The 53,187-nt window shown below is 71.5% G+C and carries 64 protein-coding genes and 3 pseudogenes (2 of these 67 cut by a window edge); 32 read left to right on the top strand and 35 right to left on the bottom strand.

Going from position 1 to position 53,187, the window contains the following annotated elements:
• The 4 genes in view from ISP_RS39720 to ISP_RS39705 are tightly spaced (each overlapping or abutting the next) and all read left to right on the top strand, a layout consistent with a single transcriptional unit that may run on beyond the window.
• Positions 1–176, top strand: partial view of a sensor histidine kinase gene (locus ISP_RS39720; RefSeq protein ID WP_013229429.1) — the end only. 2,419 nt of this gene lie to the left of the window's left edge; only the last 176 of its 2,595 coding nucleotides appear in the window; its start codon lies off the left edge, out of view; it ends in the stop codon at positions 174–176.
• Positions 176–595 (top strand): roadblock/LC7 domain-containing protein, encoded by a 420-nt coding sequence (locus tag ISP_RS39715; protein WP_013229428.1) that lies wholly within the window; start codon positions 176–178, stop codon positions 593–595. Before ISP_RS39720 ends, ISP_RS39715 begins: the two co-directional genes overlap by 1 nt.
• Entirely contained in the window at positions 592–963 is a 372-nt protein-coding gene (locus ISP_RS39710) for a DUF742 domain-containing protein (protein WP_004561733.1), read from the top strand. Before ISP_RS39715 ends, ISP_RS39710 begins: the two co-directional genes overlap by 4 nt.
• The gene (locus ISP_RS39705; protein WP_004561734.1) at positions 944–1,546 is read left to right on the top strand and encodes a GTP-binding protein; all 603 of its coding nucleotides are present in this window, start codon (positions 944–946) and stop codon (positions 1,544–1,546) included. The genes ISP_RS39710 and ISP_RS39705 overlap by 20 nt, the downstream gene beginning before the upstream one ends.
• Before the next feature lie 15 nt (positions 1,547–1,561).
• Here the strand turns inward: ISP_RS39705 and ISP_RS39700 are convergent, their stop codons facing one another.
• Positions 1,562–1,999, bottom strand: coding sequence for a DoxX family protein (locus tag ISP_RS39700; RefSeq protein ID WP_013229427.1), 438 nt, complete (start codon positions 1,997–1,999; stop codon positions 1,562–1,564).
• A gap of 111 nt (positions 2,000–2,110) precedes the next feature.
• Here ISP_RS39700 and ISP_RS39695 point away from each other — a divergent pair, with 111 nt between their 5' ends.
• A complete protein-coding gene (locus ISP_RS39695; RefSeq protein WP_013229426.1) occupies positions 2,111–2,578 on the top strand; it encodes an NUDIX domain-containing protein in 468 nt (155 codons plus the stop codon).
• Here ISP_RS39695 and ISP_RS39690 read toward each other — a convergent pair.
• The 4 genes from ISP_RS39690 to ISP_RS39675 form a co-directional block, all read right to left on the bottom strand.
• A complete protein-coding gene (locus tag ISP_RS39690) occupies positions 2,568–3,215 on the bottom strand; it encodes an HAD family hydrolase (RefSeq protein WP_013229425.1) in 648 nt (215 codons plus the stop codon). The genes ISP_RS39695 and ISP_RS39690 overlap by 11 nt on opposite strands.
• 28 nt (positions 3,216–3,243) lie before the next feature.
• Complete coding sequence (locus tag ISP_RS39685) at positions 3,244–3,762, bottom strand: O-acetyl-ADP-ribose deacetylase (protein ID WP_013229424.1); 519 nt, start codon at positions 3,760–3,762, stop codon at positions 3,244–3,246.
• Positions 3,763–3,791: 29 nt separating this feature from the next.
• Positions 3,792–4,586: an alpha/beta fold hydrolase gene (locus ISP_RS39680; RefSeq protein ID WP_013229423.1), complete on the bottom strand. Its 795-nt coding sequence runs from the start codon at positions 4,584–4,586 to the stop codon at positions 3,792–3,794.
• An 87-nt stretch (positions 4,587–4,673) separates the two neighbouring features.
• Complete coding sequence (locus tag ISP_RS39675; protein ID WP_230468567.1) at positions 4,674–5,795, bottom strand: metallophosphoesterase; 1,122 nt, start codon at positions 5,793–5,795, stop codon at positions 4,674–4,676.
• A 70-nt stretch (positions 5,796–5,865) separates the two neighbouring features.
• Between ISP_RS39675 and ISP_RS39670 the strand changes: the two genes are divergently transcribed.
• Together ISP_RS39670 and ISP_RS39665 are read left to right on the top strand one after the other, a co-directional pair.
• On the top strand, positions 5,866–6,138 hold the full coding sequence (locus ISP_RS39670) for a DUF6412 domain-containing protein (RefSeq protein ID WP_013229421.1): 273 nt from the start codon (positions 5,866–5,868) through the stop codon (positions 6,136–6,138).
• Positions 6,139–6,216: 78 nt separating this feature from the next.
• The gene (locus ISP_RS39665) at positions 6,217–6,861 is read left to right on the top strand and encodes a YidC/Oxa1 family membrane protein insertase (RefSeq protein WP_013229420.1); all 645 of its coding nucleotides are present in this window, start codon (positions 6,217–6,219) and stop codon (positions 6,859–6,861) included.
• Here the strand turns inward: ISP_RS39665 and ISP_RS39660 are convergent.
• On the bottom strand, positions 6,844–7,257 hold the full coding sequence (locus ISP_RS39660; protein ID WP_013229419.1) for a DnaJ family domain-containing protein: 414 nt from the start codon (positions 7,255–7,257) through the stop codon (positions 6,844–6,846). The two genes, ISP_RS39665 and ISP_RS39660, sit on opposite strands and share 18 nt — an antisense overlap.
• 62 nt (positions 7,258–7,319) lie before the next feature.
• On the opposite strand from ISP_RS39660, the gene ISP_RS39655 reads away from it, so the two are divergent.
• Positions 7,320–8,090, top strand: a complete 771-nt coding sequence (locus ISP_RS39655) for a TetR/AcrR family transcriptional regulator (protein WP_013229418.1) — start codon at positions 7,320–7,322, stop codon at positions 8,088–8,090.
• Here the strand turns inward: ISP_RS39655 and ISP_RS39650 are convergent.
• The 3 genes from ISP_RS39650 to ISP_RS39640 all read right to left on the bottom strand — a co-directional run bounded on the left by ISP_RS39650 (position 8,087) and on the right by ISP_RS39640 (position 10,638).
• On the bottom strand, positions 8,087–8,344 hold the full coding sequence (locus tag ISP_RS39650) for a hypothetical protein (protein ID WP_013229417.1): 258 nt from the start codon (positions 8,342–8,344) through the stop codon (positions 8,087–8,089). The genes ISP_RS39655 and ISP_RS39650 overlap by 4 nt on opposite strands.
• A 5-nt stretch (positions 8,345–8,349) precedes the next feature.
• On the bottom strand, positions 8,350–9,528 hold the full coding sequence (locus ISP_RS39645) for a lytic transglycosylase domain-containing protein (RefSeq protein ID WP_013229416.1): 1,179 nt from the start codon (positions 9,526–9,528) through the stop codon (positions 8,350–8,352).
• Positions 9,529–9,723: 195 nt separating this feature from the next.
• Positions 9,724–10,638, bottom strand: a complete 915-nt coding sequence (locus ISP_RS39640; protein WP_013229415.1) for a LysR family transcriptional regulator — start codon at positions 10,636–10,638, stop codon at positions 9,724–9,726.
• A gap of 103 nt (positions 10,639–10,741) precedes the next feature.
• Between ISP_RS39640 and ISP_RS39635 the strand changes: the two genes are divergently transcribed.
• On the top strand, positions 10,742–11,437 hold the full coding sequence (locus tag ISP_RS39635; protein WP_013229414.1) for an SDR family oxidoreductase: 696 nt from the start codon (positions 10,742–10,744) through the stop codon (positions 11,435–11,437).
• An 88-nt stretch (positions 11,438–11,525) separates the two neighbouring features.
• Positions 11,526–12,224, top strand: a complete 699-nt coding sequence (locus tag ISP_RS39630) for a hypothetical protein (protein WP_230468566.1) — start codon at positions 11,526–11,528, stop codon at positions 12,222–12,224.
• A 2-nt stretch (positions 12,225–12,226) separates the two neighbouring features.
• On the opposite strand, the gene ISP_RS39625 is transcribed toward ISP_RS39630, so the two are convergent.
• The 11 genes and pseudogenes from ISP_RS39625 to ISP_RS39580 form a co-directional block, all read right to left on the bottom strand.
• Positions 12,227–12,667, bottom strand: a complete 441-nt coding sequence (locus ISP_RS39625; RefSeq protein WP_013229412.1) for a GNAT family N-acetyltransferase — start codon at positions 12,665–12,667, stop codon at positions 12,227–12,229.
• Between the two features lie 907 nt (positions 12,668–13,574).
• Positions 13,575–14,804, bottom strand: a complete 1,230-nt coding sequence (locus ISP_RS39620; RefSeq protein WP_014467670.1) for an HNH endonuclease signature motif containing protein — start codon at positions 14,802–14,804, stop codon at positions 13,575–13,577.
• 55 nt (positions 14,805–14,859) lie between these two features.
• A complete protein-coding gene (locus tag ISP_RS39615; RefSeq protein ID WP_013229410.1) occupies positions 14,860–15,039 on the bottom strand; it encodes a transposase in 180 nt (59 codons plus the stop codon).
• A 3-nt stretch (positions 15,040–15,042) separates the two neighbouring features.
• Positions 15,043–15,141: pseudogene (locus ISP_RS48435) on the bottom strand (hypothetical protein); the annotation flags it as partial.
• Positions 15,142–15,228: 87 nt separating this feature from the next.
• Positions 15,229–15,593: pseudogene (locus ISP_RS39610) on the bottom strand (IS66 family transposase zinc-finger binding domain-containing protein); the annotation flags it as partial.
• A 134-nt stretch (positions 15,594–15,727) separates the two neighbouring features.
• A complete protein-coding gene (locus tag ISP_RS39605; RefSeq protein WP_014467668.1) occupies positions 15,728–15,877 on the bottom strand; it encodes a hypothetical protein in 150 nt (49 codons plus the stop codon).
• A gap of 140 nt (positions 15,878–16,017) precedes the next feature.
• Positions 16,018–17,505, bottom strand: a complete 1,488-nt coding sequence (locus tag ISP_RS39600) for an alpha/beta hydrolase (RefSeq protein ID WP_013229408.1) — start codon at positions 17,503–17,505, stop codon at positions 16,018–16,020.
• 82 nt (positions 17,506–17,587) lie between these two features.
• Entirely contained in the window at positions 17,588–18,973 is a 1,386-nt protein-coding gene (locus tag ISP_RS39595; RefSeq protein ID WP_013229407.1) for an MDR family MFS transporter, read from the bottom strand.
• A 91-nt stretch (positions 18,974–19,064) separates the two neighbouring features.
• Complete coding sequence (locus ISP_RS39590) at positions 19,065–19,394, bottom strand: hypothetical protein (protein WP_034284543.1); 330 nt, start codon at positions 19,392–19,394, stop codon at positions 19,065–19,067.
• Between the two features lie 231 nt (positions 19,395–19,625).
• Entirely contained in the window at positions 19,626–20,516 is an 891-nt protein-coding gene (locus ISP_RS39585) for an NHL repeat-containing protein (protein WP_013229405.1), read from the bottom strand.
• 115 nt (positions 20,517–20,631) lie between these two features.
• Positions 20,632–21,096: a GNAT family N-acetyltransferase gene (locus tag ISP_RS39580; protein ID WP_013229404.1), complete on the bottom strand. Its 465-nt coding sequence runs from the start codon at positions 21,094–21,096 to the stop codon at positions 20,632–20,634.
• A 70-nt stretch (positions 21,097–21,166) separates the two neighbouring features.
• On the opposite strand from ISP_RS39580, the gene ISP_RS39575 reads away from it, so the two are divergent.
• A complete protein-coding gene (locus ISP_RS39575; RefSeq protein ID WP_013229403.1) occupies positions 21,167–21,784 on the top strand; it encodes a TetR/AcrR family transcriptional regulator in 618 nt (205 codons plus the stop codon).
• Here the strand turns inward: ISP_RS39575 and ISP_RS39570 are convergent.
• Complete coding sequence (locus tag ISP_RS39570) at positions 21,741–22,706, bottom strand: helix-turn-helix domain-containing protein (RefSeq protein WP_013229402.1); 966 nt, start codon at positions 22,704–22,706, stop codon at positions 21,741–21,743. The two genes, ISP_RS39575 and ISP_RS39570, sit on opposite strands and share 44 nt — an antisense overlap.
• 43 nt (positions 22,707–22,749) lie before the next feature.
• Here ISP_RS39570 and ISP_RS39565 point away from each other — a divergent pair, with 43 nt between their 5' ends.
• The 5 genes from ISP_RS39565 to ISP_RS39545 all read left to right on the top strand — a co-directional run bounded on the left by ISP_RS39565 (position 22,750) and on the right by ISP_RS39545 (position 27,614).
• Positions 22,750–23,139, top strand: coding sequence for a cupin domain-containing protein (locus tag ISP_RS39565; RefSeq protein WP_013229401.1), 390 nt, complete (start codon positions 22,750–22,752; stop codon positions 23,137–23,139).
• 58 nt (positions 23,140–23,197) lie between these two features.
• Positions 23,198–23,701, top strand: a complete 504-nt coding sequence (locus tag ISP_RS39560; RefSeq protein ID WP_013229400.1) for a winged helix-turn-helix transcriptional regulator — start codon at positions 23,198–23,200, stop codon at positions 23,699–23,701.
• 70 nt (positions 23,702–23,771) lie between these two features.
• Positions 23,772–24,263 carry an SRPBCC family protein gene (locus ISP_RS39555; protein WP_013229399.1) on the top strand — a complete coding sequence of 164 codons (492 nt, stop codon included), beginning with the start codon at positions 23,772–23,774 and terminating at the stop codon, positions 24,261–24,263.
• A complete protein-coding gene (locus tag ISP_RS39550; protein WP_013229398.1) occupies positions 24,260–25,285 on the top strand; it encodes an LLM class flavin-dependent oxidoreductase in 1,026 nt (341 codons plus the stop codon). Before ISP_RS39555 ends, ISP_RS39550 begins: the two co-directional genes overlap by 4 nt.
• A gap of 10 nt (positions 25,286–25,295) precedes the next feature.
• Positions 25,296–27,614, top strand: coding sequence for a molybdopterin-dependent oxidoreductase (locus tag ISP_RS39545; protein WP_013229397.1), 2,319 nt, complete (start codon positions 25,296–25,298; stop codon positions 27,612–27,614).
• On the opposite strand, the gene ISP_RS39540 is transcribed toward ISP_RS39545, so the two are convergent.
• A complete protein-coding gene (locus tag ISP_RS39540; protein WP_013229396.1) occupies positions 27,611–29,134 on the bottom strand; it encodes an AMP-binding protein in 1,524 nt (507 codons plus the stop codon). The two genes, ISP_RS39545 and ISP_RS39540, sit on opposite strands and share 4 nt — an antisense overlap.
• Before the next feature lie 60 nt (positions 29,135–29,194).
• Between ISP_RS39540 and ISP_RS39535 the strand changes: the two genes are divergently transcribed.
• Positions 29,195–30,034, top strand: a complete 840-nt coding sequence (locus ISP_RS39535) for a hypothetical protein (RefSeq protein ID WP_014467667.1) — start codon at positions 29,195–29,197, stop codon at positions 30,032–30,034.
• A gap of 167 nt (positions 30,035–30,201) precedes the next feature.
• Entirely contained in the window at positions 30,202–30,930 is a 729-nt protein-coding gene (locus tag ISP_RS39530) for a nitroreductase/quinone reductase family protein (RefSeq protein WP_013229394.1), read from the top strand.
• Here ISP_RS39530 and ISP_RS39525 read toward each other — a convergent pair whose 3' ends face one another.
• The 5 genes from ISP_RS39525 to ISP_RS39505 are packed head-to-tail and all read right to left on the bottom strand — an operon-like array spanning position 30,931 to position 34,545.
• Positions 30,931–31,779, bottom strand: a complete 849-nt coding sequence (locus ISP_RS39525) for an LLM class F420-dependent oxidoreductase (RefSeq protein ID WP_034284546.1) — start codon at positions 31,777–31,779, stop codon at positions 30,931–30,933. It lies immediately after the preceding gene.
• A gap of 45 nt (positions 31,780–31,824) precedes the next feature.
• Positions 31,825–32,514 carry a TetR/AcrR family transcriptional regulator gene (locus tag ISP_RS39520; protein ID WP_013229392.1) on the bottom strand — a complete coding sequence of 230 codons (690 nt, stop codon included), beginning with the start codon at positions 32,512–32,514 and terminating at the stop codon, positions 31,825–31,827.
• 28 nt (positions 32,515–32,542) lie between these two features.
• Entirely contained in the window at positions 32,543–33,469 is a 927-nt protein-coding gene (locus ISP_RS39515; protein ID WP_013229391.1) for a phosphotransferase enzyme family protein, read from the bottom strand.
• Between the two features lie 11 nt (positions 33,470–33,480).
• Positions 33,481–33,615: a hypothetical protein gene (locus ISP_RS39510; RefSeq protein WP_014467665.1), complete on the bottom strand. Its 135-nt coding sequence runs from the start codon at positions 33,613–33,615 to the stop codon at positions 33,481–33,483.
• Positions 33,616–33,636: 21 nt separating this feature from the next.
• Positions 33,637–34,545, bottom strand: coding sequence for a hypothetical protein (locus ISP_RS39505; RefSeq protein WP_013229390.1), 909 nt, complete (start codon positions 34,543–34,545; stop codon positions 33,637–33,639).
• A 212-nt stretch (positions 34,546–34,757) separates the two neighbouring features.
• On the opposite strand from ISP_RS39505, the gene ISP_RS39500 reads away from it, so the two are divergent.
• The 5 genes from ISP_RS39500 to ISP_RS39480 all read left to right on the top strand — a co-directional run bounded on the left by ISP_RS39500 (position 34,758) and on the right by ISP_RS39480 (position 38,130).
• On the top strand, positions 34,758–35,057 hold the full coding sequence (locus ISP_RS39500; RefSeq protein WP_034284548.1) for a YciI family protein: 300 nt from the start codon (positions 34,758–34,760) through the stop codon (positions 35,055–35,057).
• 217 nt (positions 35,058–35,274) lie between these two features.
• Complete coding sequence (locus tag ISP_RS39495; RefSeq protein WP_013229389.1) at positions 35,275–35,859, top strand: pterin-binding domain-containing protein; 585 nt, start codon at positions 35,275–35,277, stop codon at positions 35,857–35,859.
• Entirely contained in the window at positions 35,856–36,593 is a 738-nt protein-coding gene (locus ISP_RS39490) for a dihydrofolate reductase family protein (protein ID WP_013229388.1), read from the top strand. Before ISP_RS39495 ends, ISP_RS39490 begins: the two co-directional genes overlap by 4 nt.
• Before the next feature lie 93 nt (positions 36,594–36,686).
• Complete coding sequence (locus tag ISP_RS39485) at positions 36,687–37,295, top strand: TetR/AcrR family transcriptional regulator (RefSeq protein WP_013229387.1); 609 nt, start codon at positions 36,687–36,689, stop codon at positions 37,293–37,295.
• 73 nt (positions 37,296–37,368) lie between these two features.
• Positions 37,369–38,130 (top strand): alpha/beta fold hydrolase, encoded by a 762-nt coding sequence (locus ISP_RS39480; RefSeq protein ID WP_013229386.1) that lies wholly within the window; start codon positions 37,369–37,371, stop codon positions 38,128–38,130.
• Positions 38,131–38,330: 200 nt separating this feature from the next.
• Here ISP_RS39480 and ISP_RS39475 read toward each other — a convergent pair whose 3' ends face one another.
• The 4 genes from ISP_RS39475 to ISP_RS39460 all read right to left on the bottom strand — a co-directional run bounded on the left by ISP_RS39475 (position 38,331) and on the right by ISP_RS39460 (position 41,310).
• The gene (locus tag ISP_RS39475) at positions 38,331–38,732 is read right to left on the bottom strand and encodes an NUDIX hydrolase (RefSeq protein ID WP_013229385.1); all 402 of its coding nucleotides are present in this window, start codon (positions 38,730–38,732) and stop codon (positions 38,331–38,333) included.
• Between the two features lie 15 nt (positions 38,733–38,747).
• On the bottom strand, positions 38,748–40,418 hold the full coding sequence (locus tag ISP_RS39470; protein ID WP_013229384.1) for a GAS domain-containing protein: 1,671 nt from the start codon (positions 40,416–40,418) through the stop codon (positions 38,748–38,750).
• Positions 40,419–40,494: 76 nt separating this feature from the next.
• Positions 40,495–40,860, bottom strand: coding sequence for a VOC family protein (locus ISP_RS39465; RefSeq protein ID WP_013229383.1), 366 nt, complete (start codon positions 40,858–40,860; stop codon positions 40,495–40,497).
• A gap of 30 nt (positions 40,861–40,890) precedes the next feature.
• Entirely contained in the window at positions 40,891–41,310 is a 420-nt protein-coding gene (locus ISP_RS39460) for a hypothetical protein (RefSeq protein ID WP_013229382.1), read from the bottom strand.
• 104 nt (positions 41,311–41,414) lie between these two features.
• Between ISP_RS39460 and ISP_RS39455 the strand changes: the two genes are divergently transcribed.
• The 3 genes from ISP_RS39455 to ISP_RS39445 all read left to right on the top strand — a co-directional run bounded on the left by ISP_RS39455 (position 41,415) and on the right by ISP_RS39445 (position 45,752).
• The gene (locus ISP_RS39455) at positions 41,415–42,554 is read left to right on the top strand and encodes a serine hydrolase domain-containing protein (RefSeq protein WP_013229381.1); all 1,140 of its coding nucleotides are present in this window, start codon (positions 41,415–41,417) and stop codon (positions 42,552–42,554) included.
• Positions 42,555–42,890: 336 nt separating this feature from the next.
• The gene (locus ISP_RS39450) at positions 42,891–43,049 is read left to right on the top strand and encodes a hypothetical protein (protein WP_014467662.1); all 159 of its coding nucleotides are present in this window, start codon (positions 42,891–42,893) and stop codon (positions 43,047–43,049) included.
• A gap of 93 nt (positions 43,050–43,142) precedes the next feature.
• Positions 43,143–45,752, top strand: coding sequence for a CHAT domain-containing protein (locus ISP_RS39445; protein WP_013229380.1), 2,610 nt, complete (start codon positions 43,143–43,145; stop codon positions 45,750–45,752).
• Here ISP_RS39445 and ISP_RS39440 read toward each other — a convergent pair.
• Together ISP_RS39440 and ISP_RS39435 are read right to left on the bottom strand one after the other, a co-directional pair.
• Entirely contained in the window at positions 45,749–45,964 is a 216-nt protein-coding gene (locus ISP_RS39440; protein ID WP_230468565.1) for a hypothetical protein, read from the bottom strand. The two genes, ISP_RS39445 and ISP_RS39440, sit on opposite strands and share 4 nt — an antisense overlap.
• A gap of 118 nt (positions 45,965–46,082) precedes the next feature.
• Positions 46,083–46,160 (bottom strand): annotated as a pseudogene (locus tag ISP_RS39435) (hypothetical protein); the annotation flags it as partial.
• A gap of 64 nt (positions 46,161–46,224) precedes the next feature.
• On the opposite strand from ISP_RS39435, the gene ISP_RS39430 reads away from it, so the two are divergent.
• Positions 46,225–46,614, top strand: a complete 390-nt coding sequence (locus ISP_RS39430) for a glycosyl transferase (protein ID WP_014467661.1) — start codon at positions 46,225–46,227, stop codon at positions 46,612–46,614.
• Here the strand turns inward: ISP_RS39430 and ISP_RS39425 are convergent.
• A complete protein-coding gene (locus tag ISP_RS39425) occupies positions 46,611–47,444 on the bottom strand; it encodes an ABC transporter permease (protein ID WP_013229377.1) in 834 nt (277 codons plus the stop codon). The genes ISP_RS39430 and ISP_RS39425 overlap by 4 nt on opposite strands.
• Positions 47,445–47,455: 11 nt before the next feature.
• Complete coding sequence (locus ISP_RS39420) at positions 47,456–48,385, bottom strand: ATP-binding cassette domain-containing protein (RefSeq protein ID WP_013229376.1); 930 nt, start codon at positions 48,383–48,385, stop codon at positions 47,456–47,458.
• Positions 48,386–48,637: 252 nt separating this feature from the next.
• Here ISP_RS39420 and ISP_RS39415 point away from each other — a divergent pair, with 252 nt between their 5' ends.
• The 5 genes in view from ISP_RS39415 to ISP_RS39395 are tightly spaced (at most 5 nt apart) and all read left to right on the top strand, a layout consistent with a single transcriptional unit that may run on beyond the window.
• Complete coding sequence (locus ISP_RS39415) at positions 48,638–50,056, top strand: DUF6801 domain-containing protein (protein ID WP_013229375.1); 1,419 nt, start codon at positions 48,638–48,640, stop codon at positions 50,054–50,056.
• Positions 50,057–50,061: 5 nt separating this feature from the next.
• Complete coding sequence (locus ISP_RS39410; RefSeq protein WP_014467659.1) at positions 50,062–50,790, top strand: hypothetical protein; 729 nt, start codon at positions 50,062–50,064, stop codon at positions 50,788–50,790.
• Positions 50,787–51,581, top strand: a complete 795-nt coding sequence (locus ISP_RS39405; RefSeq protein WP_013229373.1) for an MlaE family ABC transporter permease — start codon at positions 50,787–50,789, stop codon at positions 51,579–51,581. Before ISP_RS39410 ends, ISP_RS39405 begins: the two co-directional genes overlap by 4 nt.
• Complete coding sequence (locus tag ISP_RS39400; RefSeq protein WP_013229372.1) at positions 51,582–52,397, top strand: MlaE family ABC transporter permease; 816 nt, start codon at positions 51,582–51,584, stop codon at positions 52,395–52,397.
• On the top strand, positions 52,394–53,187 hold the 5' portion of the coding sequence (locus ISP_RS39395; protein WP_013229371.1) for an MCE family protein. Its footprint extends 397 nt past the window's final position; only the first 794 of its 1,191 coding nucleotides appear in the window; its start codon is at positions 52,394–52,396; the stop codon falls past the right edge of the window. The genes ISP_RS39400 and ISP_RS39395 overlap by 4 nt, the downstream gene beginning before the upstream one ends.

Genomic DNA, 53,187 nt, shown 5'->3' with positions numbered 1-53,187 from the left:
AGCAGAACCTCGTGCCCCAGCTGCGGGAAGACAAGCCCGCCCAGGAGCGTGAAGAGGTCCGGCTGGACTCGCCGGAGGTCGCCCGCAGCAGGCTGTCCGCCTTCCAGCAGGGCACCCGGCGGGCCCGAGACGAAGAGTTTTCCGAGAACGACGACAGGTACGGAGAGCGCGAGTAATGGTCAACTCAGGCGCCCACGAGCTCGACTGGCTGCTGGACGACCTCGTCAAGCGGGTCGCCGGGGCGGACCGGGCGGTGGTGCTGTCCTCGGACGGCCTGCTGATCGGGAGGTCGGGCAACCTTTCCGAGGAGGACGCCGAACACCTGTCCGCGGTGGCTTCGGCGTTCCAGAGCCTGGCCCGGGGCACCGGACGGCACTTCGGCGGCGGCAACGTCCGCCAGACGATGGTCGAGATGGACCACGCGTTCCTGTTCGTGACGGCGGCCGGGCGGGGCGCCTGCCTCGCCCTGCTCGCCCGTGAAGACGCGGACATGGGACTGGTCGCGTACGAGATGAACCTGATGGTGAAGCGGGTCGGCCAGGTCCTCACCTCGGCTCCGCGGACCGGCGCCGGCGTCCTGCCCACGTCGCCATGAGCGCACGGCACGAAGCCTGGTTCGACGACGAGGCCGGCCCCCTGGTCCGGTCGTATGCGGTCACGGGCGGCCGCACCCGGTCGGACACGCTCGGGCTCGACCTCATCACGCTCGTGGTCGCACTGCGCACCGCGCACGAAGCGGGCATGCTCGAACCGGAGTACGCGCGCATCATCGCCCTGTGCCAGCGGCCGGTCTCGGTGGCCGAGGTGGCCGCCCGGGTCGATCTCCCGCTGCCCGTGGTGAAGGTGATGCTGAGCGACCTCATCGAGCAGAACCTGGTGCTGTTCCGTACCGCGGCACCGGTCCAGGAAACCCCCAACCGACACGTATTGCAGGCGGTTCTTGATGGCATCCGGAAACTCTGACCCCCGGCGGAACCTGACCGCGACCGCGGTCAAGGTACTCATCGCCGGCGGGTTCGGGGTCGGCAAGACCACGATGGTCGGTTCGGTGAGCGAAGTGCCGCCACTGCGGACCGAGGAGGTCATCACCACCGCGTCCGAGGGTGTCGACGACCTGTCCGGCGTCGAGCAGAAGACCACCACGACGGTCGCGCTCGACTTCGGCCGCATCACGATCAACCCGGACCTGATCCTCTACCTGTTCGGCACGCCGGGACAGGACCGGTTCTGGTTCATGTGGGACGAGCTGGCGGAGGGCGCGCTCGGCGCCGTCGTGCTGGCCGACACGCGGCGCCTCGACAGCTGCTTCGCGGCGGTGGACTTCTTCGAGCGCCGCAACCTGCCGTTCGTCGTCGGCGTGAACTGCTTCGACGGCGCGTACCGCTACGGCACGGAGGAGGTCCGGCAGGCGCTCGACGTCGGCATGGACGTTCCGCTGCTGCTGTGCGACGCCCGCGAGCGCGAGTCGACCAAGCAGGTACTGACCAGCCTGATGGAACACGTGATGGCGCGGTCCGACCTCGCAGCTGCCCAGGGCGGCTACTGATCGGACCGCGCGCGTTCAGCGTCGGCGCTTGATCAAGGTGTCGAGCGCGAAGCGGCCCGGGCCGACCGCGGCGAACAGCAGGAAGATCCACGAGTAGACCGCGGCCGGCTCGCCCATGTTCTGCAGCGGCAGCAGGCCCATCGGGGCGTGCACGGTGAAGTAGGCGTAGGCCATCACACCCGACAGCAGGATGGCGGCCGGCCTGCTGGCGAGCCCGACGAGCAGCAGCAGCGCGCCGGCGAGCTCGAAAACGCTGCCCCACCAGCCGGGGAACGAGCCGAACGGGACGCCGCCGCCCTGGCCGTCGATGCCACCGAAGAAGCCGAATCCCTGCAGGCCGTGGAAGCCGAACAGGAACGAGATCACGATCCGGCTCGCGCCGACCACGATGCCGGTGACCTGGGTCTTGGCCGGGGTGGTGGTGCGGGTTTCGCGGGCGATGGTGGCGGTCATGGTGGGTTCCTTCCCTGGTTTCCCTTGCTTCTGCCTACGCGTCGATCGGGCCCCGGCCGGTTTCGACACCCTCGCGGAAAAATCTTGGAAGAGTTTCGGGAGACTGTCTTCATGGCGGGCAAACAGAGTGCCGGGCTCCTGCTCTACCGCGGCCGCGGCGAAGACGTCGAAGTGCTGCTCGGGCACATGGGCGGGCCGTTCTGGGCGAAGAAGGACGCGGCCGCGTGGTCGCTGCCCAAGGGCGAGCTCGACCCGGACGAGTCCCCCGAGAAGGCGGCCCGGCGGGAGTTCGAGGAGGAGCTGGGGCTGCCCGCGCCCGACGGCGAGTACGTCGAGCTGGGCGTGGTGAAGCAGTCGGGCGGCAAGGTCGTCACGGCGTGGGCGGTCGAGGCCGACCTCGATCCGGCCGCGGTGGTGCCCGGGACGTTCACGATGGAGTGGCCGCCGCGCTCGGGTCGTCAGCAGGAGTTCCCCGAGGTGGACCGGGTCGCGTGGTTCTCGCTGCCGGACGCCCGGGAGAAGCTGGTGAAGGGCCAGCTGCCCTTCCTGGACCGGCTGCTGGCGCTGGTCAGCGGCTGAGCAGCGCCTCGAGGGGTTTGGCGGTGAACGACGGCAGCACGACGTCCGCCAGCCCGAAGTCGAGGCTCCGGGTGATCGCGTTCGGCACGGCGACGCAGGTCAGCCCGGCGGCCTTGGCGGAGGTGACGCCGTGCGGGGTGTCCTCGAAGGCGATGGCCTCTTCGGCGGCCGTGCCGAGTGCGTCGAGCGCGGCGAGGTAGAGGTCCGGGTCGGGCTTGGCCTTGTGCAGGTCCCCGGTGAGGACGGCGTCGAAGTAGCCGTCGATGCCGAGCCGTTCGAGGTGCGGGTTCACCCACGCCCCGGACGAACTGGAGGCGACGGCCAGCTTGATGCCGTGCTCGCGCGCGGTTTCGAGGTAGCCGAGCACGCCTTCGCGCGGGCCGAGGTTCTCGAGCAGCCGGAGCACGTGCGCCCGGGTCCGGGGCCGCAGCGCTTCCGGGTCGATCCCGGGTGAGTGCTCGGCGAGCAGGGCGAACATGGCGGGCGTGGTGCGCTGGGTGCCGATGACGGCGTACCAGGCATCCAGCGGCAGTTCGGTCCCGTGTTCCCGGAAGACGGCTTGCCACGACTGCAGGACGGCGGATTCGGTGTCGGCGAGCGTGCCGTCGAAGTCGAAGACCAGGGCGCGGGTGGGCACGCCTGCACCCTGCCCGCTCGGTGATCGTTCAGGCAAGGGAGTTGTGACGAGCCCGAAAGGCCTTCATGGCCGCTTCGCCGCGCAGGGCGAAGACGACCTCTTCGACGGGACCCGGCTCGGCGGCGGCGACGGTGGTGAGCGCGATCTCCGCCGCCGACTCGAAGGGCCAGCGGTAGATGCCGGTGGAGATGGCGGGGAACGCGACGACCCGGGCGCCGAGGTCGCGGGCCACCCGCAGGGCGTTGCGGTGGCAGTCGGCGAGGAGCCCGGAGCGGTCTTCGGTGGCCGACCACACCGGGCCGACGGTGTGCACGACCCACTTCGCGGGCAGGTTGCCGGCGGTGGTGGCAACGGCCTGCCCGGTCTTGAGGCCCTTGCCGTAGTGCCCCGCCCGCAGCTCGCGACACGCGGCCAGGATTTCGGGGCCGCCCTTGCGGTGGATGGCGCCGTCGACCCCGCCGCCGCCGAGCAGCGAGGAGTTGGCGGCGTTGACGACCACGTCGACCTCGAGCGTGGTGATGTCGGCGTCGAGGATCCGGATGCGCATGGGTCCGATCCTGCCGGACGATCGGCGCCTTAGCTCAGGAAGAACTCCTTCAGCACCGGGGCCAGCGCCGGTGCCTTCACGATGTGCGTCTGGTCCGGCAGTGTCCGGTACTCCGCCGACGGCAGGACCTTCGCCAGCGACGCCACGCCGTTGCGCATCCAGTCCGGGCTGCGGCCTCCGTCGATCGCCAGTGCCGGGACCTTCACCTCCGGCCAGGCCGCCGGCAGGGGCTCGCCCGCCTGGTGCTCGATCACCAGCGCCGTGTCGTACGGGATCGTGTGGGCCACCCTCTTCAACTTGGCCCAGAACGGCATGATCCGCATCATCGCCACCGTTGCGCCGCTCAGGCCGACGCCTTCGGTCATGAACATCTTGACCGCCTTGCCGCGCTTGCCCTCCTTCAGCGCCTGGTCGAGCCGGGTCGCGTAGTCGGCCGGGACGCGGGGCCGGGAGCTGTCCACCACGAACGGTGGCTCGTACAGCGCCAGCTTCGTCACCGGGAGTCCCTGGTTCACCGCTTCGAGGGCCAGGGCCGCGCCGGAGGAAATGCCGAACAGGAACGCCTCGCCGCCCGCCTCCTTGATGAGCGCCGCGACGTCCTCGACTTCGCGCTCGACCGTGTACGGCCCGGTGTCGCCGCTCTCGCCCCGGCCGCGGCGGTCGTAGGTGTACACCGTGAAGTGCGTGGCCAGCTCCTTCGCCAGCGCGTCGTTGGGGGACGAGCCGCGGTAGCACATCGCGCCGTCCACGAGGACGAGCGCGGGGCCGGACCCGGCGCGGGTGTAGGCGATCTGGGTGCCGTCGGCAGAGGTGGTCGTCGTCATGGGGACCAGCCTGACTCCGACGCTTCGATCTGTCAAGACAAAAAAAGTTGTCGGTAGTGCCCGTTCAGGGCGGCGGAAGGGAGAACGTCAGGCGGAACGCAAGGTCAGGAGCGTGATCTCGCTGGGCGCGAAGATCCGGAACGGTGGCCCCCAGAACCCCGTGCCGCGGCTGTTGTACAGCTGCGTCTCGCCGTGCCGGGTCAGTCCGGACAGCGTCGGCTGGTCGAACCGCACCAGGTAGTGGAACGGCCAGATCTGCCCGCCGTGCGTGTGGCCGGAGATCTGCAGGTCGACCCCGGCCTCGCGGGCCTCGCGGACCTGCTTCGGCTGGTGCGCCAGGAGCACGACCGGGACGCCGGCGGGCCGGTCGGCCAGCGCCGCGGCCAGGTCGGGGCCGTGGCCGGGCAGCCCGGACGCCGTGCCGGTCGGGTCGTCGATGCCGGCGAACAGGATCCGGTCACCGTCGCGCTCGAGCAGGGTCGCGCGGTTGTGCAGGGTCTCCCAGCCGAGCCCTTCCATGTGGTCGAGCCACGCCTGTGCCTCGCCGAAGTACTCGTGGTTGCCGGTGATGTAGAACCGCCCGAGCCCGGCCTGGACGCCGCCGAGCGGGTCGACCTGCTTGCGGCGCTTGGCCACCGCGCCGTCGGCGAGGTCGCCGGCGTGGCAGACGACGTCCGCCTCGAGCGCGTTGACCGCCGCGACGACCTCCTCCGACCACTTCGTCCGGTCGATCGGCCCGAAGTGGGTGTCGGTCAGCACCGCGACGCGCAGGCCGTCGAGCCCGGGCCCGAGCCGCGGGATGGCGACGTCGACCGCCTTCACCGGCGGCACGCGCATGGCGACGCGGTGGCCGTGCACGAGCAGCCCGGCGGCGATCAGCGCGGTCGCGCCCGCGACGATCCGCGACCGCGCCGGGTCGTCGACGCCGAGCAGCGCGACCCGCAGCACCAGGCTCAGGATCGACCAGCTGAACAGCACCCAGATCACCGCGAGCAGCGAGTCGCCGAGGCGCGCGGCGGCGTCGCTCTGGTGCCGGGAATGGCCGCGGAACATCGCGAACGGCATCGTGACCAGGCCCAGCACCACCACGGCGGTGCCGGCGATCGTGCCGGCGAGGCCCCACTCCGGAGCCAGGACGAGCGTCCACCACGGGACGCCGAACAGCAGGAGCATGGCCAGGATCGGCACGACGACGAGTTGCCCTCTCATCGAACCAGGTTACAGCCCATCGGGCTGTTACCGTTTTCGCTAGTCTGGAGGGGGACGGAAGGGGGACGTCGTGCACACCTTGCTGGAGCTGGCGTTTCCCGCGTTGACCAGCCCTCTCGCGCTGGTCGCCTTCGCCTCCCTCGCCGCCGCGAGCCTGCTGGCCGTCCTGCTGGTCGGCAGCACGCACCGCGCCGAGCTCGCGCTGTGGTCGGCGCCGGTGCGCAGCCGCGCCACGGCGTTGCGCCGCCGGGCCCGGCGCGCCGAGTCGATCCGGCTCCGCGACCCAAGCCGGCCGGGCCGAAGCCGCCCACGAGCACCCGGTTCCCGCAGCACGGCTGCGTAGGAACCACTTCCGCGCAGCCATTCCGCTCACCTCCACCCCTTCCACTCATGCCCTTCTTGTTCAAGCGGAGTGCTGCCCATGTTCGGCTTTCTCGACGTGCCCGTCGAAGGCGCGTACCACCTGATCCACGTGCTCACCGGCCCCCTCTCGACGGCGCTGGCGATCGTCGTGTTCACCCTCGGCGTGCGGCTGCTGCTGCACCCGCTCGCCCGGTCGGCCGCCCGCGGCGAACGAGCGCGAACCGCCCTGCTGCCGGAGATCACGGCCCTGCGGGAAAAGCACGGCCGCGACCGGGAGCGGCTGGCCGCGGAGATGACGAAGCTGCAGCAGGAGTCCGGGACGTCCCTGTTCGTCGGCTGCCTGCCGATGCTGCTGCAGCTGCCGTTCTTCATGGTCATGTACCGGCTGTTCACCACGGCCACGATCGGCGGCGAACCCAACTCGCTGCTCGGCGCGACCCTGCTCGGGACGCCGCTGGGCGCGCACGGCCTGGCCGGCAGCCCGCTCGTGTTCGTGATCGCGGCCGGGCTCGCCGTCGTCGCGTGGTTCTCGGTGCGCCGGCAACCCGCCGCGGCCGACGTTCCGGGCGGGAAGTTGCTGCGGCTGCTGCCCTACGGCACCGTGCTCGCGACGCTCGTCGTGCCGCAGGCCGCCGGGATCTACCTGCTCACCACGACGGCGTGGAGCGCGGCGGAACGGGCGTTGCTACGACGCGGCTCGTGAGCGGCGCCAGTCCTCGACCGCCTCTTCGACGTCCACCAGCGCGACGGTGAGCGGTGGGCCGGAGAGGTGGTTGAGGTAGGCCTGCCGGATCCGCTCGTTGAGGTCCTCGACGAGCTGCCGCACCCGCCGTTCGGTGCGCTCGGCGGCGAGCTTGCCCGGCAGGTCCTGGACTTCGCGCTTGAGCGCGAGTGACGGCGGCAGCAACACCGTCGTGTCGTGCCCGCCCTTCCGGACTTCGCGGAGCACCCAGTCGGTCACGGCGTCGTTGCCGGTGGGCTTGGGCAGCGGCTTGCCGGTGCCGGGCAGGTCGTCGAACTCGCCGCGCTCGCGGGCTTCGGCGATCTGCCGGTCGACCCACCAGCGGAAGGACACCTTCGGTGGTTTGCGCCTGCTCATCTCCTCGCACCCCCTCCGTCCGCTCTCCAGGGTAATGTCCGGATGACGAGCGAGGGGACCGCATGACCGTCGAACGCAGTGGCGCCGAAGACGTCGATCGGACGCTCGCGCTGCTCTGGCGCGCCCGCGGTGGTGGCGCCGAACCGACCAGGGGCCGCCGCCCGACGCTGACGATCGAGCGGATCGTCGCAGCCGCGATCGCGGTCGCGGACGCCGACGGGCTCGCCGCCGCGTCGATGCACCGCGTCGCCAAGGAGCTCGGCGCCGGCACGATGACGCTTTACACCTACGTGCCCGGCAAGGCCGAGCTGGTGGACCTGATGGTCGACGATGTGCTCGTCGGGCGGCGGCTGCCCGGGCCGGGCGAGCCGCGCCGCGGGGACTGGCGCGAGCAGGTGGCGCTCTACGCCGAGCGGACCCGGCAGGTCTACCGCGACCACCCGTGGCTGTGCGAGGTCTCGCGCGTCCGGCCCCCGCTGGGCCCCGGCCAGCTGGCGGGCCAGGAGTACCTGCTGTCGATCATGGACGCGCTCGGGCTGCCGCCGCGGCAGGCCGTCGCGGCGGCCAACGGGATCGGCACGTACGTCGACGCGAACGCCGCGCTCGGCGCGGAGAACACCCGGCTGGAGCGCAGCACCGGCCAGTCGACCGAGGCGTGGTGGCACCAGCGGTCGTCGTTCTGGGAAAACTACTTCGTCGTCGACGCGCACCCGGCGATGAACCGCATCTGGCTCGGCGGGGGCTTCGACCAGAGCGCCAAGGCCCAGGGCGACACGGCGTACGAGTTCGGCCTGAACCGGATGCTCGACGGCATCCAGGCCCTGGTGGACTAGCGCCGGCTGCGCCACCGCAGCCGGCGTCGCTCCTGCTGGGGGACCTCCGCCGGAGCCGCCGAGGCCGCGCGCAGGACGTCCCGGCAGACCGGGTCGAACCGGCCGGGTTCTTCGATCATCGGCGCCGCCAGCACGACGTGCCCGCACACCGCCCGGAACCGCCCCTCGTGCCGTCCCACCGCGAACTCCTCTTCGGTGACGGCATGGGTGTAGCCGTCGGTGTCGCAGCGGATGTGCACCAGGAACGGCTCCACCGGCCTCACCCGGCCGAGCTGGTCGAGGTGGTTTCGGTGGGGGCATCCGTCGAGTTGGCCGGGGCGGCCGCCGTCGACGACGGCGGCGGGGTGGTGGTGCTCGTCGTCGACGGCGGCGGCGTGGTCGGGTCGGTCGAGGGCGGGGTGACCGGGTCCGAGGACGTCGGCGTGGTCGGCGTGGTCGGGGACGTGGGCGACGTCGAGGTGGCCGGGTCCGGCGTGCTGGGCGTCGTCGGGGTGTTCGACGGCGTCTCCGTCGGCGGGGTGTCGACCGGCGGCGCGGGCGGGGCCGGGACGCCGACCGGGGACCCGGCCGCGGCGGCGTCCGGGGCGTTCGGCACGCCGATCGGCACCTGGCTGTCGGGCAGCTGGGCCACCCCGCCGCGGTAGGCCGTGGCCCAGGCGAGCACGGTGTCCACATAGGACTGCGAGTTGTTGTAGCGGCGCACGGCAATCCGCTGGCCGGCGTCGGTGGAGAGGTCGAGGCCGCCCGAGCACAGGTAGCGGGCGGTGGCCAGCGTCTCGTCGTAGATGTTGTTCGGGTTGGACACGCCGTCGCCGTTGCCGTCGGAGGCGTAACCGCGCCACGTCGACGGGATGAACTGCGTCGGGCCGACCGCGCGGTCCCACACCGCGTCGCCGTCGTACTTGCCGCCGTCGGTGTCCGGGATCGCGGCGAACGCGCCCGCGCCGTTGAGCACCGGGCCGAGGATCGGCTCCAGCGTGTCGCCGTTGGCGTTGACGTACCCGCCGCGGGCGTGGTTGGACTCGATCCGGCCGATGCTGGCGATCAGTGCCCAGTCGAGGTGGCAGTTCGGCTGTTCCTTGGCGAGGATGTTCGCCGCGTTCTGGTACGCCTTGAGCATGCTCGCCGGGATGCCGAGCGACCCGGAGATGCCGGCGGAGCCGGCCCGCCCGCCGGGCACGACCAGCGGTTCGGGCAGCGGCGGCTGGGGCAGGCTGCCGTCGACCGCGATCGGCGGCATGACGATGTTCGGCTGCTGCTGCGGCGGAGCGGCGGCGACGGCCTGGTCCGGGAGGCTGTCGCCGGTCTTGGCCACCACGACCGGCGCCGGCAGGCCCGTGGTCAGCGTCGGCAGCACGACGAGCGCCCCACCCGCGAGCGCGGCGGCGGTCCGGCGGACCGAACGCGCGCTCGTGCGACGTGGCCGGTGCTTGGGCATGGTCGTCCCCGCTTCCCTCGATCTGACGCTGATCGCCTCACCCGATCGGCCTCACCCACCGGTACTGACCGGTAGGAGCAAGCTATCCGATGGAACCAAACTTTGGCGAATGCCACAGCCAAATCGACTCCTGATGGAGAAGTTCGTCTGGATGGCATAAAACCTTCGTAGGAAATCTGTCAGATTCACCAGGACTTAACCGGGTGGTGCGGACAGTTTGTCCGACAGGACACCGGGCACGGTGAGCCCCCGGTGCGTCACGTCCGAGGAAAACCGCCGGACGAGCGAATCCGACGGCGTCGCGGTGAACGTCACGACGTCGCGGTGCAGCGGAGGCTTCAGCCGCCGCAGCGCCCCCGGGAAGGTCCGTGTCAGCGCGGTGGTCGGGACGAGTGCCACCCCGAGCCCCGCCGCCGCGAGCTGGGCCGCCGTCGCCGCCTGTCTCGTCCGCATCACCGCGTCCAGCACCGTCCCGCTCCGCGCCGCCTCCTGGTCGAGCCAGCTGCCAAGACCATTGTCCCGGTGGTAGTGCACCACCGGAATGCCCGCGAGGGCGGTCATCGGGACGGCCGTGCGGGCGGCGAGCGGGTGGTCCGCGGTCAGCGCCACGACGATCTCCTCGCGCCCGACCACCTCGGCGGACCCGGTCCAGCGGCTCGGCCGCGGCCCGACCGCGATGTCCGCTTCGCCCGTTTCCAATGCTTCGGCCAGCGCGTCCGCACTCGTGGTCTCGGTCAGCGTGATCAGCACTTCCGGCCGGTGGCGGTGCCAGGCGCGCAGGACGGGGGCGAGCAGCCCGGCGGTCATGCTCTCCGCGCACGCGACGCGCAGGGTGCCTTCGCCGCCGCCGGCCACCGCGCGCCCGGTCCGGACCACCCGCTCGGCGGCGGCCAGCGCCGCCCGCGCGTCCGCGAGCACCGCCCGCCCGGCGGCGGTCGGGCGGACTCCGCGAGGCAGCCGTTCCAGCACCGGTGTTCCCAGTTCACGTTCCAGCGCGCCGATCTGGTGGGACAGCGCGGGCTGCGACAGGTGCAGCCGCGCGGCCGCCTCGGTGATCGAGCCCGCGTCCAGGACCGCGACCAGGCACTCGAGCGCGCGCAGCGTAGGCATTCGTGAATTCTATCGCAGCAATCGAAAACCTTCGGATCGCGACGGGATTGTTCCGGGGCTGCCCGGCGCTGAACGCCGTGTGCGAGACGAAAGGAGCACGGAGATGTCGTTCGAGGGAAAGCGGCTGGTCATCGTGGGCGGCGGCTCGGGGATCGCCCGGCGGATCGCGTCGGACGCGCACGCGGCGGGGGCGGAGGTGATCTGGGCCGGGCGCAATCCGGCGGCGCTGGCGGAGCGTGGCGTCCGGGCCGCGTTCGTGGATCTCGGTGAGGAATCGTCGTTGAAAGCGCTTGCCGAGGAAGTGAGCGAAGTGGACTTCGTGGTCTCGCTCGCCGCGGCCCCGGCGAACGGGCCGGTCACGGCGCTGGAGCGGGCCGCGGTCGCGCGGGCTTTCGAGGCCAAAGTGGTCGGTCCCCTGATGCTCGCCAAGCACTTCGCGCCGCGATTCCGCGAAGGGGGCGCCATAGTGTTGTTCTCCGGCGTCGCCGCCTGGCGCCCGGCACCGGAAAGGACGGTCATGGCGACCACGAACGGCGCGGTCGCGTTCCTCGCCGAAGCGCTCGCCGTGGACCTCGCGCCGGTCCGGGTCAACGCGATTTCCCCGGGCATCGTCGACTCGGGTGCGTGGGACCGGCTCGGCGAGGGGAAGGCGGAGTTCTTCCGGCGAACCGCGGAGGCGAATCCGGCCCGCCGGGTGGGCCGGCCCGAGGACGTTTCGGCGGCCGCGCTGCACCTGCTGGCGAACCCGTTCGTCACGGGTTCGGTGCTGCATGTGGACGGTGGCGGCCGGCTCGGGTGAGCGAGCCTTTACACGGACTTGAAGCGTTCCTATGATCGGCCGTCCGGACGCGTTGCCGCCCGTCCGGACAGCCCAGGTGGAGGGTTCGATGGCACGTAGGGCTCCGCGCCGAGAGCAGGTCACCGTCGCCGAGCTGCTGGTCCGGTCCGACGCAGCGCTTGATCGTTACCGCGACGAGGACACCGTCGTCTTCCCGCGGGTGGCGCGCCACCGGGAGAAGCCGCAGGTCTTGCGGTCGCTGACGCGGCTGCGGATGTTGTCCGTGGTCGCGGGCGCGCTGGCGCTGACGGGCGGAGTCAGCGCGGCGGTGTCGATGCCGTCCTCACGCGACGTGGGTGCGGCCTGGCCACCGGTCGGCTTGGAACCCCCGGCGGTGGCGCTGGTCCCGCTGCCGGCGGACGTCGTCGTGCCGCCGGCCAAGCATGCGTCGCCGCCGGCTCCCGTGACTCCGGAATCCGTAGCGCCACCGAGTGACCCGTCCGGAATTTCCCCGGCAGCCGTCGATCCGGAATCGAATTCCGTCAGCCCGGCCGCGCACCGCGGAACCCTGGCGCGCGCGGTGAAGATCGTCGACAAGGTGAAGGCGCCGGTGAAGGCGAAATTGCAGCCGCCGCAGCCGCAGCAGGCGGCGCCGGTGCGCCACGAGATCCCGGACATCCCGCTCTGGTCGCGCGGCCGCCCGGGAACCCCGGACTGGCCGGCGATGTGGGGTGGCCGCCGCCCGGCCGGCTTTTCCTTCGGTGAGCACCACCAGGGATGCGGCGGCGGTGGCCGGCACCGCCGCTGAGGTCAGGTGCCGAGCGGAATCTGGTACTGCATGAAGCCCTTGTCGAGCGCGACCTGGTCGTAGAGCCGCCGGGCGGTCGCGTTCGACGTTTGCGTGTGCCAGTAGACGCGCACGCATCCCCGCGCTCGAGCCCAGCCGGCAACGGCTTCGATGAGGGCGCGCCCGGCCCCGCGCCCGCGGGCGTTGGCGTCGGTGAAGAGATCCTGCAGGTAGCAGACGTCGGCGGAGGTGGTGCTGGCGTGCGTGAGGAAGTGGACGATGCCGACGAGTTCGCCATCGGCCCACGCCCCGAGGGCGTGCATCCGCTCCCCGTCGGCGAACTCGCGCCACGCCCGGTCCACGAGTTCCGGCGCGAGGGTCCTGCCGTAGAACGTGTTGTAGCCGGCGAACAGGTTTTCCCAGGCAGTGCGGTCTTTTTCGGTAAGGCCCCCAATGGTGATCATGAACGAAGGCTAACGCGCGGGGGACATGTACCGGACACAACTCACCAGTAAGGTGACGAACCCGAATCAAATTCATAGAATCGCGGAGCCCGGGTCGGCAAAGCAGCGGAGGTTCCTGATGGCGCGCACGGCGCACCGTGCCAGTGGCAGACGCGTCTCGGTGGGGGAGCTGATGCTGCGGCCGGATGTCCGTGGCCGCCGGCGCCCTGAGGATTTGGAAGTGCTGGAGCTGGCCTACCGCATGCGCCGCCGAATCGGCCCCGAGGCGGCGGTGCAGGTACCGTCCCCGGGAGCCCGAGCATTGGCGGCGGTGACCGCCCTTTGGCGGCGCCGGCCTCGGTAGGCCTTCGCCGGGGGCCCGGTGTTCGTTGGCGGACTTTCTGGCTGGTCACGCGCGCGAGTGGGTGGGTTGGCCGCCGGTGGCGGGTCGCGGCCGGAGCGGTGGTGACGGCGGCGCTGGAGGGTGCGGGGCCCTGGTTGCCGGATGGACGGTGAGGGCCCGCCGGGTGCGGGTGCGCACTGTCAGCTGCCGGGCTGTGCGGCTGCACCGTTGGTGCTTGGGGCGCGCCTGCTTCGCCTGCGGGGCTGGGGTCGGCGGCGCCGCGGTGCCTTGAGCGCCGGGCCCTTCGCGGTGGTGTGGAGGAGCTCGCTTCGCTCGCGGGGCTGGGGCCATTGGTAGCGCTTGCGGGCGGGCGCGCGGTGGGTGCAGATGTGCCCGGCCCCCACCGGAGGCTGGAGCGTGGTGCTGGCGCGGCCGGTCGACACCGTGCGGGCTGTGGCCGGAATCGGGCGCCTTCGTCTACGGCTGGGAAGTGGGGCCGTTAGCGGAGTTTGTGCGGCGCGAGTGTCTTCGGCGGGTCGCGTGGGTGTGGGCCCGTAGCCGTGTGGCTGCGGGCCTTTCCCGTGTTCAGGCTGCGAATGGGAGTGGTTGGTGGAGGTTGTTGCGCCTGGGTTTTCGGCGTTTGTCGAGGAACGCTGGTGGGAGGAACTCTGGGAGGCCGTCGGCGGCGATGCGGACTTGCCAGCCGGAGCGGTGCAGGAGCCGGTGGTGGTGGGCGCACATCAGGACCAGGTTGGTGAGGTCGGTGGGACCGCCGTCGGCCCAGTGGCGGATGTGGTGGCCTTGGCAGTGGCGGGGTGGGCGGTGGCAGCCGGGGAACGCGCAGCCGCGGTCGCGTAGGTACAGGGCGCGGCGGAGCCCGGCGGAGATCAGGCGGCGGAGGCGGCCGAGGTTGAGGGGTTCGCTTTTCTCGCCCAGGACGGCGGGGATGATCATGCTGTCGCAGGCGTGCACCCGTGCTTCCGCGGCGGACATCTCGCCGGTGTCGCCGAGGGTGGCCGTCCCGACCCCGGTCTTCAGGTCTGCTAGCGACACCGCGACCATCACGTGGGCTCGTTCCCCGGCTTGCGTGGGCAGGTCTGGGGAGTTGAGGGCGAGGTCGATCGTGTCGGAGAAGGCGTCGCCGTAGCGTTGGGGCAGGGTGCGGTGGTCGGGGCCCTCGTCGCTGGTGCGGCGCTCGGCGATGGCGTCGAGCACAGCACTGGCGCGGGTGCCGGTCTCGTCGTCGAACGTGCCGTTCAGTTCCCAGATGCCGGTTCTTTTGCGGCGCAGGAACAGTTCCCGGGTGGGGGTGGCGGGTTCGGTGGTGGCGGGTTCAGTGCCGTCGGGGTTCAGGTGGGCCAGAATCCTGGCGCCGAGGGCGGCGACCTGTTTGTGTCCGGCGTCGGCGGCGAATGACAGGAGATTCTGCTCAACGCCGGCATGGTGCTCGGGCGGGACCTGGGTGAGGACACCGGTGATCACGTCGATCATCGGGGTGCTCAGCTCCCCAGCGCGCGCGGCAACACCGGTCGCAGGGGCGAGAGCGGGAATCGGGCTGCCGTCGAGGTTGCGGCCCGGGTGGAGAGCCCGGGCGCGTTTCACCATCCGTTCACCGGCCTGCTTCGGGATGTCGGCGAGGTGCTCCAGCAGCCGCGCGGCGGAACGGTAACCGAACAGCTCCATCACTCCGCGCTGCTCGATTTCTACCAGCAGGGCACCAAGTTTCGCTTCGGCAGCCCGCATGCACGCGACCAGCTCACCGATGCGGTCGGCGAGGACCACCGCATCGGAGGGGAGGGCCGCGTTGTCGGTCATAACTCAAGATTACCGAGGATCGAACACCAGTTCATCACACGAAAGGGGTAACTGTTCAGGCCATTTCGATAGTGGTTGGCAGCCAAGGGTTTCCGGTGATGGCGTCACGGAGTGTGGTGATGAGGTGGAGGCTGTGCTTGCGGGCGGTGGAGATGTAGCCGCGGACGCGTAGCCAGGCGTCGGCGCCGTGTCGGGTGCGCCAGCCGCCGGAGATCTTCAGCTGGGCTTTGATCATGCGGAGGTCGCGTTCGGCTTGGTTGGTGGTGAACGGGACGGTGAGGTCGCGGGCGAACAGCAGCACCTGGTGCCGGTAGTCGCGCAGGCGACGTGCAGCCACCAGTTCTTCCCCTCGACCCGGATGCCGGTTTCGTCGAAGTGCGCCACCGGCGCTGCCCGTAACGCCTGCTCGACCTGCTCGGCGAACTCGCCGAGGTTGGTGGCTACCGGGGTGAGCACACCGGCGACCCAACCGGTCGACACCGGCAGCCCGAGCAGGTCCGCCAGCAGCTGCGCGGTCCGCGCGACCGGGATGTGCTGGTAGGTCAGCAGATAGACCGCCAACGCGGTCACGTTCGGTCCGTAGCAGGCGGGCGCGGTCGCCTCGGCCGGCGCGGGCGCGGTCGTGACATGACGGCATCCGCGGCACCGCAGCCGGTGCAGGCGATGCTCGGTCACCGACGGACGCACCGGCGGCAGATCCACCACCTGCCGCCGGACCATCCCCACACGGTGAGCGCGGCGCAAGGCCTCGCCGCAGCCCGAGCACGCCGACGGCGCGTGGTCGAGGATCCTGTCCGGATCGTCGACCAGGGACAGGGTCGCTCCGGGCGTGCCTGGCTGCTTGCCCTGTTTGCGTCCGGACTTGCCGCAACGACTTGGGGGCGGGCTTGCTGAACCGGTCCGACGATGGTGCCATCGAGGAGTTACCCCGAGTTGGTGCCCAACCGGCGCTTGAGGGCGGCGACTTCGGCCCGCAACGCGGTGATCTCCTCCCGCGCACGAGCGAGCTCCACCGCCTGCGTTGCGACCAGCGCGGCCAGCTCGTCATACGACGGACGAACACCCTCCCCCACAACAAGATCATCCCACAGGCCCGCTCACCGCCCGAAAACAGCCTGAACAGTTACCGAAAGGGTGTAAAGGATAAACCACTGTCCGGACCCTGGAACACCGGAAAGTCCGGCAGGGCAAACGAAAGCGTGGCGAGCCGGTTTCAGAAGCCGATCGTCGAGGGCGGCTGTGCGGCCAGCGCCGTCACCGGTGGCTCGACCGCTGCGCAGTGCGTGCCCGGTGCCGGCAGCTTTCCGGTGATCAGGTAGTCGTCGGTCGCCTTCGTCACGCACGCGCTGTTCTTGAAGTACGCGCCGTGGCCCCAACCGTCGTAAGTCAGCAGCGTGTTGCCCGTCTGCCGGGCCACCGCCTGCGACCACGCGTACGGCGTCGCCGGGTCGTAGCGGCTGCTCAACACCAGCAACGGAGGCGCGCCGTGCACCTGCAGCGGGTGCTGCGGGTTGCTGGTGTGGTTCGGCCAGCCGATGCAGCCGGTGACCGCCCGCCAGCCCAGGGAGTTGACCTTGACGTCCGGGGCGAACGCCGCCGCCACCCGGCGATACGTCTCCAGCTCCGCGAAGTTGTGCACCGGCATGCGCCAGTCGTCGCAGAACACGCTCTGGAAGACGTAATTGATCGGGATTTCGCCGCGCAGCCGGGCCGATGCGGCCGGTGCCGTGCCGTCCGCCAGCGACTTGAGCACGTTCGCGAGCCTGCCCCAGCTCGGGGTGTAGAAGTTGCCCTGGAAGATCGACGCGAGGTCCAGCGGCTCGATCACCTCTTCGCTCTGCGGATCCTTGAGCTCCCCGCGCGCGGCCTTGTCCTGCAGGTCGCGGGTCAGCTTGGAGACGTCGCGGCCGTGCAGCGCGCAGCTCGGCGTCCGGTTGCACCACGCCACGAACTCGCCGAACTCCGCTTGCACCGAGCGGGTTTCGCTGATCAGGAACTCGGCCGCGGTGGACTGCGAGTGGTCCATGTTGCTGTCCAGCACGAGCGCGCGGATCTTGTCCGGGAACAGCTCCGCGTACTGCTGGCCCATCAGCGTGCCGTAGGAAACGCCGTAGTAAGTCAGCTTCGGCTCGCCGAGCGCGACGCGGATGGCGTCCATGTCCCGCGCGACGCTCTTCGTGTCGCCGAACTGCCCCAGTGGCCCGGAAAGGCGGTTGCAGCTCTCGCCGAGCTTCCGGTTGTACTCCGCGAGCTGCTCGAACTCGGCCTGGTTGCGCGGCATCCGCGGGTGGTCGGCGATCAGCTCCTCGAGCCCGCACGAGATCGGAGTGCTGGCGCCGACACCGCGCGGGTCGAACCCCACGGTGTCGAAGCGCCGGGTGATCTCGGGCGAGAGAGACCAGCCGGTCTTGACCTGCTCGGTGCCCGAGCCGCCGGGGCCGCCCGGGTCCATCAGGACCGAGCCGATCCGGGCCTGGGGGTCCGTGGCTTTGCGCCGCGCGAGCGCGACGGACGTGGTGCCGTGGTCCGGGTGGGCCCAGTCCACCGGCACGGTCACCGCGGCGCAGTCGACGCCGGGCGCGTCGGCGCACGGCTGCCAGTCGACGGATTCCGCGGCCGAAGCGGGCGTTGCCGCCAGCAGGCTCCCCAACACCGCCGTCACCGCCGCGGCCGTCACCAGCCGCTTGCGCACCCCCGCCATCGCCGTCCTCCCCCTCACCGACAGTACTCGACCCACTCCAGCAAATCACCGTTCCGATGATCCCGCCAGCTTCCCAGGTGAGTCACCCCTTCGCGTCCACTGTGGACGCTCGGCGGAGCCGGGCCGCGGCCAGCACGCCGAGCACGCACAGCACCGCCAGGACGCCGAAGGCCCAGCCGAACCCGGTCGCCGGGCCGGCGCTCAGGCCCTGGGACAGCACGATCACGCACAGCGCGCCGCCGAGTGCGCCGCCGACGCGCATGACGATGTTCACCAGCGCGGTCGCGTGGCCCAGCTCGCCGGCGCCGACCGACGCGTACGCCGCCGTCGACGCGGGCATGATCGAAAGCCCGAGCCCGGCGCCGCGGACCAGGAGCAGGGCCTGGATCAGCCACATCGGCGAGTCCGGGCCGAGCCACGGGAACGGCAGCGTGCTCGCCAGCACCACCAGTGACCCGGTGAGCGCGACGGTGCCGCCGCCGTACCGGTCGGTGAGCCGCCCGGCCACGAACACGAACCCCGTCGTGGCCAGCCCCATCGGCGCGAGCAGAACCCCGGTCTCGGCGGGCCCGGCACCGAGCCGGACCTGGAACCACAGCGGCAGCAGCAGGACCGCGCCGAACATCCCGGCGCCGCCGAGCAGCACGGACGCGAGCGCGGAACCCAGTACCGGCCGTGCGGCGAGCCGCAGCTGCAGCACCGGATGGGTGGTGCGCAGCGACCACCAGGTGAACAGGCCCATGACGGCCGTGCCGATGGCCGCGAGAGCGATGTCGAGCGAGCTGGGGGTGGCCAGTTCGGTGAGCGCGTACACGAGCAGTGGCAGGCCGAGCGACACCATGGCGAGGCCGCGCCAGTCCATCGGCGGCGGCTGCTGCCGGTCGCCGCGCGGCACGTACCGCAGCGCCAGGCCGAACGCGAGGAGCCCGAGCGGGAGGTTCAGCCAGAACAGCACCGGCCACGAAAAGTGCGCGAGCAGGAAGCCGCCGACGCTCGGCCCGACGACCGGCGCGAGCCCGACCACGAGCGCCAGCGTGCCCATGGTGCGGCCCAGCCGTTCCGGGCCGACGGCCAGCCCGATCACGGTCTGCCCGGCGGTGACCATGACGCCGGCGGCCATGCCCTGCACGGCCCGGACGGCGATCAGCGTGCCCGCGTCCGGGGCGAGGGCGCACGCCACCGACGTGAGCAGGAACGCGGCCAGCGCGCCGAGCCACAGCCGTCCGGCGCCGAACTTGCGCCCGAGCCACGGGGTGAGCGGGAGCGCGGCCGACAGACCCAGCAGGTACGCCGTCGCGACCCACTGGATCCCGACGAGGGCGACGCCGAGGCTGTCCCGCATCGATTCGAGCCCGACGGCGACGATCGAAGCGTCCATGTTGCCCAGGAAGCCGCCCAGTGCCATCACCCCGGACGCGATCCAGACAGTGCGCGGGATCGGCGGCGGCGCGGTGCGGAGATCGGTCATGGTGCCGACGGTAAAAGTTCCAGGAAGGTTGAAGTCAACCTGGTCCGTTCCGGTTACCGGGACGGCCGAGCCGGACGGGCCGGCGCTCCGGTCACTGGGCCGACCGGCGGAAGACGACGCTCCGGCTGCCCGCGCCGAGTCCCCGGTAGTGCTCGAGGGCGGCCACCGACTCGGTGACCTGCTCGAAGCTGGGCAGGGCGCGCACGTTCGCCACCAGCGTCATGTCCTTGCGCGGGATCTCGACGAAGCACACCTCGACGCCGGCGTACTCGGCGAGGGCGGCCACCTCGGCCTGCCAGGTGGGCAAATCGAGCTCGTCACCGAGCCATTCGTGCAGGTAGACACACCACTTGCCGCGCAGCAGCTCACCCGCGATGGCTTCCAGGCCGACCACGTACGGCTCGGTCACGTGCTCGGCCATGACCGTTCCCCGCAACACCAAGGCACTGATTCCCTCCTGCACCCGGCGGTGACCCCTACCGCCGGAAAGCGCTCTCTCGGCGGTGGCCTCCCCGCTCCGCCGAGCAGCGCAAACCCCGGTGACCGATGACCGAACACCGGGGCCCGTCAACTTACCGGTGGATTTGGTTCCCAGCAACCGTTTCCCGGAGATCACGGAAAGCGCGTGCACAATCGGCGTGCGGATGCACGCTCATTTCAGCCGGGTGCGCAGCAGGTTGGGCGATCCGCCGAAGTAGGCGCTGTCGGCCACGTACAGCGTGTTGCCGCGCACGGCCACCGACGTCGGGTTGGCCAGCCCATCCGAAATGGACAGGATGGTCCGGACCCCGTCGCGGCCGACGGTGACGACCCGGTTCTCCTGGTTGACCGCCGCGACGACGTCCTCGCCGTGGAAGGCGAAGTCGTCGACCGGCCCGAGACCCGAGGCCACGACCCGGCCGGGTGCGCCGCTGAGCGGGAACCGGACGAGGGTGCCGCGATCCAGGTTGGACACCCAGAGCGCGCCGTCGTGGACTTTCACGCCGTTCGCGCCGAAGCCGCCGACCGGGGCGAGCAGTTCGCCGGTGGCCCAGTCGGTGACCCGCCCGGTGCGCGGGGAGACGCGCCGGACTACCGAGCCGAACGAATCGGCGACGAAGATGTCACCGCTGGCGGGATCGCGCGCGACGCCGTTCTGGAAACCGGCCGGCGGCAGCGCGGCCACCTGCACCGGCGCGGCGCCGGGGCGCACGCGGTAGAGGCCGGTGGCCGCCGTGCCGGTCGAAACGGCCACGTACAGGTCGCCGCCGGGGGCGCGGACGATGCCGCCGAGGAATAGTTTCCGGTGCACCACCGGGACGTCGCCGTCGGCGGGGACCGGGATGCGGGCGAGGACACCGATCTGCCCGCCGGGCGTGACCCGGCCGATTTCCCCGGTGTAGGCGAAGGTGAGGTCGGCGGAGCCGTCGGGCTCCAGTGCGATGTTCTCGGGCTGCTGCCCGGCGGAGAGGTCGAGCGGGATGATCCTGGACGCCGCTTGGGCGGGTGCGGCCGGAACGGCCAGTGCGGCGGCCGCGGCCAGCGCGACGCCGATCTGCTTCATGCGCAAGGGAAACTCCGGTTCGTGAAGGAACGGCAGAGCGCCGTGCCTTCGACGGTAGGCCCGGAGTGCCCCCGCCCGCCAATAGCCCGGCTTGGGCCGGCCATCGGAAAACCGATCACAGGTCGCGGGCGAAGCAGCGGGAAAGCGGTTCGCCGCGGTAAGGCCCGTACGCCTCGATCGGCTCGTAGCCTTCGCGCTGGTAGAAGCGGATCGCGTCCGGCTGCCAGGCGCCGGTCTCCAGCAGCAGCCGGGGGATCCCGAGGCGCCGCGCGTGGTCTTCGAGGGCGCGCAGCAGGGCGGCCGCGACGCCGGTGCCGCGGGCCGCCGGCTCGACGTACATGCGCTTGATCTCGCCCGACCCGGGGCCGAGCAGCCGCAGCCCGCCGCAGCCCACGGCGGTGCCGCCGGCGTCCCGCGCGAGCAGGAACACGGCGACGGTTTCGGCGGTGGGGACCGCGCCGGGTTCGTGGTCGTCGGAGCCGTAGCGGGCGTCGAGTTCGGTCCGCTGGGCTTCGCGCAGGCGGACGGCGTCGGGATCGTCCCAGGTCACCGGGGTGATCGTCAGTGTGCAGTCGATCATCGAAGCACCCTCCCTGTTTCGTAACAATCGTTACCGTAGCACCTGTTACGCTTCCCGTGAAGGAGGCTCGATGCCGAAGCAGCGTGACGTCCGGGCACAGCGAGAGCTGCTGTCGAACGCGACCTGGCAGGTGCTCGCCGACAACGGCCTGCCGGGGCTCACCCTGCGCGCGGTCGCCGAGCGCGCCGGCTGCACCACCGGCCTGGTGATGCACGCGTTCCCGACGAAGAAGGCGTTGCTGCTGCACGCACGTGACCTGCTGTACGCCCGCACGGCGGTCCGCGCGGACGCGGCCGAAGCGGCGTGTGCGGACGCGCCGGGCGCGCTCGCGGCGGTGCTGGGCCAGGCGGTGGACCTCCCGCACGGCCACCACGAGGAATCCCGGGTCTGGGTGGGCTTCCTGGCGGCGGCCCTGGCCGACGACGACCTGGCCGAACGCCACCGCGCGGCGAACCGGTCGTTCCTGGCCCGCATCCACCGGCTGGTGGCGGCCTGCCGTCCGGAGTGGACGGACGAGCGGCTCGAGCTGACGACGAAGAGCCTGGTGGCGCTGGTGGAGGGGATGAACGTCCTGGCCGCGGCCGACCCGAAGACCTACCCCGCCCGGCTGCAGCAGGCTGCGCTGGCCGAGGCGCTCGCCGGGATCACGCCGCCGGGCCGAAACGGCGGCGGTAGGCACTCGGGCTGAGACCGGTGTGCCGCCGTAGCTGCGCTCGCAGGTTCGCTGCCGTTCCGAAGCCGCTCAACGCCGCCACCCGGTCCAGCCGCAGCTCGCCCCGCTCGATCAAGCGGCACGCCAACGTCACCCGTTCCGTTGTCAGCCACGCCAAGGGCGTCGTGCCCAGTTCCGCGCGGAACTTGCGGTGCAGCGTCGCCGGGCTGGTCGCCGCGCGGGTGGCCAGGTCCGTGATCGTCAACGGCGTGCCCAGCCGCTCGAGGGCCCACGCCAGGACCGGGGCCAGCGAGGTGTCCGGCACCGCGGGCACCGGGCGCGCGATGAACTGCCGCTGACCGCCGTCGCGGTGGCCGGTGAACACCAGGCGGCGGCTCACCGCGTTGACGACTTCGGCGCCGTGGTCGCGGTGGATGATGTGCAGGCCGAGGTCGAGCGAGGCCGCGCTGCCCGCCGCCGTCAGGACGGTGCCCTCGTCGATGAACAGCACGTCCGGTTCCCAGCGCACGAGCGGGAACTTCGCGGCCAGCGAAGCCGCCCACTGCCAATGGGTCGTCGCCCGCTTGCCGTCCAGCACGCCCGCCTCGGCGAGGGCGAACGCTCCCGTGCAGAAGCTCACCAAGCGGGCGCCGCGGGCGGCCGCCCGGCGGATCGCCTCGATGATCGCCGGGGCCGTCGGGACGTCGGTGTCCGGGCGGGCCGGGACGATCAGGGTGTCCGCCGTGTCGGCCGCCTCCAGGCCCGCGACGCCGGACAGCGTGAACATGCCGAGGTTCATCCGGACCGAGGGCGTCGCCGAGCAGAGCTGGAAGTCGTACCAGGGCCGGTCGAGTTCGGGGCGGCGGAGGCCGAACAGCTCGGTCGCCACGCCCATCTCGAAGGGGTTCGACTCTTCGGTGACGATTGCGATGACCCGGTGCGAGAATTCTTGCGGCATGTGCGATTCCTAGCACTCCCCGGCCGCCGGAGCCAGGCCGAGGATGGTCGGCATGAACCCGATCGACCTCAACGAAGTCCTCGCGAGCTTCGACGCCGCTTGGAGCCCGCGCATCGTCACCCGCGTCAACGACTACGACATCCGCCTCGCGCGGTTCGACGGCGAGCACGTCTGGCACGTCCACGAGCACACCGACGAGTTCTTCCTCGTCCTCGACGGCGAGATCGAGATCGGCCTGCGCGATCCCGGCGAACGGGTGGTCACGCTCGGGCGCGGGCAGGTCTTCGTGGTCCCGAAGGGGACGTTCCACAAGCCGTCGTCGAAGGCGGGGGCGAGTGTGCTGCTCGTCGAGCCGGCGGGGACGCTCTCGGTCGGCGACGCGCACGACGAGGTCCCCGATCACGTCGACGTGACCACCGGCCACCTCGTTTGACGTCGGGACCGCGGCTGACCTGCTGAGTCTTTTTCCGGAACGGCGTACTCTCGGCCGCATGAAACGGACATCGTTCGCGCAGTGGCCGTGCTCGATCGCGCGCACCATGGATCTGCTCGGCGACTGGTGGACCCCGCTGGTGCTGCGGGACGCCTTCTACGGCGTGCGCCGCTTCGACGAGTTCCAGCAGGCACTCGGCATCGCGCGCAACACCCTCGCCGACCGGCTCAAGCGGCTGGTCGACGAGGGTCTGCTGGAAAAGGTGCCGTACCAGACCGAGCCGGTGCGCCACGACTACGTGCTCACCGAGAAGGGCCGCGACTTCTACCCGGTGCTGCTCGCGATGACCCGCTGGGGTGACAAGTGGCTCGCGGGCGAGGCCGGCCCGCCGATCACCGTGCACCACCTCGCCTGCGGGCACGACACGCACGCCGAAATCGTCTGCGCCGAGTGCCGTGAACCGATGACGCCGGACGACACGCGGATGCGCCGCGGCCCCGGCTTCCCGCCCCGGCTGGCGCAGCGCCCGGACGTCGAAGAGCGGTTCGCGCGGCAGGAGTAGCCGTTGACAGCGTAGGTCTATCTACGCAACTATCGTGGTCAGCAGCCTTCGGAAAGGGAGTGCGACCACGATGGAGTGGACGGGTGCGCGGTACGCCGACCTGCCGACGGCCGAGGTCTCGACCTGGATCGACGCCGCGCCGGAGGACGTCTGGCCGGTCGTCTCGGACATCACGCTGATGCCCGAGACGAGCGCGGAACTCCAGTCCGTCGAGTGGTGCGAGGAAGGCCGCAAGTTCCTCGGCCGCAGCAAGCACGAGGCGTTCGGCGAGTGGGAGACGACCTCGTACGTCGTGGAGTGCGAAGCGCCGCGCGTCTTCGCGTGGGCCGTGCAGGATCCCGACGAGCCCAGCGCCGTCTGGAAGTTCACCCTCGAGCCGGACAACGGCGGCACGCGCCTGAGCCAGTGGATGCGGATGGGGCCCGGCCGGTCCGGGCTGTCGTTCGCGATCGACCGGATGCCGGAGAAGGAACAGAAGATCGTCTTCGTCCGCATGCGGGAGTTCGAGACGGCGATGAAGACCAACCTCGCCGCGATCAAGGCCCGGATCGAAAACCGATGAGGACCGCGACCACCGTCGAGTTCTCCACGGACACCCGCACGACGCTGGACTTCGTGCTGGAAGCGGAAAAACTCGGCCTCGACGTCTGCTGGGTGGCCGAAGCCTGGGGCTCGGACGCGCCGTCCGCGCTCGGGTACCTCGCCGCCCGCACCGACCGGATCCGGCTCGGTTCGGGGATCATCCAGCTGGGCACGCGCACCCCGGTCGCGATCGCGCAGGCCGCGCTCACCCTCGCCGACCTCTCCGGTGGCCGGTTCGCGCTCGGCCTCGGCCCGTCCGGGCCGCAGGTCGTCGAAGGCCTGCACGGCGTGCCGTTCGCGAAGCCGCTGACGCGCATGCGCGAGACCGTCGAGATCATCCGGCAGGCCTTCGCGGGGGAGAAGATTTCGTTCTCCGGCCGGGCTTTCGAGATCCCGCTGCCCGGCGAAGCCCGCCCGATGCGGCTGTCCACCGCGCCGAACCCGGACATCCCGATCTACCTGGCGACGCTGTCGCCGAAGCTCCTGGAGCTCACCGGCGAGGTCGCGGACGGCTGGCTCGGGACCAGCTTCGTGCCCGAAGGCGCCGACGCGTACTTCACCCACCTCGACGCCGGGCTCGCGAAGGCGGGGAGGCAGCGCAAGGACATCGACGTCTGCCAGGGTGCCGAAGTCGCTTTCGCGGACAACGAAGCCGAGCTGCGCACCCTGGTCGGCAGCCGCAAGAAGGAGCTGGCCTTCAGCCTCGGCGGGATGGGCTCGGCCAGCACGAACTTCTACAACAACGCCTACAGCCGCCAGGGCTGGGCGGACGTCGCCGCCGAGGTCCGCGAGCGCTGGCAGGCCGGGGACCGCGACGGTGCCGCCGCGCTCGTCACCGACGAAATGGTGCTCGGCACCACGTTGCTCGGCACCGAAGAGATGGTGCGGGAACGCCTGCGCGTCTGGCGCGACGCCGGCATCGACACCGTCCGGCTCTACCCGGCCGGCGAAACGCTCGAAGCGCGGTTGACGACGCTGGGTCGCGCGCTCGACCTGCTGTGAAGGGACCGCCATGGGCGAGTGGCAGCGCACCGCGTGCAGCCTCTGCTATCTCAACTGCGGGCTGGAGGTGCAGCTCGACGGCCGGAAGATCACCCGCGTCCGCGGCGACAAGGCGCACCCGCGTTCGGGCGGGTACCTCTGCCAGAAGGCGCAGCGCCTGACCTTCTACGGCGACCACGAAGACCGCCTGACGACGCCGCTGCGCCGGCGTCCCGACGGCACGCACGAGCCGATCGATTGGGACACGGCGCTGACCGAGATCGCGGCCAAGCTGCACGCGATCCGGGACGCCGACACCGCGGCCGGGCGGCCCGGCTCGTTCGCCTACGTCGGCGGCGGTGGCCAGGGCAACCACTCCGGCGGCGCGTACGGCACGTCCCTGCTGAAGTGGATGAACTCGACGCGGCACTTCAACGCGCTGTCGCAGGAGAAGACCGGCGACTTCTGGGTCAACGGGCAGCTGTTCGGCTCGACCCTCGTGCACACCGCCGAGGACGTCGAGCACTGCGACCTGCTCGTCGTGCTCGGCTGCAACCCCTGGCAGGCGCACGGGTTCAGCAACGCCCGGCAGGCGCTCAACACGCTCAAGAACGACCCGGACCGGCGGATGATCGTGCTCGATCCGCGGCGCACCGAGACCGCGGAGATGGCCGATCTGCACCTCCCGCTGCGCCCCGGCACCGACGCGTACCTGCTGGGCGCGATCCTGGCGCTGCTGCTCGAGCGGGGCGCCGCCGACGAGCGGTTCCTCGCGGACCGGACCGAAGGGTTCGACGAGGTCGCCGCCGTGCTGGCGAAAGTGCCGGTGGACGCGTGGATCGCGCACGCCGAAGTGTCCCGTGTGGACGTCGAGCGGGCCGTCGACCTGATGTGCGCCGCCAAAGCGATGACCGTGCGCGTCGAGCTGGGCATCCAGCAGGGCCGGCACTCGACGCTCAACAGCTACCTCGAGAAGCTGCTGTACCTGCTCACCGGGCACTTCGGCCGGCGCGGCACGAACAACCTGCACTCGTGGCTGCTGCCGCTGTGGGGTACGACGACCGGACAGCGCTCCGAGATCACCGGCTTCGAGTACATCGGCGGCCTGCTGCCGGCGAACACCCTGGCCGAGGAGGTCCTCGCCGACCACCCGAACCGCGTCCGCGCGGTGTGGGTGGAGTCGTCGAACCCGGCCAACACCTTCGCCGGGACGCGGGACGTCGAACGCGCTCTGGAGGCCGCGGAGCTGTCCGTGGTCGTCGACGTCGCCTACACCGAGACGGCCGCGCTGGCGGACTACGTGCTGCCCGCGGCGTCCCAGCACGAGAAGTGGGAGTTCACGCTCTTCACCTTCGAGTGGCCGACGAACTACTTCCAGCTGCGACGGCCGCTGCTGGACCCGCTGCCGGGCACGCTCGTCGAGGCCGAAATCTACGCGCGGCTCTTCGACGCGCTCGGCGTGCTGCCGCCGTCCGACGTGCTCGCGTCGCTGGCCGCCGGGCCGCGCTCCGAGCTGCAGGCGGGCCTCGGCGCCCTGGTCCAGGCGCTGCCGGAGCGCGCGGCGATCCTGCCGGTGCTGCTCTACCGCACCCTGGGCGCGTCGCTGCCCGACGGCGCGGCGTCGATCGCGCCGCTGTGGGCGGGCTGCCACCGCGCGGCGAAGACGATGACCGTGCCGGTGCAACGCGCGCTGGGCAGCTCGGCCACCGGTCCGCGGCTCGGGGAGGAACTCTTCGAGCGGGTCTTGGCCGGTCCGACGCCGTTTTCGGCGCACGAGCAAGACGAAGTGTGGAGCCTGATGCGCCGCTCGCGGGTCCGGCTGGCGGTACCGGAGCTGCTGGACTGGCTGGCCGCGCTGGACCCGGCCGCCGAACGGCCCGACCCGGCGTTCCCGTTTTCGCTGGTCAACGGGCAGCGGCGGGCGCACAACGCGAACCAGATCCTGCGTGACCCGCGCTGGCGCCGCACCGATCCGGACGGCGCTCTGCGCGCGCGTCCCGAAGAACTGGCGTCGATCGGCGCTTCCCCGGGTGACTGGGTGGCCGTCGTGACCTCGGCGGGCCGCGTGGTCGTCCGCGCCGAGGCCGACCCCGCGCTGCGGCCGGGCCAGCTCGCGTTGCCGCACGGCTACGGCATGGCCCACCCGGACGCCGACGGCCGCCGCGTGGTCAGCGGCCCGCGGATCAACCTCCTGACGGACGCGCTGGATCGTGACCCGATCGCGGGCACCCCGCACCACAAGGACGTCCCGGCGCGCCTGGAACCCGCGACCGAAGAGGAGCGGGCGCGGGCGGAGGCGGACAGCGTGCGCGTCCGCGCGACCGTCGCGAGTGGACGGACCGGCCGCTAGTTGACCTGCCGCGACTGACCCTGCCAGAACGGTTCCCGGAGCTTGAACTTCTGGATCTTGCCCGTCGCCGTCCGGGGCAGCTCCGCCAGGAACTCGATCCGCTTCGGGCACTTGTACCCCGCCAGGTACCCGCGGCAGTGCTGGATCAGCTCTTCGGCCGTGACGTCCCCGTCGACCACGACCAGGGCGGTCACCAGCTCGCCCCACTTCTGGTCGGGGATGCCGATCACCGCGGCTTCGCGGATCGCCGGGTGCGAGTTCAGCGCGTCCTCCACCTCGATCGACGACACGTTTTCGCCGCCCGAGATGATCACGTCCTTCTTGCGGTCCGCGATCGTCAGGTAGCCGTCCTCGAACGCGCCGCCGTCGCCCGTGTGGAACCAGCCGCCGTCGGTGACCCGGGCCGTCTCCTCGGGGTTCTCCCAGTAGCCGTCGAGGTTGTGGTTCGACTGGGCGAGCACCTCGCCGTCGGTGTCCACGGCGATCCGGACACCCAGCGCCGGCGTTCCCGCGCGGCCCAGCAGCCGCGCCTGCTCGTGCGGGTCGAGGTCCGCCCACTCGCTGCGCATCCGGTTGACCGTCAGCAGCGGCGCGGTTTCGGTGAGCCCGTAGATCTGGATGAACTCCCAGCCCAGCTCCGCCCGGACCCGCTCGATCGTGCGCGTCGGCGGCGGCGCACCGGCCACGACGATCCGGACGCGGTCGCGGCCGGGGATCTCGCCGTCCCAGTTCGCGGCGCCGTCCAGTGCCGCCGTGACCACCGCAGGGGCCGCGCAGAGGATGGTCACGCCGTGCTCGTCGATGCGCCGCAGGATTTCGGTGCCGTCCACCTTCCGCAGCACGATGTGCCGCCCGCCGAGGCCGGTCACCGCGTACGGCATCCCCCAGCCGTTGCAGTGGAACATCGGCAGGGTGTGCAGCAGGACGTCGTGGTCGCTCAACGTCGTGTGCAGGCCGAAGACGGCGGCGTTCAGCCAGATGTTGCGGTGGGTGAGCTGCACGCCCTTCGGCCGCGCGGTCGTCCCCGACGTGTAGTTGATGGTGGCGGTGGCCGACTCGTCGCCGTCCCAGGGCCGGGGCGTCCCGTCGCCGCCCCAGATGGCGTCGTCGTCGCGGCCGAGGACGAACACGTGCTTCGCCGTCACCGTGTCGAGCAGGTGCGCCAGCTCCGGGTCGACGATCAGCACCTCCGCCCCGGAGTGCTCCACGATGTACTTGACCTCGGCCGGGGCGAGCCGGAAGTTGACCGGCACCAGGACCCGGCCCCAGCCGGACACGCCGAAGAACGAGACGAGCAGCCGCGCGGCGTTGTGCGACACCACCGCGACACGCCCGCCGGCCGGCACGCCCAGCGCGTCGAGGTTGGCGGCCTGCGCGCGGGCCCGGCGCGCCACCTCGCGGTAGGTGAGCGAACCCCAGCTCGGCGCGGGCTGGTCCGGCTCGTCGACCACCGCGACACGGTCCGGGTACACCGTTTCCGCGCGGTCGAGGAAGTCCCGGACACCCAGATCGAAGAACATCCCCCGATGATGACTCTTCCCAGGTGCTTGCACCAGTCCGATGTGGTTCGCTGGACCACGATGGACTTCGACACGGTGGCCGGCGAACTCTACGGGGGAGACCTCGCGGAGTTCGTCAGCGCGCGCAACGCGGCGGTGAAGGCCGCGAAGGCCGAAGGAGATGCCGAGCTCGCGAAGCGGATCCAGCAGCTTCGCAAGCCGACCACGGCCGCGGCGATCGTCAACGGCCTGGCCAGGGACGACTCCGATCAGCTCCGCGAACTGGCCGAGCTCGGCGCCGAACTGCGGGACGCGCACACGCGCCTGGCCGGCGACGAGCTGCGCGCGCTGACCCGGCGCCGCGGCGAGCTGGTGCGGCGGATTCTCCACGAGCTGCCGTCGATGAGCGACCCGGTGACCCGCGAGGTGGAGGCGACCCTGGAGGCCGTCGCGGCCGAGCCGGACACGGCCGCGCTCGCGCTCGCCGGCCGGCTGACGTCGGTCGCGCACCAGGACACCGACCAGTGGTTCAGCCTCACCGCGAACGCCCCGCCCGTCACCGGGAAGCGGTCGGAGAAGCTGGTGGAAAAGGCCGAACCGGCTCGCCCGAAGCGGGACCACCGGCGCAAAGAGCGCGAAGAGGAACAGGAGCGGGCGCGGGCCCGCGCGGAACGCGAGCGCCTGCGCAAGGAAGCCGCCGAGCGGGACAAGGAACGCGCGGTGGCCGAGCGCGACCTGGTCCGCACCGAGCGCGCGGCCGAGCAGGCGCGTGCCCGCGTCGACGACCTGCGCGAGCGCCTGGCCGAAGCCGAGGAACGCGCCGGGCGGGCGACGGCGGAGTTCGAGACGGCGAAAGCGGCCTACGAGGAAGCCGACGCGGCCGCCGAAGCCGCGCGGAAAGCCGCTGACGCCGCCCGCTGAGCCGTGCTAACGTGCCGATGTGCCCCGGATGGGCCGACACGCGGAGGTAGTGGCTTACTCAAAGCCCCCTTGAGATCGACACGTTCTGCCGTTCCCTGGCAGAGCTGTGCCCTCCGTGTCGGCCTCTCGGCCTCCGGTGATTTCGTCATCGGAAAGGACCACTCGGTTTGATCATGCTCACCACGACCGGCGCCCGGACGGGCCGGCAGCACCGGGTTCCCTTGGGCGCCTTGGACATCGACGGCCGGCTGGTCGTCATCGCCTCGGCGATGGGTGCGCCGAAGCACCCGGCCTGGTACCACAACATCCGGCGCAACCCGCTGGTCACGGTGGAAACGGACACCGAAACGTTCGAGGCGATGGCGGCCCTCCCGCCCGACCGCGACAAGCTGTTCGCCGAGGTGATCGAGCGGGAGCCGGGGTTCGCGGACTACCAGAAGCGAACGACCCGGATCCTGCCCGTCGTCGAATTGCACCGCATCGACACCGCGCGCCGCATGGGCGACTGGCTCGTCGAGATGCACGATTGGCTGCGCGGCGAGCTGAAGCAGATGCGGGCCGAGCTGGACTGCGGCACCCCGAAGCAGCTGAGCTTGCGCTGCGCCGGGTTCTGCACGGCCCTCTCCCGGCACCACACCGGGGAAGCGAGGAACATCTTCCCGTTGCTGGCCGAGCGGTTCCCCGCCCTCGCGCCCACGCTGGCGAAGCTCGACGAAGAACACGTCGTCGTCGCGCGGCTGCAGGAGGAGGTGCAGCAACTCGTCGACGAGGAAGCCGATCCGGCGCGGCTGCGGGCGGAGTTCGACCGGCTCAGGTCCGAATTGGACAGCCACTTCGCCTACGAGGAACGCACGCTCGTCGCGGCGCTGAACGCCCTGCTGCCCGCGCCCGGCTGATCAGAGCAGCACCTCCGCGAGCCGCCGCTGGTTCGCCAGCTCCACCTCGGGTGACGGGCCGAGCACCTGCACCGCAACGTGGTCGGCTCCGGCGTCCACATGGGACAGCAAGCCCTTGGCGACGATCTCCGGGGTGCCGTGCAGGACGAGGTCGTCGATCAGGCGGTCGCTGCCGCCGCCGGCGACGTCGGCCTCGGTGTACCCGTGGCGCAGCAGGTTGTTCACGTAGTTGCTGAGGCCGAGGTACGGGGTCCGGACGTACGGCCGTCCGATGGCGCGCGCGGCCACCGGGTCGTCGTCCACGACCACCTTGTGCTCCGGTGCCAGCAGCTTGCCCGCGCCCAGGATCGCCCGTGCGTGCCGGGTGTGCGTGACCGGCACGAGGTACGGGTGCGCACCCGCGGTGCGCTCGGCGGCCAGCTTCAGCACGCGGTCGCCGAGCGCGGCGAGCACCCGGGCCTCGACCGGGACACCGGCCGCGTCGAGCCGGTCGAGGTAGTCGACGATCTTGTCGTACGGGCTGCGGTACTCGGTGACCGACTCGGGGTGGCCGACGCCGATCCCGAGCAGCAAGCGCTTTCCGTACCGGCCCGCGAGCCGGTGGTAGGACGCGGCGAGCGGTTCCGGTTCGTCGACCCACATGTTGACGATCGCCGTCGCCACGGTGATCCGCTCGGTGGCGGCGAGGATCTCTTCGACGAGCGCGAGGTCGCCGACCGAATTGCGGCCGGTGCCCAGCCACACCGCGCCGTACCCCAGCTCGTCCGCCGCGACGGCGTGCGCCTTGCGCGTCACGTCGTCGCGGTGCGGGGCCAGGAACACGCCGAACTTGCTCGATACATTTGTCATACCGAGCAATGTAGCAAATGTAGCGCCGACTGTCAGCCGGCGGGTTCAGGAGGCCAGCCGGTGCAGCCACTCCCGCAGCATCTGGCGCTCGGTCGGCGTCAGCGCGCGGTCATCGTCCTCGAGAGCGGTCGACAAAGCGACCGCGAGAGCGCTCACGGACGAGCCCTCGGTGGGCCGGTCGGCGAGCAGCCCGGCCAGCACCGCCTCCCGCACCTGCGTGGACATGGCCAGGTCGCGGCGGTCTTCGGGCTGGGCGATGAGGCTGAGCGTCACGCCGCTGTTGGCCGCCGCGAACTGCCGCGCCGCCTGCGTCGCCTCGACGCGCAGGCGGCCCTCACGCGCCAACGGCGTGAAGAGCTCCAGCAGCATGGCCTCGGCGCTCGAGGTGAGGTTGCACGGCACGCCCGGCTCGATCTGGCCGTAGAGCAGCACGTAGAACGCGGGGTGCTCCAGGCCGTACTCGACGTGCCGGTCCCAGCCCGTGCGGATCCGCTCCACCGGGTCGCCGCCCGGTTCCGGAGCCTGGACGTACTGGGTGAAGCCGTAGTTGACGACCGCGTCGAGCAGGCCCTGCTTGCTGCCGAAGTGGTGGTACAACGTGGGGGCCTGGACGCCGGCGCGCTCGCAGATCGCCCGCGTCGAGACCGGCCCGTCGCCGGCCTCGTGCAGGAGCTGACCGGCGGCCATGAGCAGGCGGTCGCGGGTGCTGGTGGCGTTGCTCGATCGTCCGGCCATGTAGCAATTGTAACGAGGGTTTGTAACGTCAGCGCAGCCGCAGCTGGACCCGCCGGAGCCCGGCGAAGGCGGCCAGCACGCCCGGGTCGGTGGTGGCCGCGGCCGGGCGGACCGACCGGTAGCCGTCCAGGAGCGCCTCCTCCAGCTCTTCGCGGTGCGGCAGGTGTGCGAGGGCGGCGCAGGCGACGGCGAGGTCGTAGGCGTAGTGCCCGTACCCACAGTCGTCGAAGTCGATCGCGTGCACCCGGCCGCGGTGCAGCAGGTAGTTGCCCTGGTGGAGGTCGCCGTGCACCAGGCCGAAGACGTCGGAGCCGAACCCCAGCTCGGCCCGCACCGCGCGGACGCGCGCCACCGCCGCGCGGATCCGTTCGTCGCCGCCGGCCGCCGCGACGGCCCGCTCGACGACCGTCGCGGAGAAGCCGTCCACCTGCGTGCGGCCGAACTCCGTCAGGTCGTCGACGCGGCGGCGGTCGAGGCCGTTCATCCGCGCGCCGTGCAGGTGCAGCCGCGCGGTGAACTCGCCCACCGCGTACAGCTGCGGCGCGCTGAGCCGCTCGTCGAGGAATCGGCCCTCGACCCAGTGGCAGAGCACGCAGGTGCGTGGCTCGGGCACGGCCGGGTCGGCGACCACGGTGACCAGGTCCCGCGCGCGCGTCGGCACCGGCTGCGGGACGACGAGGCCGGTTTCGCGGCGCAGCGTGGCCAGCCAGGCCATCTCGGCCCGGACCTGCGCGACACCGGGGCCGTCCGGCCGCTGCACCCGCAGCACGTACCGGTGGCCGTCCGCGCCGTCGACGCGGAACGCCGTGTTCTGCCCGTGGGCCAGGGGGGTCAGGCGAGCCACCGGCACGGCGTAGGCCGTCAACGCCGCTTCGGCGAGCCGGCGCAGGCGGCGCGTCCGGCCGGAGCGGTCGAGCTCGGCGAACGGCCGGGTGTTCGCCTGGAAGTCGGCCATCGCCCAGGTGTTCAGCTGATCGACCGTTCCGGCTTGCGGCCGAACTCGGCCGCATTCCGGCCCGTCGACCCGGCCGCGGAGAAGAACGACGGGCTGCGGGCCTTGTTCTGCCGGAAAAGGCCGTGGGTGGTCCTGCCGTGCCGCACGCGTGTTCTCCGTCCGCCGTTTTACCGGCCCCTGGCCTTCCCGTTGAGGACACGTGTGAATCGGACGGCCGGTTCAATGCCGGACAGCGCGTGGATTCCGGTCCCCGCCAGTACGGCGGCGGCCAGTGCGGACAGCAGCATCAGCGGCAGCGGGGCGGCCAGCGGGTCGATGCCGGTGAAGGACTCGACGCCGATCACGGCGGTGAGCACGGCGTCGGCGGCGACGGCCGTCTGGACGACGCGCAGCCGGTGCGCTTCGGAATGGCCGGTGAACCGCAGGATCCAGGCCAGCGCGGGCAGCACCAGGATCGCGTGCATGGCGACCGCGTGCAGCGGTTTGAGGGAACCGGCGGTGGTGTAGGCCAGCTGCGGGTCGCCGCCACGAGCCGCGACCACGCCGCGGCCGATCATCACCGCACCGGCGGCCAGCGCGACCAGCAGCACGACCAGGCCGGCGCGGACGGCCAGGCGCAGGCTCGGCGCGGCCGGGCCCGGTTCCACGAGCGCGGCGGCGGTGAAGCCGATGACCGTCAGGACGAGCACACCGCCGCCCGCGGCCAGTGTCATCGAAACGGCGCCGTCGAACGACGTCTCGAAGTTGAAGTGCGACGGCACTCCGCGCCAAGCCTGCATGCTGACCAGGGCGACCTCCGCGACGCTCGCCGCGGTGAACGCGCCGAGCAGGAGGTTGCGCAGCCGCGGGCGCAGGGTGAGGAACGACGCCGCCCAGGCGACCGAGGCGAGCGTCAGCCCGAACGACAGGCCGAACGTGACGGCCTTGCGCATCGACAGCGGGCCCAGCCACGAACCGCCGGTGGCGAGGAGGACGACAGCGTGCGCGAGGCCGCTGAGGAACAGCGCCGCGCCGAGGGCGTAGGCGATGCGCTCGGCTCGTCGTCCGCCGGACCGGATCCGGGTCAGTGCGTTCATACCCCGGAGTGTCGCGGCCCCGGCGGGGTCGCCGCGTCGGCCCGGCGGCGGCACCCCGACGTACGACGACGGGCGTACGGCAACCGGCGAGTATGTCGAAAAAGTGCCGGTAAAGGAATTCCACGGTTCTTGACGGAATATTAACGAAAGGCGTGTCCGGAGCCACTCGCCAGGCGGATGCGGTGCGGACGGGAGCGTTCTACTCTGCAAACATGTACATCGCACTGCTGACCTATACGGCGCCCGAAACAGAAGTCGACTACGCGCTTCCCGATCATTCGGAGTGGTTGCGTAAACAATTCACGAAGGGACTCTTTCTTGTTTCCGGAAAGGGCAACGGCGCGGCCGACCACGTGATCCTGACCCGCCCGGTGCTGCGCGGCAAGCTCGACGCCGTGCTCGCCAGCGATCCGTTCGTGGTCCGGCGGCTCGCCCGCTACGACGTCATCGAGTTCACCGCCACGCGCACCTGCCAGGAGCTGCTGGCGATCAACGAGGCCATCGCCTCCTGACAGAACGGTTCTCGGGGGCCCGGGTGGCGGAGCCCCCGGCCCGGGGCGAAGCCCCGGATGTCACAGCGTTCTCCGGGCCCGGGTACGGCGCCCCGGATGTCACAGCCGTCGAGGTCGGGTGGCCCGGCGACGACGCCCCGCCACCTGACGGCGAAGAGCACGCACCCGCTGGTCCGCTTATGATCGCGACGCACGGACGTCCAGCAGGGAGAGTGCGATGAAGACCCCCGACCTCGTCTTCCGGGGCCGCCGGTTGAGCAGTGACCGCGCGCTGGTGCTGGCCGCGGTCGAAGAGCCCGCCGCGGCCCGCGAAGCCGTCGCCGACGGCGCCGATCTCGTGAGTTTCGCCGGAGCCGGCGCCGAGTCCCGGGTCGAGTGGGCGCGGGAGACCTTCCCCGGCCTCGTCATCGGGGTCGACACCGCCGACCCGTCGGTCGCCGCGGCCTGCTGCGAAGCGGGTGCCGACCTGATCGTCGCGCGGGCGGACCTGGCCGAGGTCGCGGTCCGCTACGGCGCGGGTTACGCCGCTCCTTCGGTGCCCTCGGTGGCCGGTTTGCCCGCTTCGGGCGTCGTCGTGGACGTCGGGGTGTTCCGGGCGCCTGGCCCGTTCGGGGCGGTGCCCGTGCTGGCCGAGGTGGCCGGGGACGGCACGCCGGCCGGCCTGGCGCGGACGGCGGTCGCGGCCTCGGCCGGGGTGGCGATCATCCGCACGAAGCACGTCCGCCAGGTGCGCCACGTGGCGGAGATGGCGGCGAGCATCGCGGGCACCCGCCCGCCGGCGAAGGCGGTCCGGTGGGAGTGATCCGCGAAGTCTGGCCGTCCGCGCGCGACCTCGCCGAGGCCGACCTCGAGCAGCTGTACAGCTACCCGGCGGACCCCCGCTGGCTGGCGGTGAACTTCGTGTCGAGCACGGATGGTGCGATCGCGGTCGAGGGCCGTTCGGGAGGCCTGTCGACCCCGGCGGACCGGATCGTGTACCGCCTCGGCAACGACCTCGCGGACGTCGTCCTGGTGGGCGCGGGGACGGCGGTGGCGGAGGGCTTCGAGGGAATGCGCCCCGACGCCGCCACGGCCGAACGTCGCCGCCGGTTCGGCTTGGCCCCGATCGCCCCGGTGGCGGTGGTGACGACGGGCCGTTCCCTGCCGCCGGACGCCCCGGTGATCACCAAGGCGGCGGTCCCGACCCTGGTGTTCACCTCCGCGGCCGCGCCTTCGGCGTTGCGCGAGGCGTGGGCGGCGCACGGCGCCCGGGTGTTCGTGGTGGGGGAGTCGGCGGTGTCGGCCGAGCGGGTGGTGTCGACCCTGGTGGCGGAGGGGCTGGGCCGCATCGACTGCGAAGGCGGGCCGAGGTTGTTCGGCTCGTTGATCGAGGCGGGGCTGGTCGACGAGTTCCGGTTGACGGTGGCGCCGTTCTTGGTGGCGGGCACGTCGAGCCGGGCCTCTCTCGGCGCGGCGGTCGATCCGGCCGAGCTGGAGCTGGCGTCCGTGCTCACCGATGGCGCCAGCGTCCTGTTGAGGTATCTGGCCCGCCGCTAGTTTCGCCGGTCTCGAAGCCTTGGCACACCGCCCTGCGGGGAGAACCCCGTGGCACACTTCGTCGACCACGACGCCAGTCAGGGAGCACGACGCATGACCGATCGCCCGGCCCGGCGGACGCAGGAGCAACGACGCGCCGAGACCGAGCGCCGCGTGGTGGACGCGGCGATGGCGCTCATCGCGCGCAGCGGGTCCCGTGCCGTCACGCTCGCCGAGGTCGGGGAGGCCGCCGGCTACAGCCGCGGCATCGTCTACCACCATTTCGGCAGCCGGGAACGGCTGCTGGAAGCCGTGGTCGACGAGGCGCAGCGGTTCGACGTCCCCACCTACCAGGGCGACGGCCTGGACTACCTGGTGCGGATCATCGAGGCGTACCTGCGCAACGTCGTGCGGCGGACACCGTCGGCGCGCGCGTTCCTGCAGCTGTGGGGCGAGGCGATCGCGGCCGACCCCGTGCTGGCTCCGCTGTTCGCCCGCCGGGACGCCGACTTCCGGCAGCTCCTGGCGGACGTGGTCCGCCAGGGTGTCGCCGACGGGTCCATCCGGCCCGACGCGAACCCGGCCGCGGCCGCCGTGCTCGTCGTCGCCCTGGTCCGCGGGACCGGGCTGCAGCTCATCGCCCAGCCTCCGGTGCGGAACGTCCCCGCCCTGATCCGGGAGGCGACGCGCTCGGTACGCGCGGCCTTCGCGGTCACGTCGTAGTTTTCGGCCATGGTCGGCCGCAGCGTCCGCTGCTACACTTACTTGCATACATGCACGCAAGTAAGGAGGGAAGATGTCCGTTCCTTTGGTGTTCGTGCACGGCAATCCGGAGAGTGCCGGCGTGTGGGGACCGCTGATCGCCGCGCTCGGCCGGGACGACGTGGTGGCGCTGTCCCCGCCCGGCTTCGGGGTGCCCGCGTCGGACGGCTTCTCCGCCACCGTCGAGGGCTACCGCGAATGGCTCGCCGCGCGGCTGGAGCAGTTCCGGGAACCCGTCGATCTCGTCGGCCACGACTGGGGCGGCGCGCACGTCGCCGGGATCGCGATGACCCGTCCCGACCTGATCCGCAGCTGGGCGTCGGACGCGCTCGGCCTCTTCGACCCGGGGTACGTCTGGCACCCGCGGGCCCAGGTGTGGCAGCAGGAAGGGGCGGGCGAGGCCTCGGTGAAGGAGATCTTCGGCGGCACATTGGCGCAGCGGCTGGAGGTCGTCGGCGCGCTCGGGATGACCGGCCCGGCCGCGGAACGCGTGGCCGCCGGGATGGACGACGGCATGGGGCGGGCGGTGCTTTCGCTGCTGCGGTCGGCCGTCCAGCCGGTGATGGCCGACGCGGGCCGCGACCTCGCGAAGGCGCGGCAGCGGCCCGGCCTGGCCCTGATCGCCCTCGCGGACGCCGAACAAGCCAGTGGAACGCCTGCGCAGCACCGATCCGCGGGGGAAGCCGCCGGTGCCGAGATCGCCGAACTCGCCGGCACCGGACACTGGTGGCCGGTGACGAACCCGCACCCGGCGGCGCGTGCACTGACCGCGTTCTGGTCCCGTTTGGACGGTTAGGCGGGCGATCGCCGAGGTGGCCCGCGGCGAGTCAGTCGAGTTTCCCTTGTGGTACAACCAAACTCGCTGCTCGAACGCTCGCCGGAGTTCACCCGTTCCAGCGATCCCGTTCGCACATTTGTTCGGGTACCGTCGAAGACATGACCACGACCCGAAGACCTCCGCGGCACCGCGATCCGGTGCTGCGCCAAGGAAAAACCCTACCGATCGAGCAGCCGCCGGAAGTGGTCCGGCAGCAGCAGTTCCCGGGCCTCCGCCCGCGTCAGCCAGGCGAAGTCGTCGTGCTCCTCAGGGTTGAGCACGACGTCGCCGGTCCCCTCTTCCGCCACCGTGTAAACGAAAGCGTGGATGCGCAATGCCCGGCCCGCGATGTCCGGCCACGCGTCCCGCGCCAGTTCGCCGGTGACGCGAACCGTCAACCCGGTCTCCTCCGCCGCTTCGCGCGCCGCGGTGTCCTCGAAGCGCTCGCCTGGCTCGGCCGTGCCGCCGGGCAGTTCCCACCGGCCCGCGAGGAACACCCCGGGCCCGCGGCGAAGGAACAGCACCCGGTCGCCGCGGGCGATCCAGCAGTAGGCGAGGTGCTTGTGGGCGATCTCCGTCATGCGCGCGATTCTCGCTCAGTTGGTCTTCGACGTCGGCAGGTGGGCGCCCAGGTACCCGACGTACACCGTGCCGGTGCGGTCGGTGTCGTCGAGGAAGTGCAGCCGCGGTGCCGGCGACTTGAAGCGCTCCAAGGCGATGTGGGCGCCGAAGTAGTCGCGGCCCGCCGGGTTCGTCCGGGGATCGACGCGGAAGGTGCGGGCTTGGCGGAGCCGTTCGTTCGTGGTCACCGTGTCCGACTCGGCCAGCGCGATGATGTTCGCGCTGATCAGCGAACCCGGCTGGCCGGTGCGGGCGAAGGCGAGCACGTCCGACAGCTCGGGGCCCGGGTCCTGGCCCGCGCCGAGCAGGGAGATCCGGGCGCCCGCGTAGGCGTCGAGGGTGCGGAGCGCGTCCCATGCCTTGCGGCGCCAGGCGGCGGCTTTGGGGTGGTGGTCGAGGATCGCGGCCGGCGCCGGCTCGGCCGTGATCGCGAGGTGCTTGAGCGAGGCCGCCGCGGCGCCGATCAGCTCGGCGAAGCTGGGGAACTCCTCCGGCGGCCGCTCGGCGGCGGCGACCTCGTCGTCGGCGTCGTGGTGGCGGGCCAGCCGGCCCGCCAGCAGCCCGTTGACGCGCCGCAGCTCGTCGCGCTCGGCCTCCGTCTCCTCGAACGCCCGCGCGTAGTCGTCCGCCTCCGCCTGCAGCTGCGCGAGCTGATCGCGCAGGCAGGCGACGTCGGTCGCGCACGCGTCCTCGAGGCGGCGGCGGAGCGATTTCACCTCGCAGGCGTGCCGGTCCCGTTCCTCGGCGTGGGCCTTGGCCTTCTTCCGCAGAATCGTGATCACGCCCCGCGCCTCGGCCAGCTCCCGCTCGGCGCGGCCGAGCTTCTCGACCAGCTCGGCGTCGGGCTCGCGCTCCGGCGAGGCGAACGGATCGGCCGCGTACCAGGCCCGCACGCTCGGCACGTCCGCCCACTCCTCGGGCAGGGGCGTCCGGCCGCGGGCCTGGATGAGCCGGGTGATCGCGCCCTGCAGCGCCTCACCGGAAACCGGGCTTTCGCTGACGATGAAATCCGGGAGCTGGTCGCACGGCGGCACGTACAGCCGCGCGCCCTGCGGCAGCGCGCACCCGAGCGGCAGGTGCCGGTTGAGGGTGTGGCGGAAGCGGTCGTCGACGTCGAAAACGTTGACCAGCCCGGGCCAGCCCTCGACCGGCACCGTCGGCGGCTCGGTGAGCACCAGCACCGCCGACGAGCGCCACGGCGCCGCCAGTGCCTCGCCCAGCAGGTCGGCGAGGTGGTCGCATTCCTTGCGCGACCAGCCGCGCATCGCCAGCACCGGCGTTTCGATCGGGATTTCGTCGCTGCCGCTGGCGCCCAGCTCCTCCAGCCCGATCCGGTGGGCCGGTGCGTCGTGGCAGCTGCGCCACGGCCGCGTGCAGGCCGCGGTCAGCAGCCACGTCACCCGGTCCTCGCCGGCGCGGTAGCACAGCGAAAGCAATACCTGAACGGAGTAGCGGCCTTCGCTGCCCTCGTACGCGAAATTCAGGTCGCACCGGCGCGAACCACCGTCGTCGGACGAGCCGAGATCGATCACCGTGTAGTCGTCGTGCTGCCGCTGGCGGCTGATCAGCCTGCTGCGCAAGGCGTCCAGGGGGCGTTTGCCCTCGGTGGGGACCAGTCCGTGGTGCCAGATCCGGTGCACCCCCACAGGACTCAACTCCGTTCGCCGGGAACAGGACCTCAGCCGAACATAGCGGATCCTGTGACCGTGCGAACGCGGGGCGTCACCCCGTGCGCGTCCAGAGGCAGAACGGGTGCCCGGCCGGATCGAAGCAGACCCGGACGTCGTCCTGCGGCTGGAACTCGGCGACCACCGCGCCCGCCGCGGTCGCCGCCGCCGTCGCCTCCTGGAGGTCGTCGACCTCGATGTCGAGGTGCAGCTGCATCTGCTGGGCGCCGTCGGCCGGCGGCCACACCGGCGGGACGTGCCCGGTCTCCAGCTGGAACGACAGCCCCGCGCTGCCGTCGTCCGGGCGCAGCGTCACCCACTCCGGTTCGTCGGTGCGGATCGGCCAGCCGAGGAGCTTCGAATAGAACTCGGCGAGCGCACGGGGTTCCGGGGTGCCGAGCACGGTGGAGGTCAGCCTCATGATCGGACTGGTACCCGCGTGGCAGGTTCTCTACCGCGGTCCGGAGGTTCCCGTGCTGAAGTAGGCGACCGGCGGGCCGACGTGCCGCCACGACGTCGTCGCGAACACCGCGGCTCCCGAGAGCGCGAGCAACGCGGTGACGACGGCCAGGCTGGCGCCGATCCGGGCGAGCCCCGGCTGGGTGCGTGCGCCGGCGCAGACGCCGAAGACGAGTGCCAGCACGCTGATCGGCAGCAGGGCGAACCACAGCGCGCCGAGGACCAGCACGAACGCCTGCGTGACCCAGGAGAACACCCACGCGGACACGATCTCCGGCCGGACGATCAGCCAGGCCGCCCAGGTCGCGACCGCGAGCGTCAGTCCTGCCGCGCCGATCGCGAGCGACGCGATCGCCAGCCCGCGGCCGGGCCGGGTCGTGGTTTCCTCCGCCTCGAGCTCTGGTTCCCCCATGCCGGAAACATCCCCTCGGGGAGGGCGCGCGTTACCGGAATACCTCGGCATCACGTGAGTTGGTTCCTGGCGTCGACGTCACCGACAGAACCGAGGGAGCTGCCATGTCGTCCGAGCACGTCCAGGGGACCGTCGCCGACGGGTTCGAGTCCGTGCGGGAAGAGTTCGCCGCCGTCGCGACCGAGGAAGGCGGCGACTACGCCGCTCAGCTCGTCGCGCACGTCGGCGGCGAGCGGGTCGTCGACCTGTGGACCGGGCCTGGCTTCACCGGAGACTCGCTGACCGGCGTGTTCTCCTCGACCAAGGGGGCCGCGCACCTGGTGGTCGCGCTGCTCGTCCAGGACGGCGTGCTCGACCTCGACCAGCGGGTCGCCCACTACTGGCCGGAGTTCGGCGCCGCCGGCAAGAGCGGGATCACCCTGCGGGAGCTGCTCGCGCACCGGGCCGGTGTCGTGGGCGCCGACGACGGGTTCACCGGCGACGAGATCGCCGACGACCGCGTCATCGCCGAGCGGCTCGCCCCGCAGCGGCCGTACTGGCGGCCGGGCACCGCGTTCGGTTACCACGCGCTGGTGATCGGCGCGCTGACCGGCGAGGTCGTCCGGCGCGTGACCGGCCGCAGCATCCAGGAGCACTACGAGGAACGCGTCCGGAAGCCGTTCGGCCTGGACTTCTACCTGGGGCTGCCCGAGGAACTGGAGCCGCGCTTCCTGACCACGCTGCCGATGCTGCCGACGCCCGAGCAGCAGGCGGAGCTGGCGGCGAACGCGACCGGGCCGGACAGCATCACGGGCATCGCGTTCAACCGCAACCACCCGAAGGCACCCGAACTCTGGGAGCTGCCGAACCGCAAGCTGGTCCGGCAGCTGAGCCCGGCTTCGGTGGGCGGCGTGGCGTCGGCGCGCGGCCTGGCCGGCCTGTACGCCGCGGCGATCAGCGGGCCGGAGCCGCTCCTGCTTCCGGAGACCGCGGCCGAGTTCGCGCAGCTCCATTCGATCGGCGATGACGTCGCCACGCGCAACCGCAACGCGTTCGGCCTGGGCTTCGCGATCGTCTCGGACAATTACCCGGTCCTGAGCCAGGGCGCCATCGGTCACAGTGGCGCGGCCGGCTCGCAGGCGTTCGCCGACCCGCGCAGCGGCCTCGCGTACGGCTACAACCGCCGCCGGTGCGCTTTCCCGGGCGGAGCCGCGCCGGAAAACGTGCGTCTGGTCCGCGCGCTCCACGCGGCGGCGACGGCCTAGCCGTCCACTGAGGACATTCCGGTGCGGACCGGCGGCCGGCGGTCACGTTCCGTACCCGGAGCAACACGTGCCTGCCGGTGGTCCGGAAAAGGGTTCCACCAGGGTGGGATGCACGTCCGTATTGGACGTCGTTACAGACTTCACTCTTTAGGACGTTCCGATCGAGACATCTCGCCTGCTCACGCACCATGGACTGACTTTCCGTAGCGAAAACTCTCCCGATCATTGCTCTGATGTGAAACTATTGGGCCGTTCGCGGGGAGAGGGCCTCGCGACAGGGGACTCACCGTCACGGCAGCGTCCCCATGAAGATCCCCAGGGGAGAGGAGATCGACCATGTCGACGCCCACGGATGTCAAGCCGGAAGAAGCTCCGGAGCCGGTCGAGCCGACCGGCCCGACGGTCCAGTGGACCGACTCGGACGGCAAGCTCCACACCGAGCACCCGGTCCACACCGAGTGCGTGGGTGGCTGCTACCAGAAGGTCACGGCCTGATAGCGAGCCGCCTGGCCGAGGCCCGCCTGCTGATCTTTGACCGGTAGGCGGGCTTCTTTCTGCCATCGGCTGTGCTGTCATAAGAGGGTGCCTGTGACGAACCTGGACCCCCCGGAAGTCATCGAGTCGGTCCGCGCCCTCCAGCAAGCCGCCGCCGATGCGTCGTGCCTCGGGCGTTTCCACCAGGGGGTCAAGCACCTGCGGCGGGGTATGAGCCTGCTGGACTCGATCCACCCGGTCGCCGACGAGCACCGCACCGACTGGCTGGTCACGCGGATCAAGGTGGCCAGCACCCTGGCCGGGATGTCGTCGGAGCTCACGGGAGACGTCGCGGCCGGGCTGGCCGGCCTGGACGACGTGCGGCTGCTCATCAACGCCGTGGCCGACCCGGTCCTGCGCGCCGACCTGAACGGAACGTTGGACCACAACTACGCCATGCGCCTCATGACGGTCGGGCGCAACGAGGAGAGTCTCGCCTCCTTCGACGCCTCGCTCGAGCACAAGGAATTCCTGCTCACCCAGCTGGGCGATCCGACGCCACAGATGCGCGGATTCGTCGTAACGCTCTATTCGCGCGGCTGGGTGCACACCAAGCTCGGCAACGTGAGCCAGGCCCGCGCGGACCTGAACCGGGCTCTGGAGCTGTCGGAGAAATACGAATTAAGGGGACAGGCCGCCGATGTCCGCCGCATCCTCGGGACGTTGTCGCTGCGGACCGGCGACGTGCCGGAGGCGCTGCGGCTCTACCAGGAGAGCGAGCGGGTGTACCGCGCGCTGGATCTCGAGGCCCCGGCCCTCCTGTCGATGGAACAGGCGCAGGCCCTGCTGACCGCCGGGCTGGCCGACGAGGCGGGCAGCCACCTCGACGACCTGATCGCCCGGATGACCGCCGAGCCCAGCATCGCCAGCCACCTCGGTGCCGCGGAGCTGCTGCGCGCCTCGGCCGCGCTGCTGAACGACGAAATCGAATTCGCCCGCCAGACGGCCGCTTCCGCTCGCCGGCTCCTGCTGCGGGTGGGCTGCCAGACCTGTGTGGCCAATGCGGCCGTCCTCGGTCTGCAGGCCGACGTGCGCGAGGCGGTGGCGAGCGGGACGCTGCCCCCGGGACTGCCGGTGCGCGCCTTGCGGACCGCGGACAAGATGCAGCTTCCCCGCCTGGCCGAGCAGGCCGCCACCGCGCGGATGCTCGCCGTCCGGCTGGACATCCGGCGCGGCAACCTCAAGCGTGCCGTCGAGACTCTGCAGAAGGTCCCGCGCCCCGGGCAGCTCACGCCCATCGACTACCGGATGCTGCGGCGGCTCTGCCGGGCCGAACTCGCCGTGGCGCAGGGCGACCGGGCCAAGGCGCTCACCGAGATCCGGTCCGGGCTCACCGAACTGGACGCCGTGCGGGATCGGATGGGCGGGCTCGATCTCGTCTCCGGGACCGCTCTGCACGGGCAGGAACTCGCCGATCTCGCCGTCAAGCTGGTGCTCGAGCGCCACGATGCCCGGCGGCTGTTCGTCTGGCTCGAACGGACCCGGGCGCAGACCTACCGCTACGAACCGCTCTCCGCCGGGACCGATCCCGAACTCGCCGCGCGCGTGGCCGAGGTCCGCGGGCTCGGGCAGGCCATCCAGGAGGCCCAGCACGACGGCCACCCCGTCGCCGGCCTGCGGGCGAAGTACAACGAACGGCTGCGGGAAGCCCAGCGGCTCGGCTGGCACACCGGGCGGTGGGGCCGGCCGCGGCCCGTTGCCGGGCTCGCCGAGGTCATTGCGCGGCTCGGTGAGCGGGCGTTGATCAGCTTCGCCGCTTCCGGGGACGACCTCGTCGCGGTCGTGCTGGCCGGGGGTGAGTGCCGGCTCGTGCGGCTCGGGTCCGCCGGGTCCGCCGCCGAGTCCGCGCGCGTGCTGAACGTCGACCTCGATGCCCTTGCTCCCGACAACCTGCCCGAACGGCTGGCCGAGGTCGTCATGGCCTCCGCGCACAAGCAGGCCGACAAGCTCGACACGCAGCTGATCCAGCCCCTGGCCGGCCTCATCGGCGAGCGCGAGCTGGTCATCGTCCCGACCGGGCCGCTCTACGCCGTGCCGTGGGGCGTGCTGCCCGGGCTGCTCGGGCGGCCGACCGTCGTCGCGCCGTCGGCGACCGCCTGGCTGGCCGCCGAGCTGACGAAGTCGTCGCGCGCCCGCAAGATCGTGCTCGTCCGCGGGCCCGGGCTGGCCGGCGCCCGTGGTGAGCTCGAGAAGCTCACCACGCACTACCGCACCGCGACGACGATGACCGGCGCCCAGGCCACCGTGAAGTCCGTGCTGCGCGCGATGGACGGCGCCAAGCTCGCGCACTTCGCCGCGCACGGCGCGCACGAGCCGGAAAACGCGCTGTTCTCCCGGCTCGAACTCGCCGACGGCGCGCTGTTCGGCCACGAGATGGCCGGGCTGCGGCAGCCGCCGCGGCAGGTCGTGTTCGCCGCGTGCGAGCTCGCGATGAACCGGATCCGGCCCGGCGACGAAGCCCTCGGCTTCGCCAGCGCGCTGCTGGCCAGCGGCTCCCGGACGGTGATCGCGCCGCTGTCGCGCGTCGGCGACCTCGCCTCGGCCGCCGCGATGGACGACTACTACCGCGCGCTGGCCGTCCGGGAGAGCCCGGCGCTGGCGCTGGCCGACGCGATCGCCGTCGACCCGTTCCGCCGCCCGTTCGTCTGCCTCGGCGCCGGCTAGGACAGCTGAGCGGGCGGCGGACCACACCAGCCGCGGGTCGGTCTGGGCGAAGCTGGGCCGGCGTCGTCCGCGACGCCACGCAGCAGCTCCACCCGTTCCAGCAGCTCCGGCAGGAGCAACGGCCGGCTGGGCGGCGGCCCGGCCGCGCGCGAACCCGCCGGGATCCGGCCATCCCGGTACTTGCCGGCCAGCACGCCCTGAGCGAGGGACACCGAGGCGAACTGCCGGACGCCGATCCGCGCCGCCCACCGGCATCACCTGCGCCACGGGCACCCGCCACAGCATCGAGTAGTGCGGCTGGTTGGCGATCAGCGGCACGTTGTACCGCGCCGCGGCTTCGTGGGCCTGTAGGAGCTGCTCGGCCGTCCACTCCGACGTCCCGGCGTACCGGATCTTCCCCTGCCGCACCAGATCCGAGAGCGCGAGGAACGTCTCCGCGACCGGGGTGCGGTAGTGCCGGCCGGTGGTTCCGGTGTCGTACGTCGGGCCCGCCTTGGCCGCCAGTGCGGGCGAATGGTCCGGTGTGGACGGACGCCCCTTGGTCGTGGTGACGCTGGGAACGGCGAACGCGGCGGCCGGCGTGCGGTTCCTGGCCGAGAGCGTCGACGCGCTGGCCGGGATGCCGTCCGTGCGGGGGCTGGTGGTGGCCCCGATCCGCGACGACCAGTCGATGCTGGCCCAGCAGGTGGTCGCGGCCTCGGCGGGGGTGCGGCTGCGGTTCGACCGCGCGAAGGCGGCCGACATCCGCGAGGCGATCGAATCGGCGGGTCAGTACCGCCTCGGCGCCGAGAAGATCCGCGACTCGTTCGAAGCGGCGGGTGGAGCGGAAGAGGCCGCGACGAGGCTGGAGTCGCTGGGTTAGGTGCGGCGCCGGAAGGTGCGGGCGGCCAGCGTGGCGCCCGCCACCGCGGCCACCGCGGCGATGATCAGGGCCGTCAGGAGCGACCAGCCGAGCGGGCGGGCCAAAGCCAGCGCGCGGGTTGCGTCGATCGCGTAGGTCAGCGGGTTGACCGCCGAAACCGCGCGGACCCACGCCGGCATCGTGTCCAGAGGCATGTACGCGCTCGATGAGAACATCAGCGGGAACATCACCACGAACGACGCCGCCTGGAGCGTTTCCGCCTTGCGCAGCCACGTCGTGATCGCCACGAACACCCAGCTCAGGCACCAGCCGACGACCAGCGTCAGCACCAGGGCCAACGCCAGGCCGACCAGGCCGCCCGCCGGGCGGAAGCCCAGGAAGACCACGCTGGCCACGGCCGTCACCGCCAGCTGGACACCCAGCCGCGCGGCATCCGCCAGGGTGCGGGCCACCAGTACGGAAAACAGGGAGATCGGCAGGCAGCGCAGCCGTCCGGTGAAGCCGCCGTAGATCTCCGCCAGCAGGCCCGCGCCCGAGCTCATCGCCGTCGTCATGGCGATGTTGACCAGCGTCGCCGGCACCAGGAAGTTCACGTAACCCTGGTACGCCGCGACGCCCGGCAGCGCGCCGACGCCGCTGAACACCTGGCTGAACAGCAACAGCAGCACCACCGGCTGCAGCAGGCCGAAGAAGACCAGCCGGCGGTCGCCGAACGCCGTCCGCGAGGAACGGGCCGTCAACACGCGGACCTGCGTCCAGAAGCCGGATTCCGGCCAGGCCGTGGGGTCGCCGAGTGCGGCGACCGCCGCGCGATGCCGGCTCTGTGTCATCCAAAACTGGCTCACGACGCCGTCCGGTGCAGCGAAAGGTAGACGTCGTCGAGGGTCGGCTCGGTCACCGTCAAATCCCGCAGCGGCGCGCCCGCCGCGTCGAGCGCGCGGACCACCACCGGGATGTCGCCCGGGCCGGACAGCGGCACGGTCAGCACCAGCCCGGCGCGGCCGGCCGCGAAACCCAGGCGCGACAACGCGTCTGCCGCGCGCCACAACGCCAGTTCGGTGCCGAACGTGAGGGTCGCCGTCCGGGTGCCGAGCCGGGCCTTCAGCTGCGCCGGCGTTCCCGACACGGTGATGTGCCCGAGGCCGAGGACGACGACGTGGTCGGCCAGCCGGTCGGCTTCCTCGAGGTACTGGGTGGTGAGCACGACGGTGGTGCCGCGCGCCGCGAGGCCCTCGACGGTCGTCCACAACCCGGCCCGGCTCACCGGGTCGAGGCCGGTGGTCGGCTCGTCGAGGAAGAGCACCTGCGGCGCGCCGACCAGGCCCGCGGCCAGGTCCAGCCGGCGGCGCATCCCGCCGGAATACGTCCCGGCCGGGCGGTCGGCCGCGTCTTCGAGACCGAAGGCGGCGATCAGTTCGGTGGCCCGGGCGAGCGCCTGCCGCGGTCTCGCGCCCAGCAGCCGGGCGATCAGCACGAGGTTCCCGCGGCCGGACAGGGCGTCGTCGACCGCGGCGAACTGCCCGGTCACCCCGATCCGCCGCCGGACCGCGCAGCCGCGCTGCACGACGTCGTAGCCGCAGACGCGGGCGGTGCCCGCACTCGGCCGGACGCGCGTGCTGAGGATGTCGATCAAGGTGGTCTTCCCGGCGCCGTTGTGGCCGAGGACCGCCAGCACCGCGCCGCGGACGACGGTGAGGCTGATCCCGGCGAGCGCGGTGACTTCGCCGTACTGTTTCGCGAGGTCCGTCACGGCGATGACCGGCTGGGGCATGGCCGCTCCTTTCCTGCCTGGGAAAAAGGTATCGGGACCGGGCCGTCGCGATCAAGAAGATCGCCGCCATTCGCCGGGCGCGTGACAGTTTTCGCGGAATCGGATCGTACCCGCGTGATAAGGGCTGACCTGCGTGACTCTTCCGAGGTGAGGCGATCTCCTGTGTGTGACAAAGAATCGCAGGCGGCTTGTTCGCCCGGAAACACGGAGGTAGCTTTGCCGAAATTCCCCCATTTCCCGAGGTGACGACCCGTGAAGTTTTCGTGGAAGTCGAGAAAGCCCGCTTTCGGTCTCGCCGCCGTGACCACCGCGGCGGTTGCGGCGGCCGTCGCGCTCGTCGGGGCGGGCCCGAGCCAGGCCGCGCCGGTGAGCCTGACGATCAACTACAACTGCCCGTTCCCGCTGATCGGCGACCAGGTGCTGTCGGTGAAGATCGACACCAACCTGCCGGACAACGCCGTCGCGGGTGCCTCGTCGACCCCGATCACCTTCGACGTCGACGTCACCGTGCCGGAGACCGCCACCGAGGGCCTCGCCCTGGTCGGCGCCACTTCGCTGGACGGCTCGGCGAAGGCGGCAGCCGTGCTCAAGTACCCGGTGGACAAGACGCTGAACCTGAACCTGCCGCTGACGATCGCTTCGACGCCGGTGCCGCCGTCGGGCGCGTTCCACGTCAAGAGCAGCGGCAAGGCGCCGGCGGTGACGTTCCCCAGCCCCGGCACGGCGTCGGTGACGGTCGGGAACTTCAGCACCACGATGACCCCGCGCACCGCGGACGGCCAGCCGACCGACCTCGGCACGTTCACGTCCGACTGCGTCGCGGTCCCGGGTCAGAACCAGCAGCTGGGCAGGTTCGAGATCAAGCCGGCGGGCGGCACGACGACGCCCACCACCCCGACCACGCCCACCACCCCGACCACGCCCACGACGCCGACCACCCCGACGACGGAACCGACGACCCCGACCACTGAGCCGACGACTCCGACCACTCCGACGACGGAACCCACCACCCCGACCACCGAACCCACGACTCCGACAACGGAACCGACGACTCCCACCACGGAGCCCACCACCCCGACCACGGAACCGACGACGCCGACCACTCCCACAACGCCGACCACCCAGCCCACGACCCCGACCACCCAGCCGACGAACCCGCCGGGTGGCATCGAGGTCAAGTACTCCGTGCAGGGCAAGTCGGTCCTCAAGCAGCTGCGCGCCACGCTGCCCCTCGGCCCCGGCACCCTGGACGCGAAACTCGACGCGGCGTCCGGCAAGTTCGGTGCCCAGCTCGCGCTGCCGAAGTCGGACGTGAACTTCCGCGTCTTCGGCTTCATCCCGGCGTCCGCGACGGTGAAGCTCGACCCGGTCGGCGCGATCGACGGCACGCTCACCGCCGGTGCGGTCAAGGCGAACGCCCGGATGGACGTGCAGCTCACCAAGGTCCGCGTGTTCGGCTTCCCGATCCTGTCGTCGAAGTCGTGCCACACGGTGAAGCCCGCCGACGTGCCGCTGACCTCGGCGCCCGGTTTCGACCCGCTCAAGGGCGGCAAGCTGACCGCGACCTACGACATCCCGCGGTTCACCGGCTGCGGCTTCCTGACCGGGCTGATCACCGGCATCACCTCCGGCCCGGGCAACAAGCTGGACGTCACCCTCACCAAGAAGTGAACTCGATGACCCTGACCCGATTTGCACTGCCGCTCGTGCTGGCAGTGGCCGCGTTCTCGCTCGGCGCCGCGGAAGCCGCGCCGGGCGAGCCCGTGCCCAGCCAAAACGCCCCGGCCACGCAGATCCCGTTCGGGTTCACCCTCGGGGACGCGCAGCAGCCGACCACGAGCCACGTGGCCAAGCTCGGCTCCGACATCGCCTTCCCGCCGGGCACCTTCGACGGCGCACTGGGCGGCCTCACCAGCACCGTGCCGATCACCGGGAAGCTGGCCATCCCGCCCACCGACGGCTACTTCGTCGCGTTCCGGTTCATGGCCACCACCGGCCGGGTCGAGATCGTCCCGGACGGCGATGCTTCGGGAACGGCCACCGTGCACACGGGCAAGGACAAGGACTGCAAGGCCACCCAGACCAACATCTGCGCCGACACGGACCTGACCGCGAAGGTGTTCATCAAGCTCTCGGACGTCAAAGTGGATGGACGGCCCCTCGACGTCGGCCCGGACTGCCGGACGGCCCAGCCAGCGGCGGTCACCATCAAGGCGCTGGTCCCGATTTCGCTGCCGGCGTCGCCGGTGAAGGTGACGTCGACCTTCACCACACCCGCGTTCGGCGGGTGCGTCGGGCACGAGGACGTCAGCCGCCTGCTCACCGGCCTGGTTTCGGGACCGGGCAACACCTTCGTCTCGAACCTCACGCTGCGCTGCTTCAGCACCGGGTGCAAGCAGCCATGACGACCTTCCTCAGCGAAGCGCCGCAGAAGGCCGCGAACGGCCTGCGCGAGTTCGGCCGGATGTGCGCGATGGGCCTCGACGTCCTGCTCGCCATGCTCCGCCGCCCGTACCAGGTGCGGGAGTTCGTCCTGCAGTTCTGGTTCATCGCCAGCGTCTCCATCACGCCGGCGATCCTGGTCTCCATCCCGTTCGGCGCGGTCATTTCGCTGCAGCTCGGCTCGCTCACCAGCCAGATCGGCGCCCAGCAGTTCAACGGCGCGGCGAGCGTGCTGGCCGTCGTGCAGCAGGCCAGCCCGATCGTGACGACGCTGATCATCGCCGGCGCGGGCGGCAGCGCCATCTGCGCCGATCTCGGCGCGCGCAGCATCCGCGAGGAGATCGCCGCGATGGAGGTGCTCGGCGTCTCGCCGATCCACCGGCTGGTCGTGCCGCGCGTGCAGGCCGCCGTCGGGGTGTCCGTGCTGCTGAACGGCCTGGTCAGCGTGGTCGGCGTGCTCGGCGGCTACTTCTTCGGCGTGATCATCCAGGGCGGCACCCCGGGCGCCTACCTGGCCAGCTTCAACGCCCTCGCGCAGCTGCCCGACCTCGTCGTCAGCTCGATCAAAGCCGTCATCTTCGGCTACCTCGCCGGGGTCGTCGCGGCCTACCGCGGTCTCAACCCGAAGGGCGGCCCCAAGGGCGTCGGCGACGTCGTCAACCAGTCCGTCGTCATCACGTTCCTGCTGCTGTTCTTCGTCAACACCGTGCTCACCGCGCTGTACCTGCAGCTGGTCCCGGCGAAGGGAACCTGAGTGGCCATCCTCGGCAAACCCGGCGACCGGCTGTTCGACCTCGGCGACCAGCTGCTGTTCTACGTCCGCGCGCTCGCCGCCGTCCCGCTCGCCGTGACGCGCTACTTCCGCGAAGTCGTGCGGCTGCTGGCCGAAGTGACGTTCGGCAGCGGCGCCCTCGCGGTGATCGGCGGCACGATCGGCGTGATGGTCGGCCTGTGCGTGTTCACCGGCGTCACCGTGGGACTGCAGGGCTTCAGCGCGCTGAACCAGATCAACATCTCGGCGATGACCGGCTTCCTGACGGCGTACTTCAACACGCGCGAGATCGCGCCGCTCGTCGCCGGGCTCGCACTTTCGTCCACTGTGGGCAGTGGCTTCACCGCCCAGCTGGGCGCGATGCGGATCTCCGAAGAGATCGACGCCCTCGAAGTGATGGCCGTGCGGAGCATGCCGTACCTGGTCACCACCCGGATCGTCGCCGGGTTCATCGCCATCATCCCGCTCTACGTGATCGGCCTGCTGATCTCCTACCTCGGCTCGCGGCTCACCACAGTCGTCTTCTTCGGACAGTCCGGTGGCACCTACGACCACTACTTCACGTTGTTCCTGCCGCCCGGTGACGTGCTGTGGTCGTTCGGCAAAGTGCTGGTCTTCAGCGTCGGCGTGATCCTGACGCACTGCTTCTACGGCTACCGCGCCAGTGGCGGCCCGGCCGGGGTCGGCGTCGCGGTCGGGCGGGCCGTGCGGACGTCGATCGTGCTGATCAGCGTGCTCGACCTGTTCCTTTCGCTGGCCATCTGGGGTGCGACGACCACGGTGAAGGTGTCCGGATGAGCCGGTTCCGCACGCAGCTCGCCGGGGTCGCCTTCCTCGGCGTGCTGGTCCTGCTCGGCTGGCTCGCGGTGGCCATCTACGACAAGGACTTCGACGACGCCGAGCTGGTGACGCTGCGGGCCGACCGCGTCGGCAACCAGCTCGCGCCGACCGCGGAGGTCAAGGTCAAGGGCGTCCCGTTCGGCGAGGTCCGGGCGGTGCGCAGCACGCGCGCCGGCGCCGAGATCGACCTCGCCCTCGAACCGGCCAAGATCGGGCTGCTGCCGGGGAACGTGTCCGCCCGGCTGCTGCCGAAGACGGTGTTCGGCGAGCGGTACGTCAACCTCGTGCTGCCGGACAGTCCACAAGGGAAGCTTCGCGCCGGAGACGTCATCGCGCAGGACCGCTCCACCAACGCCATCGAGCTGGAACGCGTGCTCGGCGACTTGCTGCCGCTGCTGCGCGCGGTCCAGCCGCAGAAGCTGAACAGCTCGCTCGGCGCGATCTCGCAGGCCCTCGACCACCGCGGCAAGCCACTGGGCGACAGCTTCGTCCAGCTGCAGGACCTCCTCGGGCAGCTGAACCCGCTGATGCCGCAGTTCAAGGCCGACGTCACCGCACTGGCGGACGCGGCCGACGTCTACACGGGAGCCGCGCCGGACATCCTGCAGGCGCTGAGCGATCTGTCGACGACCGCGAAGACCATCGTGGACACCCGCGCCGACCTCGACAACCTGTACACGAGCGTGACCAGCGCCACCGGGCACCTGAACGAGTTCCTGCGGAAGAACAAGGACAACCTCATCGGCGT

It is taken from the genome of Amycolatopsis mediterranei (genome assembly GCF_026017845.1).
In the GTDB taxonomy this organism is placed as follows: Bacteria; Actinomycetota; Actinomycetes; order Mycobacteriales; family Pseudonocardiaceae; genus Amycolatopsis; species Amycolatopsis mediterranei.
This window is presented reverse-complemented; position numbering and strand designations above follow the sequence as displayed.

Coding starts and splice junctions, on each gene's coding strand:
- ISP_RS39535 (WP_014467667.1), top strand. CDS start 29,195: ATGGACTTCGACACGGTGGCCGGCGAACTCTACGGGGGAGACCTCGCG.
- ISP_RS39500 (WP_034284548.1), top strand. CDS start 34,758: ATGTACATCGCACTGCTGACCTATACGGCGCCCGAAACAGAAGTCGAC.
- ISP_RS39625 (WP_013229412.1), bottom strand. CDS start 12,667: ATGATCACCATTGGGGGCCTTACCGAAAAAGACCGCACTGCCTGGGAA.
- ISP_RS39485 (WP_013229387.1), top strand. CDS start 36,687: ATGACCGATCGCCCGGCCCGGCGGACGCAGGAGCAACGACGCGCCGAG.
- ISP_RS39505 (WP_013229390.1), bottom strand. CDS start 34,545: ATGAACGCACTGACCCGGATCCGGTCCGGCGGACGACGAGCCGAGCGC.
- ISP_RS39495 (WP_013229389.1), top strand. CDS start 35,275: ATGAAGACCCCCGACCTCGTCTTCCGGGGCCGCCGGTTGAGCAGTGAC.
- ISP_RS39540 (WP_013229396.1), bottom strand. CDS start 29,134: ATGTTCTTCGATCTGGGTGTCCGGGACTTCCTCGACCGCGCGGAAACG.
- ISP_RS39455 (WP_013229381.1), top strand. CDS start 41,415: ATGTCGTCCGAGCACGTCCAGGGGACCGTCGCCGACGGGTTCGAGTCC.
- ISP_RS39480 (WP_013229386.1), top strand. CDS start 37,369: ATGTCCGTTCCTTTGGTGTTCGTGCACGGCAATCCGGAGAGTGCCGGC.
- ISP_RS39570 (WP_013229402.1), bottom strand. CDS start 22,706: ATGCCGCAAGAATTCTCGCACCGGGTCATCGCAATCGTCACCGAAGAG.
- ISP_RS39525 (WP_034284546.1), bottom strand. CDS start 31,779: ATGACAAATGTATCGAGCAAGTTCGGCGTGTTCCTGGCCCCGCACCGC.
- ISP_RS39465 (WP_013229383.1), bottom strand. CDS start 40,860: ATGAGGCTGACCTCCACCGTGCTCGGCACCCCGGAACCCCGTGCGCTC.
- ISP_RS39680 (WP_013229423.1), bottom strand. CDS start 4,586: ATGACGACGACCACCTCTGCCGACGGCACCCAGATCGCCTACACCCGC.
- ISP_RS39685 (WP_013229424.1), bottom strand. CDS start 3,762: ATGCGCATCCGGATCCTCGACGCCGACATCACCACGCTCGAGGTCGAC.
- ISP_RS39695 (WP_013229426.1), top strand. CDS start 2,111: ATGGCGGGCAAACAGAGTGCCGGGCTCCTGCTCTACCGCGGCCGCGGC.
- ISP_RS39595 (WP_013229407.1), bottom strand. CDS start 18,973: ATGACCGATCTCCGCACCGCGCCGCCGCCGATCCCGCGCACTGTCTGG.
- ISP_RS39615 (WP_013229410.1), bottom strand. CDS start 15,039: ATGATCAAAGCCCAGCTGAAGATCTCCGGCGGCTGGCGCACCCGACAC.
- ISP_RS39655 (WP_013229418.1), top strand. CDS start 7,320: ATGACCGTCGAACGCAGTGGCGCCGAAGACGTCGATCGGACGCTCGCG.
- ISP_RS39700 (WP_013229427.1), bottom strand. CDS start 1,999: ATGACCGCCACCATCGCCCGCGAAACCCGCACCACCACCCCGGCCAAG.
- ISP_RS39420 (WP_013229376.1), bottom strand. CDS start 48,385: ATGCCCCAGCCGGTCATCGCCGTGACGGACCTCGCGAAACAGTACGGC.
- ISP_RS39515 (WP_013229391.1), bottom strand. CDS start 33,469: ATGGCCGACTTCCAGGCGAACACCCGGCCGTTCGCCGAGCTCGACCGC.
- ISP_RS39585 (WP_013229405.1), bottom strand. CDS start 20,516: ATGAAGCAGATCGGCGTCGCGCTGGCCGCGGCCGCCGCACTGGCCGTT.
- ISP_RS39675 (WP_230468567.1), bottom strand. CDS start 5,795: ATGAGAGGGCAACTCGTCGTCGTGCCGATCCTGGCCATGCTCCTGCTG.
- ISP_RS39715 (WP_013229428.1), top strand. CDS start 176: ATGGTCAACTCAGGCGCCCACGAGCTCGACTGGCTGCTGGACGACCTC.
- ISP_RS39550 (WP_013229398.1), top strand. CDS start 24,260: ATGAGGACCGCGACCACCGTCGAGTTCTCCACGGACACCCGCACGACG.
- ISP_RS39575 (WP_013229403.1), top strand. CDS start 21,167: ATGCCGAAGCAGCGTGACGTCCGGGCACAGCGAGAGCTGCTGTCGAAC.
- ISP_RS39620 (WP_014467670.1), bottom strand. CDS start 14,804: ATGACCGACAACGCGGCCCTCCCCTCCGATGCGGTGGTCCTCGCCGAC.
- ISP_RS39710 (WP_004561733.1), top strand. CDS start 592: ATGAGCGCACGGCACGAAGCCTGGTTCGACGACGAGGCCGGCCCCCTG.
- ISP_RS39560 (WP_013229400.1), top strand. CDS start 23,198: ATGAAACGGACATCGTTCGCGCAGTGGCCGTGCTCGATCGCGCGCACC.
- ISP_RS39405 (WP_013229373.1), top strand. CDS start 50,787: ATGACGACCTTCCTCAGCGAAGCGCCGCAGAAGGCCGCGAACGGCCTG.
- ISP_RS39520 (WP_013229392.1), bottom strand. CDS start 32,514: ATGGCCGGACGATCGAGCAACGCCACCAGCACCCGCGACCGCCTGCTC.
- ISP_RS39705 (WP_004561734.1), top strand. CDS start 944: ATGGCATCCGGAAACTCTGACCCCCGGCGGAACCTGACCGCGACCGCG.
- ISP_RS39665 (WP_013229420.1), top strand. CDS start 6,217: ATGTTCGGCTTTCTCGACGTGCCCGTCGAAGGCGCGTACCACCTGATC.
- ISP_RS39580 (WP_013229404.1), bottom strand. CDS start 21,096: ATGATCGACTGCACACTGACGATCACCCCGGTGACCTGGGACGATCCC.
- ISP_RS39545 (WP_013229397.1), top strand. CDS start 25,296: ATGGGCGAGTGGCAGCGCACCGCGTGCAGCCTCTGCTATCTCAACTGC.
- ISP_RS39425 (WP_013229377.1), bottom strand. CDS start 47,444: ATGACACAGAGCCGGCATCGCGCGGCGGTCGCCGCACTCGGCGACCCC.
- ISP_RS39635 (WP_013229414.1), top strand. CDS start 10,742: ATGTCGTTCGAGGGAAAGCGGCTGGTCATCGTGGGCGGCGGCTCGGGG.
- ISP_RS39645 (WP_013229416.1), bottom strand. CDS start 9,528: ATGCCCAAGCACCGGCCACGTCGCACGAGCGCGCGTTCGGTCCGCCGG.
- ISP_RS39460 (WP_013229382.1), bottom strand. CDS start 41,310: ATGGGGGAACCAGAGCTCGAGGCGGAGGAAACCACGACCCGGCCCGGC.
- ISP_RS39410 (WP_014467659.1), top strand. CDS start 50,062: ATGACCCTGACCCGATTTGCACTGCCGCTCGTGCTGGCAGTGGCCGCG.
- ISP_RS39630 (WP_230468566.1), top strand. CDS start 11,526: ATGGCACGTAGGGCTCCGCGCCGAGAGCAGGTCACCGTCGCCGAGCTG.
- ISP_RS39640 (WP_013229415.1), bottom strand. CDS start 10,638: ATGCCTACGCTGCGCGCGCTCGAGTGCCTGGTCGCGGTCCTGGACGCG.
- ISP_RS39600 (WP_013229408.1), bottom strand. CDS start 17,505: ATGGCGGGGGTGCGCAAGCGGCTGGTGACGGCCGCGGCGGTGACGGCG.
- ISP_RS39660 (WP_013229419.1), bottom strand. CDS start 7,257: ATGAGCAGGCGCAAACCACCGAAGGTGTCCTTCCGCTGGTGGGTCGAC.
- ISP_RS39565 (WP_013229401.1), top strand. CDS start 22,750: ATGGTCGGCATGAACCCGATCGACCTCAACGAAGTCCTCGCGAGCTTC.
- ISP_RS39590 (WP_034284543.1), bottom strand. CDS start 19,394: ATGGCCGAGCACGTGACCGAGCCGTACGTGGTCGGCCTGGAAGCCATC.
- ISP_RS39475 (WP_013229385.1), bottom strand. CDS start 38,732: ATGACGGAGATCGCCCACAAGCACCTCGCCTACTGCTGGATCGCCCGC.
- ISP_RS39555 (WP_013229399.1), top strand. CDS start 23,772: ATGGAGTGGACGGGTGCGCGGTACGCCGACCTGCCGACGGCCGAGGTC.
- ISP_RS39450 (WP_014467662.1), top strand. CDS start 42,891: ATGTCGACGCCCACGGATGTCAAGCCGGAAGAAGCTCCGGAGCCGGTC.